General features: G+C 44.1%; 50 protein-coding genes and 1 pseudogene (1 of these 51 running past the window's edge). 36 read left to right on the forward strand and 15 right to left on the reverse strand.

From position 1 onward, the window contains the following. The first annotated feature begins 107 nt into the window (after window positions 1-107). From G5B00_RS18185 to G5B00_RS12275, 3 genes are all read left to right on the forward strand, one after another. Complete coding sequence (locus G5B00_RS18185) at window positions 108-428, forward strand: hypothetical protein (protein WP_240894477.1); 321 nt, start codon at window positions 108-110, stop codon at window positions 426-428. 8 nt (window positions 429-436) lie between these two features. Then, complete coding sequence (locus tag G5B00_RS12270; RefSeq protein WP_240894479.1) at window positions 437-1201, forward strand: DUF695 domain-containing protein; 765 nt, start codon at window positions 437-439, stop codon at window positions 1199-1201. A gap of 148 nt (window positions 1202-1349) precedes the next feature. Beyond that, the gene (locus G5B00_RS12275; RefSeq protein WP_163875634.1) at window positions 1350-1826 is read left to right on the forward strand and encodes an META domain-containing protein; all 477 of its coding nucleotides are present in this window, start codon (window positions 1350-1352) and stop codon (window positions 1824-1826) included. Window positions 1827-1884: 58 nt separating this feature from the next. On the opposite strand, the gene G5B00_RS12280 is transcribed toward G5B00_RS12275, so the two are convergent. After that, entirely contained in the window at window positions 1885-3372 is a 1488-nt protein-coding gene (locus tag G5B00_RS12280; protein WP_163875636.1) for a PLP-dependent aminotransferase family protein, read from the reverse strand. 153 nt (window positions 3373-3525) lie between these two features. Between G5B00_RS12280 and G5B00_RS12285 the strand changes: the two genes are divergently transcribed. Continuing rightward, entirely contained in the window at window positions 3526-5397 is a 1872-nt protein-coding gene (locus tag G5B00_RS12285) for a TonB-dependent receptor plug domain-containing protein (protein WP_163875639.1), read from the forward strand. 34 nt (window positions 5398-5431) lie between these two features. Here the strand turns inward: G5B00_RS12285 and G5B00_RS12290 are convergent, their stop codons facing one another. Further along, entirely contained in the window at window positions 5432-5812 is a 381-nt protein-coding gene (locus G5B00_RS12290) for a hypothetical protein (protein WP_163875642.1), read from the reverse strand. A 290-nt stretch (window positions 5813-6102) separates the two neighbouring features. Here G5B00_RS12290 and G5B00_RS12295 point away from each other — a divergent pair, with 290 nt between their 5' ends. Beyond that, a complete protein-coding gene (locus G5B00_RS12295) occupies window positions 6103-6891 on the forward strand; it encodes an SDR family oxidoreductase (RefSeq protein WP_163875644.1) in 789 nt (262 codons plus the stop codon). 60 nt (window positions 6892-6951) lie between these two features. Here the strand turns inward: G5B00_RS12295 and G5B00_RS12300 are convergent, their stop codons facing one another. Continuing rightward, a complete protein-coding gene (locus G5B00_RS12300) occupies window positions 6952-8151 on the reverse strand; it encodes an MFS transporter (RefSeq protein ID WP_163875647.1) in 1200 nt (399 codons plus the stop codon). Between the two features lie 93 nt (window positions 8152-8244). After that, on the reverse strand, window positions 8245-8688 hold the full coding sequence (locus tag G5B00_RS12305; protein WP_163875650.1) for a nuclear transport factor 2 family protein: 444 nt from the start codon (window positions 8686-8688) through the stop codon (window positions 8245-8247). A 199-nt stretch (window positions 8689-8887) separates the two neighbouring features. On the opposite strand from G5B00_RS12305, the gene G5B00_RS12310 reads away from it, so the two are divergent. Genes G5B00_RS12310 through G5B00_RS12355 form a run of 10 tightly spaced genes read left to right on the forward strand, consistent with a single transcriptional unit; the run spans window position 8888 to window position 19670 of the window. Beyond that, window positions 8888-9202: a hypothetical protein gene (locus G5B00_RS12310; protein ID WP_163875652.1), complete on the forward strand. Its 315-nt coding sequence runs from the start codon at window positions 8888-8890 to the stop codon at window positions 9200-9202. A gap of 3 nt (window positions 9203-9205) precedes the next feature. After that, window positions 9206-10486 (forward strand): hydroxymethylglutaryl-CoA reductase, encoded by a 1281-nt coding sequence (locus tag G5B00_RS12315; protein ID WP_163875655.1) that lies wholly within the window; start codon window positions 9206-9208, stop codon window positions 10484-10486. A gap of 1 nt (window position 10487) precedes the next feature. After that, entirely contained in the window at window positions 10488-11063 is a 576-nt protein-coding gene (locus G5B00_RS12320) for a CDP-alcohol phosphatidyltransferase family protein (protein WP_163875658.1), read from the forward strand. Between the two features lie 3 nt (window positions 11064-11066). Next, window positions 11067-11792 (forward strand): phosphatidate cytidylyltransferase, encoded by a 726-nt coding sequence (locus G5B00_RS12325; protein WP_163875661.1) that lies wholly within the window; start codon window positions 11067-11069, stop codon window positions 11790-11792. A gap of 7 nt (window positions 11793-11799) precedes the next feature. Next, complete coding sequence (locus tag G5B00_RS12330; protein ID WP_163875664.1) at window positions 11800-12771, forward strand: UbiA family prenyltransferase; 972 nt, start codon at window positions 11800-11802, stop codon at window positions 12769-12771. Window positions 12772-12825: 54 nt separating this feature from the next. Beyond that, on the forward strand, window positions 12826-15447 hold the full coding sequence (locus G5B00_RS12335) for a PEP/pyruvate-binding domain-containing protein (RefSeq protein ID WP_163875667.1): 2622 nt from the start codon (window positions 12826-12828) through the stop codon (window positions 15445-15447). Then, window positions 15440-16531 carry a DUF3419 family protein gene (locus tag G5B00_RS12340; protein ID WP_163875670.1) on the forward strand — a complete coding sequence of 364 codons (1092 nt, stop codon included), beginning with the start codon at window positions 15440-15442 and terminating at the stop codon, window positions 16529-16531. The genes G5B00_RS12335 and G5B00_RS12340 overlap by 8 nt, the downstream gene beginning before the upstream one ends. After that, window positions 16524-17198, forward strand: a complete 675-nt coding sequence (locus G5B00_RS12345; RefSeq protein WP_163875673.1) for a phosphatidate cytidylyltransferase — start codon at window positions 16524-16526, stop codon at window positions 17196-17198. The genes G5B00_RS12340 and G5B00_RS12345 overlap by 8 nt, the downstream gene beginning before the upstream one ends. Further along, window positions 17195-18163: a GNAT family N-acetyltransferase gene (locus tag G5B00_RS12350; protein WP_163875675.1), complete on the forward strand. Its 969-nt coding sequence runs from the start codon at window positions 17195-17197 to the stop codon at window positions 18161-18163. Before G5B00_RS12345 ends, G5B00_RS12350 begins: the two co-directional genes overlap by 4 nt. Then, a complete protein-coding gene (locus tag G5B00_RS12355; RefSeq protein WP_163875678.1) occupies window positions 18147-19670 on the forward strand; it encodes an AMP-binding protein in 1524 nt (507 codons plus the stop codon). Before G5B00_RS12350 ends, G5B00_RS12355 begins: the two co-directional genes overlap by 17 nt. Here the strand turns inward: G5B00_RS12355 and G5B00_RS12360 are convergent. Further along, window positions 19585-20364 carry a hypothetical protein gene (locus G5B00_RS12360; RefSeq protein ID WP_163875683.1) on the reverse strand — a complete coding sequence of 260 codons (780 nt, stop codon included), beginning with the start codon at window positions 20362-20364 and terminating at the stop codon, window positions 19585-19587. The genes G5B00_RS12355 and G5B00_RS12360 overlap by 86 nt on opposite strands. Before the next feature lie 20 nt (window positions 20365-20384). Here G5B00_RS12360 and G5B00_RS12365 point away from each other — a divergent pair, with 20 nt between their 5' ends. After that, window positions 20385-22385, forward strand: coding sequence for a M13 family metallopeptidase (locus tag G5B00_RS12365; RefSeq protein WP_163875686.1), 2001 nt, complete (start codon window positions 20385-20387; stop codon window positions 22383-22385). A 167-nt stretch (window positions 22386-22552) separates the two neighbouring features. On the opposite strand, the gene G5B00_RS18285 is transcribed toward G5B00_RS12365, so the two are convergent. Continuing rightward, window positions 22553-22678: a hypothetical protein gene (locus tag G5B00_RS18285; RefSeq protein WP_255453796.1), complete on the reverse strand. Its 126-nt coding sequence runs from the start codon at window positions 22676-22678 to the stop codon at window positions 22553-22555. A 545-nt stretch (window positions 22679-23223) separates the two neighbouring features. On the opposite strand from G5B00_RS18285, the gene G5B00_RS12370 reads away from it, so the two are divergent. From G5B00_RS12370 to G5B00_RS12410, 9 genes are all read left to right on the forward strand, one after another. Then, window positions 23224-24348, forward strand: a complete 1125-nt coding sequence (locus G5B00_RS12370; protein ID WP_163875688.1) for a lipid II:glycine glycyltransferase FemX — start codon at window positions 23224-23226, stop codon at window positions 24346-24348. Between the two features lie 457 nt (window positions 24349-24805). After that, on the forward strand, window positions 24806-25360 hold the full coding sequence (locus G5B00_RS12375; protein WP_163875691.1) for an RNA polymerase sigma factor: 555 nt from the start codon (window positions 24806-24808) through the stop codon (window positions 25358-25360). Window positions 25361-25419: 59 nt separating this feature from the next. After that, window positions 25420-26595: a FecR family protein gene (locus tag G5B00_RS18355; RefSeq protein ID WP_163875694.1), complete on the forward strand. Its 1176-nt coding sequence runs from the start codon at window positions 25420-25422 to the stop codon at window positions 26593-26595. A gap of 87 nt (window positions 26596-26682) precedes the next feature. After that, entirely contained in the window at window positions 26683-30066 is a 3384-nt protein-coding gene (locus tag G5B00_RS12385) for a SusC/RagA family TonB-linked outer membrane protein (RefSeq protein ID WP_163875697.1), read from the forward strand. 4 nt (window positions 30067-30070) lie between these two features. Then, window positions 30071-31666, forward strand: a complete 1596-nt coding sequence (locus tag G5B00_RS12390) for a RagB/SusD family nutrient uptake outer membrane protein (protein WP_163875700.1) — start codon at window positions 30071-30073, stop codon at window positions 31664-31666. Between the two features lie 13 nt (window positions 31667-31679). Beyond that, window positions 31680-32705: a DUF6528 family protein gene (locus G5B00_RS12395; protein WP_163875702.1), complete on the forward strand. Its 1026-nt coding sequence runs from the start codon at window positions 31680-31682 to the stop codon at window positions 32703-32705. A gap of 2 nt (window positions 32706-32707) precedes the next feature. Next, on the forward strand, window positions 32708-33910 hold the full coding sequence (locus G5B00_RS12400) for an FISUMP domain-containing protein (RefSeq protein ID WP_163875705.1): 1203 nt from the start codon (window positions 32708-32710) through the stop codon (window positions 33908-33910). Window positions 33911-33942: 32 nt separating this feature from the next. Then, window positions 33943-35475 (forward strand): FISUMP domain-containing protein, encoded by a 1533-nt coding sequence (locus G5B00_RS12405; RefSeq protein WP_163875708.1) that lies wholly within the window; start codon window positions 33943-33945, stop codon window positions 35473-35475. 69 nt (window positions 35476-35544) lie between these two features. Beyond that, window positions 35545-36627 carry a metallophosphoesterase gene (locus tag G5B00_RS12410; RefSeq protein WP_163875712.1) on the forward strand — a complete coding sequence of 361 codons (1083 nt, stop codon included), beginning with the start codon at window positions 35545-35547 and terminating at the stop codon, window positions 36625-36627. A gap of 143 nt (window positions 36628-36770) precedes the next feature. Here the strand turns inward: G5B00_RS12410 and G5B00_RS12415 are convergent, their stop codons facing one another. Both G5B00_RS12415 and gdhA read right to left on the reverse strand, forming a co-directional pair. Then, window positions 36771-37019, reverse strand: a complete 249-nt coding sequence (locus G5B00_RS12415) for a hypothetical protein (protein ID WP_163875715.1) — start codon at window positions 37017-37019, stop codon at window positions 36771-36773. A 94-nt stretch (window positions 37020-37113) separates the two neighbouring features. Continuing rightward, a complete protein-coding gene (gene gdhA / locus G5B00_RS12420) occupies window positions 37114-38445 on the reverse strand; it encodes an NADP-specific glutamate dehydrogenase (protein WP_205966413.1) in 1332 nt (443 codons plus the stop codon). A 243-nt stretch (window positions 38446-38688) separates the two neighbouring features. On the opposite strand from gdhA, the gene G5B00_RS12425 reads away from it, so the two are divergent. Next, on the forward strand, window positions 38689-39486 hold the full coding sequence (locus tag G5B00_RS12425; protein ID WP_205966414.1) for a sulfite exporter TauE/SafE family protein: 798 nt from the start codon (window positions 38689-38691) through the stop codon (window positions 39484-39486). A 21-nt stretch (window positions 39487-39507) separates the two neighbouring features. On the opposite strand, the gene G5B00_RS12430 is transcribed toward G5B00_RS12425, so the two are convergent. Then, window positions 39508-40398 carry a cation diffusion facilitator family transporter gene (locus G5B00_RS12430; RefSeq protein ID WP_163875720.1) on the reverse strand — a complete coding sequence of 297 codons (891 nt, stop codon included), beginning with the start codon at window positions 40396-40398 and terminating at the stop codon, window positions 39508-39510. A gap of 155 nt (window positions 40399-40553) precedes the next feature. Between G5B00_RS12430 and G5B00_RS12435 the strand changes: the two genes are divergently transcribed. Then, complete coding sequence (locus tag G5B00_RS12435) at window positions 40554-42569, forward strand: heavy metal translocating P-type ATPase (RefSeq protein ID WP_163875722.1); 2016 nt, start codon at window positions 40554-40556, stop codon at window positions 42567-42569. 118 nt (window positions 42570-42687) lie between these two features. Beyond that, window positions 42688-43356 carry a phosphatase PAP2 family protein gene (locus tag G5B00_RS12440; protein WP_163875725.1) on the forward strand — a complete coding sequence of 223 codons (669 nt, stop codon included), beginning with the start codon at window positions 42688-42690 and terminating at the stop codon, window positions 43354-43356. A gap of 21 nt (window positions 43357-43377) precedes the next feature. On the opposite strand, the gene G5B00_RS12445 is transcribed toward G5B00_RS12440, so the two are convergent. The 4 genes from G5B00_RS12445 to recQ form a co-directional block, all read right to left on the reverse strand. After that, complete coding sequence (locus tag G5B00_RS12445) at window positions 43378-43692, reverse strand: helix-turn-helix domain-containing protein (RefSeq protein WP_163875729.1); 315 nt, start codon at window positions 43690-43692, stop codon at window positions 43378-43380. Next, window positions 43689-44042: a type II toxin-antitoxin system RelE/ParE family toxin gene (locus G5B00_RS12450; RefSeq protein WP_163875732.1), complete on the reverse strand. Its 354-nt coding sequence runs from the start codon at window positions 44040-44042 to the stop codon at window positions 43689-43691. The genes G5B00_RS12445 and G5B00_RS12450 overlap by 4 nt, the downstream gene beginning before the upstream one ends. A 93-nt stretch (window positions 44043-44135) precedes the next feature. Then, complete coding sequence (kdsA, locus tag G5B00_RS12455) at window positions 44136-44960, reverse strand: 3-deoxy-8-phosphooctulonate synthase (RefSeq protein ID WP_163875735.1); 825 nt, start codon at window positions 44958-44960, stop codon at window positions 44136-44138. Window positions 44961-44969: 9 nt separating this feature from the next. Further along, window positions 44970-47159, reverse strand: coding sequence for a DNA helicase RecQ (gene recQ, locus G5B00_RS12460; RefSeq protein ID WP_163875738.1), 2190 nt, complete (start codon window positions 47157-47159; stop codon window positions 44970-44972). A gap of 91 nt (window positions 47160-47250) precedes the next feature. Between recQ and G5B00_RS12465 the strand changes: the two genes are divergently transcribed. The 4 genes from G5B00_RS12465 to G5B00_RS12480 all read left to right on the forward strand — a co-directional run bounded on the left by G5B00_RS12465 (window position 47251) and on the right by G5B00_RS12480 (window position 50892). Then, window positions 47251-48216 carry an SIS domain-containing protein gene (locus tag G5B00_RS12465; protein ID WP_163875741.1) on the forward strand — a complete coding sequence of 322 codons (966 nt, stop codon included), beginning with the start codon at window positions 47251-47253 and terminating at the stop codon, window positions 48214-48216. Window positions 48217-48442: 226 nt separating this feature from the next. Next, window positions 48443-48823, forward strand: coding sequence for a DUF1573 domain-containing protein (locus tag G5B00_RS12470; RefSeq protein ID WP_163875744.1), 381 nt, complete (start codon window positions 48443-48445; stop codon window positions 48821-48823). Window positions 48824-49058: 235 nt separating this feature from the next. Further along, a complete protein-coding gene (locus G5B00_RS12475) occupies window positions 49059-49913 on the forward strand; it encodes a fumarylacetoacetate hydrolase family protein (protein WP_163875746.1) in 855 nt (284 codons plus the stop codon). Between the two features lie 103 nt (window positions 49914-50016). Then, window positions 50017-50892 carry a mechanosensitive ion channel family protein gene (locus tag G5B00_RS12480; RefSeq protein ID WP_163875749.1) on the forward strand — a complete coding sequence of 292 codons (876 nt, stop codon included), beginning with the start codon at window positions 50017-50019 and terminating at the stop codon, window positions 50890-50892. Here G5B00_RS12480 and coaA read toward each other — a convergent pair. Both coaA and G5B00_RS12490 read right to left on the reverse strand, forming a co-directional pair. Then, complete coding sequence (coaA, locus tag G5B00_RS12485) at window positions 50873-51832, reverse strand: type I pantothenate kinase (RefSeq protein WP_240894480.1); 960 nt, start codon at window positions 51830-51832, stop codon at window positions 50873-50875. The two genes, G5B00_RS12480 and coaA, sit on opposite strands and share 20 nt — an antisense overlap. Before the next feature lie 1407 nt (window positions 51833-53239). Continuing rightward, window positions 53240-54127, reverse strand: a complete 888-nt coding sequence (locus tag G5B00_RS12490) for an AraC family transcriptional regulator (RefSeq protein ID WP_165031799.1) — start codon at window positions 54125-54127, stop codon at window positions 53240-53242. Between G5B00_RS12490 and G5B00_RS12495 the strand changes: the two are divergent. The 4 genes and pseudogenes from G5B00_RS12495 to G5B00_RS12510 form a co-directional block, all read left to right on the forward strand. After that, window positions 54042-54545, forward strand: a pseudogene (locus G5B00_RS12495) (SDR family NAD(P)-dependent oxidoreductase); the annotation flags it as partial. The gene G5B00_RS12490 and the pseudogene G5B00_RS12495 overlap by 86 nt on opposite strands. 67 nt (window positions 54546-54612) lie before the next feature. Beyond that, window positions 54613-55440 (forward strand): amidohydrolase family protein, encoded by an 828-nt coding sequence (locus G5B00_RS12500; protein ID WP_163875755.1) that lies wholly within the window; start codon window positions 54613-54615, stop codon window positions 55438-55440. A 198-nt stretch (window positions 55441-55638) separates the two neighbouring features. Then, window positions 55639-56427 (forward strand): SDR family oxidoreductase, encoded by a 789-nt coding sequence (locus G5B00_RS12505; RefSeq protein ID WP_163875758.1) that lies wholly within the window; start codon window positions 55639-55641, stop codon window positions 56425-56427. A gap of 374 nt (window positions 56428-56801) precedes the next feature. Then, window positions 56802-57671, forward strand: the 5' portion of a protein-coding gene (locus G5B00_RS12510) for an RluA family pseudouridine synthase (RefSeq protein ID WP_163875761.1). Its footprint extends 171 nt past the window's final position; only the first 870 of its 1041 coding nucleotides appear in the window; the start codon lies at window positions 56802-56804; its stop codon lies off the right edge, out of view.

A 57671-nucleotide genomic window follows, 5' to 3' on the forward strand; every position in this document is an offset into this window, starting at 1 on the left:
TTAATGAAAATATCGCTACATATACTTACTTTTTCATATGCGTAAAATATTGTAGTGGTGAAGGTACTTATTGATGATATAATCGAATGTTAAAGTAGAACATTAAAATGGGATTTTTAAACAAAATTTTTGGTAAGAAAGAACAGCAGGTTCAGAACTATGGAGACTTTTGGGAATGGTTCAAAAACAATGAACAGGTCTTTTATAATGTCGTAAAAAGTGGTAAGGACATTGAAACAGATTTTTTTGATAGGATGTCCCCAAAGCTTAAAGAAGTGAAGGATGGAATATTCTTTCTGACGGGAATGTGTGACGAGCATACGGCCGAACTGATATTTACGCCGGATGGATATATCAAAAACATTGTTTTTGTGGAAGAGCTCGTCAATGCAGCTCCGACATTGACAAATTGGAGTTTACAGCATTAAAACCTGCAATGGACATCAAAAACGTCAGTATCCGAATGGGAGATTATACGTTTGATAGTGAGCACTTGTCGTTTTATCCGATCGAACATGAAAATTATCCGGATGAGGTAGATATTGTCGTAATCCATGAAGACCTGAATGAAGAAAACAAAGCACTTATTACCAATGGAGTTTATATTTTTCTGGACAATTATCTCGGCGAGCTGAATTCACTGACCGAGATTGACAACCTCACGGTAATATCCAAAGACCAGGTACAGCAAGAGTTGATTCCCATAGGAAAGCTTAAAGATTATCTCATATGGCGGGAGAAAGAATTTGTGGAAAAATATAGCGGAACCCGTTATGATACCGAAAATGACCGTTACGCGAGTTTGGAAGCAGAGCTGCAAAATGGGTTGCCTTTGATTGTTATCGTCAACACCACCTTGCTCGAATGGGATGCTAAGGCCTCACACCCCTGGATGTTGAAAGTGGCCGTAAAATACGATGGTCGCCACAACAACGGTTTTCCTGACAAGAATACCTATGAACTGCTCAATCAGTTTGAAGATGATATCATGCTGGGGCTGAAGGACTTTGAAGGCTATCTCAATGTGGGAAGGGAAACTGCCGATGGAGAAAGGGTTATTTATTTTGCGTGTAAAGACTTTAGGAAACCGGCAAAAATCGTATATGATTTGACCGTAAGATATACAGACAAACTAGACTTGTCCTATGAGCTGTATAAAGATAAATACTGGCGGTCGCTGGATATGTTTAGACCGAATTAAAATATTTTGGGAAAACCATTGCTATCTTTTTTTGTTGTAACAAAAACGAGACAATATCGAAAAAATAAAGGTTATGCTATCGGTAGGGAAGGTAAGTTAGGGTTATCGTATCCTTATGAATAAGCAAAACCAAATAAACACACAACATATGAAAAAAAGTATCTTTATCCTTGCATTGGCCGCTGCCACAGCGGCTTGCAACAATTCAGGAAGACAACAAGAAGAAGCTACGGAGGAAATAACTCAAGCTGATACTATCGAGGCTATCGTTGTGCCCCCTGATATATTTGATAAGGAATGGAAGCTTACGGGATTGAATGGCCAAGCTATTGTATTGGACACCTCGTTCAATGCTGAACCTCACCTGCTTTTTGACAAAGTCAATAACAGGGTAATAGGAAATGCCGGCTGTAATGGCTTTGGAGCCAATCTTGAACGCATAGGAGATACGGGTATAGTGATATCGGATATTGCCGCTACAGAGATGGCTTGTCCTAATCTTGAAATTGAACAACAGTTTATCGAGGTCTTGAGAAAGGTGACGAGCTATCGTATCGAAGGCAATACACTGACACTCACAAGTGAAAACAACGAAGCGTCCGCTCAGTTGGAAAAGAGAAACTAATCTTCTTTAACCCATGTTTCCTTGCAAACAAAGGAGGCATGGGTTGAATAACCGTTTTTTAACCCTCTATTTCATACAAACTCTCTTGAAGAATAGACAGGGCTGCTGTCATCTCTTCTGTGGTCATATGACCGAATCCCAAACGCATCGCCGTTGTTTGTCGATTTTGATAGAGGATGTTTTTGGGAATAAAAAGATCGCGCTTTTGGCATTGCTTGGCAAGGCGTAGGAGAGGTATAGGGTTATTCCATTCTAACCATAATGCTAGCCCTCCACTGGTTTTTTGGTAGGTTAACCTGTCTGAAAACCGTTGTTCTAATAAATTACAGAGGTGGTCACGCCGTTCACGGTATATTTTGAGTGATTTTTTAAGGAATCGGTGTATATCGCCTTCCTCGATCAGTTCACCCAACACGTGTTCCATCAATATATCACCCTGATGGTCTATCAGCCCAATGTATTTTTGCAATTCGCTCATCAGATTGATGGGAGCGACTACAAAACCTGCCCGGAAACTCGGCGCTAAGGACTTACCAAATGTACCTATATAAATGACCATCCCTTCTACGTCTGCACTGGCGATTGGCATGGCAATGCCTTTTTCATATTGAAAATCATAGTCGTAATCGTCTTCGACAATGACAAACCCGTATTCCTGCGCTAGTTTGAGCAAAGCTATCCGTCTTTCAGCACTAAGCGGCACTGTTGTCGGGTAATGATGGTGTGGTGTGACGTAGATAAGCCGTACCTTTTTATGCTTTAGTTTGGCGTGGATAGCGTCTGTATCTATTCCATCTTTGTCCAGGGGAATAGTTTCTATTTTTGCTCCGGCATCCTGAAAAATCATGTTGGCCGCAAAGTTACTCCATTCTGCCACAAGTACCAGATCATCTTTTTTGAGTAGCAGCTTGGCAATCAGATACAGACTCATTTCGGTGCCACGGGTGATCAGAAGGTTATTTTTTGAAATATGCAACCCACGCGAATAGTTGAGATAATTGCTCAGTTGCTCCCGAAAATAGGTGCTTCCTTCATAATTGTAGTGTTCGAATTTTCGACGAGTGCTTTTCCTTTTTATGGAAGCAGAATAAAGGCTGGATAGTCGGTCAAACTGTGTCAGACGAACATCGGGTGTGCCATCGTTGAATTGGTATTGATTGGAAGCATATTCGAATGGGCTGTTCAAGATGTTGGATATAGAAAAATCGAACCCCGTCCTTTCGGGGTATTGTACCAAGGATACCGTCGATGTATGCCATCTGTGCTTATTGTTGTGACTGTTGTTGATCACAAAAGTACCCTTATTCGGTACGGTTTCGATCCAACCCTGTGCTTCCAATTCCTGGTAGGCATTCACGATGGTCTGTCTATGTACCTGCAAGAGTTGGCTCAAGGTGCGTGTGCCGGGTAGTTTAATCCCCAAGGGTAGGTATCCCCGTTGTATGGCATTGACCAGTTGTTGGGCCAATTGTAGATAGAGAGCAGACGTATGGTGTCTGTCCAATTGGATAAAACTTAAAAATGGAATTTCAGCCGGACTACTCATATTCTTAAAAGTGGACTGGTTAAGTGTGCCGGAAAGATACGAGTTTTGTGTGAATTTTATAGGCTTTAGGCGATAAGCTATAGGCAATAGGCTTTTTATAGCTTTGGGCTTATGGCATATAGCTTACAGCCTATAGCCTAAACTTTTAATAATATGTTGAGAAAATTTGTGCTTTTGGGTGTCTTTGCTACACCGCTCGTGAGTTTAGCCCAGTCTATGGGACAGGATACCACTGTCATGTCAGAAGTTGTCGTATCCGAAAACCGTCTGCAAATTCCATTTAGTAAATCTACAAGAAATATACAGGTAGTCACGAGGGAGGATATACAACGATTGTCCGTGAAGTCTGTCAATGAAGTCTTGGCTTTTGTCGGCGGAGTAGATGTGCGGCAGCGTGGGCCTTTCGGTACGCAGACTGACATCGGGATAGACGGTGGCAGTTTTGACCAAACATTGATTTTGCTGAATGGTGTTAAGATTTCGGATGCACAGACCGGACATCATTCGATGAATATTCCTGTGCCATTGGATGCGGTGGAACGCATTGAGGTATTGAGAGGCCCTGCGGCACGCGTCTATGGGATCAATGCACTTACGGGAGCCATCAATATCATCACTAAAAATCAGGAAAGCAATTCTTTTTCTGTCCATGCACAGGCAGGTTCTGGATTCAAAGAGAAGGAAGAGGGAGATGGTGGAGGTATCTATGGCGGTGGAAGCCTCCAGTTGGTGGCCAACATTGGTAGCCGTTCTTTCCAAAATCTATTGACCGTATCGCAGGATCTATCCAATGGTCAACGGTACAATACAGCATCCCACAACAGAAAGGCGTTCTATCAGGCTCGTCTGCACGTTGATAAAGACAATAGTATACACTGGATGGCCGGAACCATCCACAATACTTTTGGGGCCAATGGCTATTATGCTGCTCCGGGAGATAAAGAATCGCAAGAAGTAGTCAATACCTCCATCGTCAGCGTAGGATCGGATCACAAAATAAGTCCTCGTTTTACCCTCAAGCCTCGAATCAGCTACCGATACAATGAAGACGATTACCGTTATTACAGGGATGATCTGAGCAAAGCTCGCTCGGAGCATAGCACAAACGCTTTTTCGGCAGAATTGAACAGCACTTTCCAATCTTCTATCGGTGATTTTGGTTTTGGCTTGGAGACACGTTCCGAGAAGATCGAAAGTACCAACATCGGCAACCATAGCCGCAATAACCACGGTGCCTATGCTGAATATCGTACCGAAGCCATTCGCAATGTACTATTGAACGTAGGCACATACCTCAATTACAATACAGATTATGGTTGGCAGGTGTTTCCGGGTTTGGATGTCGCGTATCTATTCCATCCTTCGTGGAAAGTGGCGTTCAATATTGGTTCCAGTCAACGCATCCCATCTTTTACGGACCTGTATCTCAATCAACCTGCCAATATCGGAAATCCAGATCTTAAATCGGAGAATGCATGGCAGTACGAAGCCTCTATGCAATATCATGCCGGGAGCGTAAAGGTACAGACGGGTTATTTTTATAGAAATATTACTGAATTTATCGATTGGATCCGGGAAAATGAAGCTGATCCTTATCAACCGTACAATTTTGGTGAAAATAGAGTGCAAGGCTTCAACTTTAGTGTAGGGCAACAGTTGCGGATAAATGAACAAAGTTCATTTAGTTATCAAGGTAGCTACAATTACCTCGTTCCGAAAGATCTTGTGTACGAGAGCGATATCCAATCCAAATATATCTTGGAAAGCTTAAAACATCAAGCTATCTTTCGATTAGCCTATCAGTATGATGTATGGCATATTTCATCGGGCAATAGATTTATCAAGAGAGAGTTGAAAAACAGTTACTTTTTGACGGATTTACGTGTCGCATATCGTCACAAAGGGGTGAATTTGTATGCAGATGTGACAAATGCGCTGGATAAGTCGTATATAGAGACAGCAGCAGTTCCTTTGCCGGGCAGATGGTTTTCTTTGGGAATAAATTATACGTTGAGTATGAGATAATGATCTATGGTGGGTCTAAGCCCACCACAACAGCTCAATATACCTTTGGACTTTCCAACAGGTCCGTGATACATCCCAATACTTCAAACTCGCTATGTCCATCTTCCAACATTGAGAAAGTCAGGTAAGCGGCGTATATTTCGGTACTGAACATGATGTGCTTGTCCTCCACAATAGTGTCTATAATCTCGTCACGTATGTCGAGACCGATATGCTGAAGCTCGTTATGCAGGCTGGTGGATATGGTTTCATGACATTCTCCGGAGGCAAATCCTACAATAATGTGGAGTAGCAAGGTGTCAAATACATCAGACCCTAGGTCTTTGAATTTGTTGGCATAAAGCTCGTAATCAAATCGCTGTTTGGCACTGTTCACGATTTTATCCCAAATGAGAAATTCTGTTGTTGTTTGCATAGGACACAAGTTTATAACGTAATAAATATAACGAAAAAAAACTTTTAGAACAAAATAAAAAGGTGTTTTTGTAGATACGTTGTACTGTGCCTAGCTCTAACCTATCGTGTATATACCTCTCTAAAGAATACATCCCGATATATCGGAACGCCAGATTTGTGCTAGCGCACGCGTGTCGCGAGTGCTTAAAATTTGGTCTTTACCATTCATTTCCTTCTTTCCAAAATTTTATGGATATTGTGGAGAAGATTTTTTATTAAGTTTATATATAAAGGTAATAGGGTAAGAATATGGATATTAATCTGTTAGGAAAAAAAGCATTGATCGGAGGTAGTTCTTCGGGAATCGGCCGGGCTATCGCGCTACAGTTGGCCAAGTGTGGGGCAGAAGTGATATTGATGTCAAGATCGGAAGATAAGTTGAAATCCACCTTGTTAGAATTGGATACCTCTCACGGTCAAGACCACGGATATCTTGTAACAGATTTTAACAATTATCATCTTCACAAGAAAAATATAACGGATTTCTTTGCCCGTCAAGGGGTCGATATCTTGATCAACAACACACAAGGCCCGACTGCGGGTACAGTTCTTTCGAAGGGAGAGGAAGATTACCGGCAGGCATTTGAATTGTTGTTTCAGCATGCAGTATATACGACCCAATTGGCACTTCCATATATGAAAGAGCAGGGATTTGGTCGTATAATCAATGTGTCATCCATGACGGTCAAAGAGCCTCAGGATAATCTGGTGCTCTCTAATACCATGCGGACAGCACTGGTCTCGTGGAGCAAATCCTTGTCCAATGCTGTAGCTAAAGATGGCATTACGGTCAACTCTATCTTGACAGGCTATTTTGAAACGGATCGATTGAACAGCTTGATGGACGCGCAGGCCAAAGCTGAGGGACGTGCTTTTGAAGAGGTGCGGAAGCAAAGAATGTGCGCTGTACCCGTGCAGAGATTGGGGCAACCCGAAGAATATGGATATCTTGTCGCCTTTTTGGCATCGGAATATGCTTCCTTCTTAACGGGAGCTGGCATACCGTTGGATGGCGGGATTTCGGGTACGTTGTTTTGATTTTTAATCTATGTGTATAGAGATGAGAGACGTAAGATCTTACGTCTCTACAATGTTTCTTTATCCTACTTTTCTAAGGTAAGGTTCCTGCTGACCGTCGATCACCTTGGTTTCTTTTCTCTCTACTTTTTTTAAGAACACAAAAGCCAAGACGGCTCCTGCGGATGCCATAACTACACCGATCAATGAAGGGTAATTGTACGCAAAACCATAGGCAATGGGAATGGCACCAAAATATGCTCCTAATGAATTGCCGATATTGAAGGATGCCTGTCCACCGGCGGCTGCAAAAGTTTCTGCACCTTTGGCATTATTGATGAGCATCATTTGCAGAGGTGACCCTATCGTGAAGGCAACCATGCCTGTAATGAACGCCATTGGATAGGCCAATGCGGTGATATGTGCCGTAAAGAACAGTATGGTAAGACATAGTGCCATGGATGAAAAACACAGTATAGCGGCTTTACTCGGCGAAATGGTGTCAGCCAGTTTTCCACCGATGATGTTTCCAAAAAACATACCCACGCCAATCAATATCATAACGGTAGAAATGCTTTCGGGTGCAAGACCAGATACCGAGGTGACCAATTTTGAAATGTAGCTGATCCAGGCAAACAGGCCTCCTGTTCCGATAGCGATGACAGCTACCATGAGCCATGCATCCCATCGCTTAAAGTAACTGATCTGTTTCTTGATATTATTGCTTTTGTTTACAGGTAGTTGTGGCATCCAAAAATAGATAGCCAAACAGGTGACAAGACCGAGTAAGCTAATGGCTCCATATGTAAGTTGCCAAGCATAATGATGCCCTATATAAGTTCCGAAGGGTACTCCGGCGAGATTGGCGATGGTCATACCCGTAAACATGACCGATATGCCTTGGGCTTCTTTCCCCGGTTTTGCCAATTGGGCGGCCACGACAGAACCTATACCGAAGAATGCACCGTGCGGAAGACCGGCGGCAAACCGTGCCAGGAAAAGCGACCAATGTGTGGGCGCTAAGGTAAAGAGACCGTTAAAAAAGAAGAATAGAAGCATCAGGAAAAGCAACACCCGCTTGGGAGGATAGGTCGAGGACAATGCGACCAAGGTAGGTGCTCCGACGACGACGCCCAATGCATAAAGACCGATCAGGTTGCTTGCTGTAGGGATATCGATACCGATGTCTTTGGCAATATCGGGCAGTATACCCATCATTGTGAATTCTGTCATTCCTATGGCTAATCCGCCAAATGCCAAAGCAATCAATCCTTTATTCATATTATTCTGTTGCCCAATTCTGAAATCGGCACAAAGATAGAAAAAGGAATGTCAATTCTATGTTAAGAAGTCGATCAAAGCATATATTGCCAACTAAGGCAATTTAAAAGCTTGTCTGGCCAGGAGTTTCCAACCGTCAGACGCTTTTGTCCATACCAATACAATACCTAGTCTTATGTCGGCGGGACCTTTGCCGGGATCGTTTGTTCTGGCCAATAAGGTATGTCTCACAATGGCTGTGTTATCTTCTATATCGATGTGTTGGTCTTCGATCTTTATCTCCTCAAATACCGAAGCTCCGGAGGCGATGGTTTCGACAAATTCCGATTTGTTTTCGATTTTTCCGCTCGAATGACCGTAAGACAGTTTGTCCGAAGCCAAACCACTCAGGCTTGCGCTGTCTGCTTGGAGCATGGCCTGTACAAGTTTGTCCACGGCTTGCTCGATAGGTACTACCGATGTTTCATCGGATGGGGCAGAAGGGGTTCCACAAGAGGCCATCAGAATAACCGTGGCTAGAATGAGTTTTGTTGACATATTTGTTGATTTAAATCGTGTTGACGATATAAATATACGTTAACAATTTATCAATTGCCATCTAAAAACAGAATTTCTATAAAATCTGAACTTTATCCATTCTCGACAAGATGTATGAATTTTACTTTTCGAAGGCTTTGTTGCCAGAAATAGGGAAGTTGCATGATTTCTTCTTATCTTTAAAAAAAGAAAGTTACGTATGAAACAGCTATTGGTTGCTTCATTGGCAATGCTGCTGATGTCGTCCTGCAATTTTTTGGTAAATAATGAAACATCCAAAAAAGAGTTTGTGGATGGTTGTAAAAAAGAGTTTGTGCAGATGGGGGTAGAAGTGGAGGATGGTCTTGTAGAGGACTATTGCACTTGTTCGGCAGACAAAATACTATCCAAGTTTGATATTATTGACCTGATCAAAATGAATGATACAACCAGTCAGGTGTACAGGGAATCGCAGGAGTTGATAAAACCTTGTCTCGATGCATTCAGAGCACAATTGGAAGAACCGGAATATTAACATATGGCGTCATCTTTAGAAAAAGCGAGTACGGCACTTCATATTATCAATACCGTACAACAAATGGAACAGATTATTTCCAATATCCGGAATAAGGAGTTGCAGTACGTTCATGAAAACGACAATTTGCCGTTTGAGCCTCATGTTTCGGCAGAGGGCATAGCGAATCGCAAATCATTTTTGAATAAAAAAACAGGTGTCGAGATACCTTATCTAGCAAATGATGCCTCCTTTGAGGATTATGATTCGCTCAATGGAAATATAGAGAACTATATAGGCATGGCACGTATACCGACCGGTGTGGTCGGCCCGTTACGCGTGATCGGTTCAGCGGCGCAAGGGGATTTCTATATCCCACTGTCTACTACGGAGGGGGCATTGGTGGCCTCTTACCATAGGGGGGCTAAAGCCTGTTATCTGGCAGGGGGCGCGACCTCTATATGCCTCATGGAAGGTGTGCAACGTAGTCCTGTATTCAAGTTTGATAGTTTGGCAGACTTGGGCCTTTTCGTAGCCTGGTTGCTGCCGCAAGTAGACAAATTTAAGGAAATCGTCGGCCAAACCAGTCGTTTTGCCCAATTGATGGATGTTAAAATCCAAATAGAGGGAAATCATTTGATCGTGACATTTGAGTACCATACCGGCGATGCTGCAGGGCAGAATATGGTTACGATATGCACAGATGCAATCTGTCAATATATTGTGTCGACCTGTCCTACCAAACCGACTTTTTGGTTTATTGAAGGAAATTATTCGGGAGACAAAAAAGCTACAGCACTCTCTTTTACCAATGTGAGGGGAAAGAAAGTGACGACCGAAATTGTATTGCCCAAGGAAATCATACAACAGGTGCTCAAGACTACGGCGGAGCAGATGAGCGAATACTGGCGCACGTCAACCATGGGCATTATACAGAGCGGAGCAATAGGAGCACATGGACATTATGCCAATGGGTTGACAGCATTGTTTTTAGCGACGGGGCAGGATGTAGCTTGTGTGGCCGAAGCGGCTACGGGCATCACAAGGATGGAGATACGCGATGATGATTCGCTCTATGCGAGTGTCACGCTTCCCAACTTGGTGGTCGGTACAGTAGGTGGAGGAACGCATTTGCCCACGCAACGGGAATGTCTGGAACTGATGGGATGTTATGGGCAGGGCAAAGCCCGCAAGTTTGCCGAGATATGTGGAGCCGTGGTGTTGGCGGGCGAACTGTCCATTGCAGCCGCACTTTCTGCAGGTCATTTTACACATGCGCACCAAAAATTTGGCCGTAAAAAATAACATGAAGACCAAGGAAAATATCTACAATGTCCCCAATGCGTTGTCTGCATATAGGATTTTGGCACTGCCTTTCATCATTTACGCTATTGTCGTGCAGGATAGGACATTGTTTATCACGTTGATTTCCATCAATCTGGTTACCGATATCCTTGATGGGTTGATCGCCCGGATGTTCAGATTACAGACTGAATTGGGGGCGAGGTTGGACTCGTTGGCAGATATCGGTACGTATATCATGGCCTTCAGTGGCATGATTGTGCTCGAATGGGATTTTGTGACTGCGTATAAATGGGAATTCATCCTGTTGATCGGTATGTGGGTTTTACCACAACTGATCTCATTGGCGCGGTTTGGGCGGTTTCCGAGTTTCCATCTTTATTCCAGCAAGATTACAGGTTATATCCAAGGGATATTTATTTTTACGTATTTTCTGTTCGGCTTCCATCAAGGATATTTTTATTTTATGTTGGTATTCAGTTGCCTGTCGTATCTTGAGGAACTGTTGTTGGTGCTGCTCTTGCCCGAACTGAGGTCCAACTTAAAGAGCATATTTGTTGTGTTTTCAAAAAAAATCTAGGCGATGTATTGGACGTTGTTCTATTTGGTCGTTGTTTTCTTTGCTATTGGAGCTATAGCTATTGCTCACTTGAATACCAAAAGTACGTCTGTACAACAACGGGAAAGATGGGGCAAATATGTTTTTTACATAATCATTGTGGCTATTACCGTGTTGGCTATCCGTTATGGATATATGTGGCTGTTGGCGTTGCTACTCGTGAGTATCGGCCTGTTTGAAATCTTCAAAGTCTGGACAGAGAGCAAGAAGAGAAATCTTGGGGTATTGTTGTTGGCGCTGGTAGTCTATGGCCTTACCGCCTATTGTTTTTATCGGTTTTCGACGATAGCAGATACACAAAGTATCTTGTATGTGTATACGATAGTGTTTACATTTGACGGATTTGCGCAGATCAGTGGGCAATTGTTTGGGAGGCGCAAGATATTGCCACGCATTAGTCCCGAAAAGACCGTGGCGGGGGTGATAGGAGGATTGGTAATGGGTGTCCTGGTCGGACTTTATATGATGTGGTTGAATCAACGGATTGGTACTTGGCAATGGATGTTACCCTTGCTGGTATGTCTAGGAGCGTTTGTGGGAGACACCTTGGCCTCGTGGTACAAGCGGATATGTGGTGTCAAGGATTACAGCCGTATGATACCGGGACATGGTGGCGTGTTGGATAGGTTTGATAGTTTTTTATTTGCCGGGGCTGTGATGTTTGGCGGAGTAATTGCTTGGATAGCGTAAATATGGAATGAAGAATACGCGAATATATAATGAGTATAGCAAAGCGGAGGAAAATATAGCTTCGTTTTTGCGGCGGTTTTGGATTTACCAAAAAGAACGATTTCCATTATTGGGACACGGTTTGCTCGTGACGGCTTTTAGTTTTTCGGCGATAGCCTACAGCCGCATATGCCGTGGTGCGGAAGGGTTTGTGGATTGGACGACCTTTTTGGTAGGGATATTTACTACGGTCAGTTTATTCTTTTTGGTACGGGTATTTGACGAATTCAAAGATGCGGAAGAAGATGCGCGGTATCGCAAAGAACTACCGGTGCCGAGAGGAGTGATTACGTTTGCGGAGCTGAAGATGATGGGTGTCATTGTGGTCTGTTTGCAGGTCGTTCTTAATGCTATTTTCTTTCCCAAGATGTTGGCGCTGTATGCCGTAGTCATAGGGTATCTGTGTCTGATGGGGAAAGAGTTTTTCGTGGCAACATGGTTGAAGAAACATCAGTTTTGGTATGTGGTCTCGCATATGTTGATCATACCATTGATCGATATCTATGCCAGCGGCCTGGATTGGCTGTTGGCGGGTGCGGAGGCTCCTAAAGGATTATTGTTCTTTTTTGCAGTATCCTATATGAATGGTATTGTATTGGAGATAGGCCGTAAGATCAAGAGTCCCGGCGATGAAAAGGAGGGTGTGCAGACCTATTCGGCGATGCTGGGGACGCGGAAGTCGGTAGGGATATGGTTGGGAGTACTGTTTGTCACACTTTTGTTTAGCCTATTGGCATCGGGCTATGCAGGTTATGGTTGGCTGGCTTACGGGGTATTGACGGCATTGTTTGTACTGTGCAGCATACCGGCTTTTTTGTTTATACAAAACAAATCGGGCAAATCTGCAAAGGCCATAGAACTGTCGTCTGCACTTTGGACGATAGCTATGTACCTCAGTCTTGGGGGAATCCCCATGTTGGAGCGCTGGCTGTGGGTTTAATGTTGTATTTGGGTAGCACATCAGCGTGAAGTTACGTTCTTGAATAGAGAATTTATGTTAATCAGAGACTATCAATTTCAATATATAGACAATCCGGCAATAGGTGGCAAGGCCCGAAATTTATTGCGGCTGCGCCAAGGCAATTACCCGATGCCCAGATGGGTTGTATTGCCTGCGGATTTTTTGACAGAAGTATTTCAAGACGTGACCTCTGTCACGGATCAACAGGATCTGCTCGATGCCATAGACAGATACCAATTTCCGAAACAGCTTTGGGATGAGCTATTGGGGATATTTCCGGATACTACATATTTTGCGGTACGTTCGTCCGCCATTGATGAGGATGGCAGGAATCTTTCTTTTGCCGGTCTGTACGAAAGCTATCTGTATGTGACCAAGGATCATCTGTTGTCCCGAATCAAGGATGTCTGGCGTTCGGTGTTTTCCGAACGCGTATTGCGCTATCGTGCCGTGAATAACCTGGGGCCAAGTATTGGTATAGCTGTCATCGTCCAGGAGATGGTGGATGCAGAAGCATCGGGTGTAGCCTTTGGTATCAATCCGGTATCGGGCAACCGAAAGGAAAAGCTGATCTCCGGTGTATTTGGGTTGGGTGAAGGGTTGGTGTCGGGCGAATTGGAAGCCGATCATTATATCGTTCAGCATAAGAAAATAATAAGGGAAACTGTCCGAAAGAAGGAGAAAATCATTTTGGATACGGCCAATCTGGGCGGAACGATAAAGGTAGAAATACCCCGTGTCCATCGAAACGACCAGGCTGTACCCGATGAGGTGATTTGGCGGCTTAGTGACATATTGGATGCACTGCATGACGAGCATGGTCTCTATCAAGACGTAGAATTTGCCGTGCAAGGTGGTGAATTGTATCTCTTGCAGGCTCGGCCTATCACCAATCTGGATAAGTCGGCAGACATCTCGGCCGAATACGTGCTTTGGGACAATAGCAATATCATTGAATCCTACCCGGGTGTGACCACACCGCTCACTTTTTCGTTTATCAGCCAATCCTATGAGGGAGCTTATAGACAATTTTGTTCGTTTTTGGGTGTAGATGAGCCTACTATCCAACGTAACCAGTGGGTGTTTGCAAATACTTTGGGATTTATTAACGGTAGGGTCTATTACAACCTCAAAAGTTGGTATCTCATGCTGGCTATGTTGCCGGGCTATAGCCTCAATGCCCGTTTTATGGAAAAGATGATGGGCGTCAAGGAGCAATTTGATGTACCCGAAAGCTATCGCCTGTCGTCCGGTACAGCTTGGTGGCGCATCATTAAGATGGTTTGGCAGATGTACAGGCGTTATAAGGCATTGCCCCGTAGCCGTGGACAGTTTAAGAGGCTATTGGACAGTACCATATCCAAATATAAAAAGATAGACTTGCAGCACAAAAATGCCAATGAGTTGATGAACCTGTACCTCAACTTTGAATCGAAATTGCTCAATCAATGGAAAGCACCGCTCTTGAACGATTTTTTTGCAATGATAGGATTTGGTTTGTTGCAAAAGCGGTGCGAAGGATATACCCATGGACAATACCCCAATATCCACAATGACCTATTGTGCGGGAGCGCGGATATCATCTCTACACAACCTATACACAGAAGCATTGCGATAGCTTCTTATGTCGATAAAAGCGCGTACCTGCGTCATGTATTTCTAAACAATGAGCCTGAGGATATCTGGAGGTTTCTGCAGCAGGATAAAAAAGAAGAAAGCCAGCAGGTATTGGATGATATCCGGCGATATATTGATGAATTGGGAGAACGGTGTGTGGGGGAATTGAAGTTGGAGACGATTTCGTATACGCAGGACCCGTCCAGGTTTGTGGCCGTCATCCAATCGTATGTCGAAGCCGGTATCACCACGGATCGGACAAATTCTAATCTCGAAGAGGAAATACGTCTTGCTGCCGAGCAGACGATGAACAAGGCATTGCGACGCAGTCCGTTGAAAAAGTGGCGACTTCGAAAAACTGTCAAAAAGGCAAGAGAACTGGTCAGCGCACGTGAAAACCTGCGCTATGAGCGTACACGTGCCTTTGGTATCGTACGAGAGCTCTTTGTCTATATGGGCAAGCGTTTTTACGAAGAGGGACATATCGAATTTGTGCGGGATATATTTTTCTTGACAAAGGACGAGATATTCGCTTATATCGAGGGGAGGAGCGTAACCAAGGACCTAAAAGCCTTGATTTCGGTGCGTAAGGAGGAATACGAACTGTTTAGGCAAATGGATGCGCCATCGGAGCGGATTGCGACGTATGGGCCGCTGTATCAAGGCAATGACCTGTATAGTAAGCATAAAGTTGAAGCCTTGGCGGGCGATTTTAAAGGGATAGGTTGTTGTCCGGGCCATGTGCAGGCAAAGGTGCGCGTGGTACATCATCCCTCCGAGGTCAGATCTCTGGACGGTGATATATTGGTGACAGGAAATACAGATCCGGGTTGGGTGACCCTATTCCCCAGTGCTGGGGGTATCATCGTCGAACGGGGTAGCCTCTTGAGCCACTCGGCCATTGTCTCGCGGGAGATGGGGATACCTTGCATCGTCGGTGTGACGGGTTTGTTGAAGACCTTGCAGACAGGCGATTTAATCGAAATGGATGGCTCTACAGGAGAGATCAAAATATTGAGTAGTGTGCATCATGAGTGATTTGAGTCAAAAGGTAGATTTCAATTTTATCCGCTATGCCAACTGTTGGGAAGATGCCGATATACTGCTTCGGGGCTTATCGCCTCATGCAGACAGTCGGATATTGTCTATCGCATCGGCTGGGGACAATAGCTTTTCGTTGCTGACTACGGATCCGGAAGCAGTCGTGGCAGTAGATGTCAATGCTGTGCAATCATATCTTGTCGAGCTCAAGAAGTGGGCAATAAAATACTTTACACATGATGAGGTATTGCAGTTTTTGGGATTTCGTTCATGTGATGCCCGGCTGTTGCTGTTGGATCGACTCATGGATTTTCTTTCTCCCGATGCGCGGGTGTATTGGCAGAGGAATATCGGGCAGATCGAGAAGGGTATTATCCATCAAGGTAAATTTGAACGTTATTTTCAATTGTTCGCCCGTCGCGTGCTGCCCTTTATTCATAGCCGATCCGATGTAGCAGCTTTACTTGCGCCTAAAGATGAGCCGGCACAACGAGCATATTACCACCGGCATTGGAACACCTGGCGCTGGCGACTGTTCTTTAAGATTTTTTTTAGCCGTAGCGTGATGGGATGGTTGGGGAGAGACCCACAGTTTCTCAAAGAGGTGGGGATCACGGTAGGCGAATATATTTTCAAGAAAGCCAAACGTCATCTGCAAAAGGTGCAGGCACAGCAAAACCTTTTTCTACGGTACAGTCTGACAGGGAACTTTGGAGATTTGTTGCCCCATTATCTGCAACCGGGAAATTTTGAAAAAATCAAGGCCAATATCGACAAACTACATATCCGTCAAGGTTACGTCGAATCCGTCGTGGATGAGTTTGGACATTTCGATTATATGAATCTTTCCAATATCTTTGAGTATATGGATAAACTTATTTTTAAACAGACGGCCGAAAAGTTGATAGCATCGTTGTCACCAAATGGACGCATGGCCTATTGGAACCTGATGGTACCCCGTCGTATATCGGGTATATTTCCGTGGCAAATGACTTATGAACGGGATTTATCCCAAACCCTGACACGGGAGGATAATGGTTTTTTCTACAATCAATTCATTGTGGATCAAAAGAATGGATAAGGCAAGTATTTGGAATACATTGGTATTGGCAGGATGCTATCTGGTGCTTTTTGCTTTGGGTGAATTGCTGTACCGTGTGTTTAAGGTCAAGGCGGAAATCACGCGCAAGATTATCCATGTGGGCACAGGCTTACTGGCCTTACTCTTTCCGGTTTTGTTGGATTCGCATTGGTTGGTTCTGATCCTTTGTTCGACATTTGCATTGATATTGATCGGCAGCCTGCGTTTTGGCTGGCTCCCTTCTATCCATGCAATAGATCGCAAGTCGGTAGGTAGCCTTGCTTATCCGGTAGCGGTGTACGGTTGTTATCTGGCTTTTCAGTTCAATGGCTACGACTATACCTATTATTACCTGCCGATATTGGTCTTGGCGATCTGTGACCCTCTAGCGGCATTGGCAGGCAAACGTTGGCCGATAGGGCAATATACTTTGTTGGGTGCGAGGAAGACCCTGTTGGGATCGACGATGTTCTTTGTCAGTGCTTTGGTATTGGTGTCGCTGTACCTATCCTATATGACGTCAGCCTATGTGCTTTGGCAGGCTGTGATGAGTATAGCCTTATTGGCGACCTTGGCCGAGGCCGCAAGCAAGGATGGTTATGACAATATCAGTATTCCTTTGTCGGTGGTTGTAGGGTTGTTGTTTTCGAAGTACCTGTGGATATGATGCAAAAGCAGATTTTTAAATACGGAGATGCGGATTTTGCCCGATTTGAGGAGGCTTTAGGTGGTGGGGCAATTCCCGGTGATTTCTTTCATTGTGGGGTTTTGGTGTATAACGGGGAAAAGCCTTTGGCAAAAGCTTCTTTGTATTACAATCCTGCGATACACTATGTCGACGATGCTACTGCCATGGTGGGTAGCTATCGTGCCGAAGAAGATGGCGAAGCGGTAAAGTTATTGTTTGATACCCTTCAAACAGAAGCACGATCTTTGGGTGTACACGGATTGATCGGTCCTATGGACGGCTCTACATGGGAGAATTACCGTTTTCACGATAATGCAGATCTACCTTTGTTTTTGATGGAAACACAGCATCCGGCTTATTATGTGCAGCAATGGAAAGAAAATGGTTTTGAAGCTATAGCACATTACTACTCTTCTAAAACGAACCGATTGGATTTTGTATCGGAGGAAGTGGATGCTATACGAACGAATTTGGAAAGCCGGGGTATAAGCATCCGTCCAATCGACTTGGACAATTACGAACAAGAACTGGTACGTCTGCATCCATTCCTGCTGACAGGCTTTGAAAGCAATTTTCTGTATTCGCCGATTTCCTTATCCTCTTTTTTGGAAAAATATCTTCCATTGCGTCCCTATTTGTATGCACCATTTGTTTTGATGGCGGAAGACGAAGGAGAAGTGGTGGGCGTCTTCTTTTGTGTGCAGGATTTTTTGGACGAAGTACAGAAAACTTTGATCATCAAGACCATTGCCCGCCATCCGTCGGCACGGTACAGGGGATTGGGGCATGTCATGGCTGCTCAGATCTACGCTTCGGCACGGGAGATGGGTTTTACGCAGATCATCCATGCTTTCCTCAAATCAGACGGTACATCTACCCCGATTTCACAGCATTTCTTTGCCGAACCGTTCAAGACCTATTCGCTGTATGGAAAGAGCATTTAACATCGTTTCGCTGTTTCTGCAACAGGCACAAAACCTGCCCGATAAAACTGCCATCGTGGAAAAAGGTGGACGGTCTATCAGCTTTGGTGAATTGAGCCGCCAGGTGAAGGAGGCGGCAGCTTACTTTGCACAGCGGGGAATAGAACGAGGGGATAGGGTACTGGTATTTGTGCCGATGGGCATAGATCTGTACCGTACGATTTTGGCCTTGTTGTATAGGGGTGCGACAGCCGTTTTTGTGGATGAATGGGCAGATCGCAAACGATTGGACAAGTGTTGTGCCATAGCCGATTGTAAAGCTTTCGTCGGCGTGTGGAGAGCTCATTTGCTGCGTCTGCTGTCCAGGGAAATCCGTAGAGTCCCGATCAAACTGACGACTACATATCCCTCCCAAGATTCTGTCAGCTTGACAGAAACCTATTCGGGCGATATGGCTCTTATTACATTTACTACCGGTAGCACGGGCACACCAAAAGCAGCGGTACGAACACATGGCTTCCTGTTGGAACAGTTTCGTGTCTTGGAAGAGAAGTTGGATGCCAAACCAACGGATGTGGATATGTCGGTCTTACCTATCGTGCTATTGATTAATCTTGCTGTAGGATCCACATCGGTTATTGCTGACTTTAAGCCGGGCAAACCTTTGGTTATGGACGTGGACAAGGTTATCGAGCAGTTGCAACGGTATGAAGTCACGCGCTTAGTCGCTTCTCCGTATTTCATCAAACGTGTAGCACAAGCTGTGATAGCCCACAACACACCTTTACCTTACCTGAAAGATATCTTTACAGGAGGTGCGCCGGTTTATCAGTCTGAGGCAAAGCTGTATATACAAGCTTTTTCAAGCAAGAATGTACAGATTGTTTACGGGTCGACCGAGGCTGAGCCCATCAGTTCGATTCCTGCCGAAGAATTGGCAGAGGGCGATCTTTTGTCCTATCAAGACGAAGGTCTGCCTGTAGGTAAACCTTACCACAAGACGGCTGTACGTATCATCAAGATGAACGAGAGGGATCTGTTTTCCATTTCGGCAGAGGAATTTGAAGCGATGACATGTGCCGATGGTGTGTGGGGCGAGATTGTCGTGGCAGGGCCACATGTGCTTGCACAATATTTCAAGAATGAAGCGGCATTGCATAGCAACAAAATATATGTTGATGGGGTGTATTGGCACCGGACAGGGGATGCAGGTTATCTTCGCGGCGGCTATTTGTATCTCGTAGGGCGTTGCCGAACCTTAATCCCCGGAGAAGATCGCTATATTTCGCCTTTTGTCTTTGAGAATCATGTGCAATCCATCGCAGGGGTAGAGTTAGGAACGCTTTTGCAGATCGATGGCAGCCTTGTTGCCTTGATCGAGTTGACCCATGCGCAAGCTGACAAGGAACATATCCGGCAGGCGGTTCTGGATATACCTTTGCCTATTGATGACGTGAGGTTTGTTCGCTTACCGAGAGATCCAAGACATCACTCGAAGATCGCATATGATAAGTTGATTGGGGGGTAATTCCTTTTTCATACGCATACACCTTCATCTTATATTTCCAGTCCCTCACGTATTTTTCATATAGATGCGTGCGTTGATCTGTATGCAGATCCAGGTAGTCAAAGATACTCGTGGCAATAATATAAGCCAACATGTCTGTGTTGATGTCTGCTAGTTTTTTTGCGTAGGTGATGGAGCGCTTGTCTTTGGATAGGCGGTAATCCTTGATCCTCAGTGGTTTGACGGAGATGTCGCCCAACATAAAACCGAGCCTTTCCTCCCAATCTCCTATGATTTCGAGGATACTCTGCTGGAGAAGATTGGTTTTGAGCTGTTCGATTTGGGGAAGCGTGTGGGGTAGGTGTGGAGCAAATACGGTGTTCGCACGTAGATAAGGACTCTTTGTCTTGGCATCTACCTTGATGATATGTTTTTTGTCAAAGAGTGGTATTTCCATCCACTCGGTATGCGCGATAACAGCCTGTTCGGCTTCCTTTTGTATGCGTGTGTGATTGATCTGTAGATAGGCCAGCAGTTCATGCCTTGGTATCTGGTGGTGTACGGAAAGTTCAACAAAGGAATCCTTGACACCGACAACATGTACCCCGACTGTGGTGTCAGAAACGGTAATCTTGTATTGTTTTCCTTCTACTTCGAGCAGCATTTCTGTTAAATTTGTTACTTCCGGTTGCGGATGGATTTGGTAATTTTGCACGGTAATATATCGTGATAAAGATGAAGAAAAATTTTGTATTGATAGCTATTTTGGCTGGTATGAATGTGCATTGCACTCAAAATCATGCCATTAACTTGAAATTTATGGACAAAAGTGTAAAGCCACAAGATGATTTTTACAATTATGTAAATGGCAACTGGATGCAGACAGTAGAGATTCCGTCGGACAAGGCCAGATGGGGATCATTTGATGAACTACGCGAAAATACAGACGTAGCTACGTTGAAAATCCTAAAGGAATCCTTGGGCAAGACATATGAAAAGGGTTCGGACGGCCAGAAGATTGCCGATCTATACCAATCCTATGTGGATTTTGATACCCGTAATAAGATAGGGTTGGAGCCTATTCAAGGGCAATTGGCAGATATAGAAAAGGTTCAAGACCTAAATGGCCTATTTGACTACTTTGTAAAATATGGTAAGGAAGGTGGCAATCCTTTCTTCGGAGGCTATGTGTATGCACATATGAAAAACAGCAGTATGAATGCTGTCTATCTTGGTGGCGGTAGCCTTGGTCTTGGACGTTCGTACTATCAGCAGGACGATGAAAAGAACCGACAGACTTTGATGGACTATACACAGTACGTGGATACCTTATATACCAAAGGTGTGGATGGGGCAAAAGGATCGAAGGGTGGGGACGTCGTGGCATTCGAAAAGAGCATTGCTTCTTATCTCAAAACGATAGAGGAGATGCGCGATGCGCAAAAACGTTATAATCCTGTCGCCGTGGCAGATCTGGGCAAGATAGTGAAAAACATGGACGTCGCTAAGTATCTCGATACGATGGGGTTTCGTGCGGATACCGTGATCATCAGCGAATTGGCCTATTACCAAAATCTGGATAAGATCATCAACCCACAAAATCTACCTGTCATCAAGGATTATTTGAAGTTTCATCTGGTCAATGGTGCTACAGGCTATCTGACCAAAGAGCTGGACGAATTGTCTTTTGATTTTTATGGTAGAAAGCTCAAAGGGCAAAAAGAGCAAAGAGCTTTGGACAAGAGAGGGTTGGAGTTTGTGAATGGTTCGGTAGGGGAATTGCTGGGCAAATTGTACGTGAAAGAACATTTTCCCGAAGAAGCCAAGCAAGCCTGTGAGGAATTGGTACAGTATCTGATCAAGTCCTTCGAGATCCATATCAAAGACCTGGCCTGGATGTCTCCTGTAACCAAGGAAAAAGCTCTGGAAAAATTATCCAAGTTTACGGTAAAAATCGGTTATCCGGACAAATGGAAGGATTATTCCAAACTCGATATTGGTAATTCGCTGTACGAGAATGTAAGGAATGTCAATCTATGGGCATTCGAGGATAATCTGGCCAAGCAAGGTAAGCCTGTGGACAAGACCGAATGGGGAATGACACCACAGACCGTGAATGCATATTATAATCCGTTGCATAATGAGATTGTTTTCCCGGCAGCGATATTGCAACCCCCATTTTATGATTACAAAGCGGATGCGGCTGTGAATTTCGGTGGTATAGGAGCCGTCATTGGGCACGAAATATCACATGGTTTTGATGATTCGGGATCCCAATACGATGGCAATGGCAACCTCAACAACTGGTGGACAGAAGAGGACAAAGCCAAGTTTGATGCGGCAGCAGATGCTTTGGTAAAGCAGTTTGAAGCCTATGAGCCTGTACCGGGTGTCTTTGTGAATGGCCGTTTTACGTTGGGCGAGAATATCGGAGATCTGGGTGGATCTTCTGTAGCATTTGATGCTTTGCAGCTGTATCTGAAAGATAAAGGAAATCCGGGAGAGATCGATGGGTTTACGCAGGAGCAACGCTTCTTCTTGTCCTGGGCAACGATATGGCGTACGAAGACTACCGATGAATTTGTCGTCAATCAAGTCAAGACCGATCCGCATTCTCCGGCACAATATAGGGCCGTCGGACCGATCATTAATCTGGATGGTTTCCATGATGCCTGGGATACGAAGCCCGGAGACAAGATGTATGTACCTAAGGAAGAGAGAATCGTCATTTGGTAAGAATAAAAGGGGGAGCTACACGGTCAATCCGGCCTCTATGCCGGCCGGGCATCCGACTTGGAAAGGGCCCAAGTCGGCAAGGCCCCTTGTCCAATCAATGTGGTCTGTCGCACAGGCCAGTACTCACGGCAACAGATACCGTCAAGGCTGGGAAGAGTTCCGAAGCCTTAGGATGGGGCTTCGGAAATATCCCCTAGGCCTTGTCCGACCCATCGTCCCCGGTATCTGCTGTCGTCTGCCACCACTTGTGATTGGACGGAGTGCATTCTACAACGGATATCTTCTTCCTGCATGTAACACCCATGTTAGCGCACGAATCCTTTCGTGTGCTTGTTATTTATAGACACACGAAGGGATTCGTGCGCCAGCGTTAGGCATAGAACTCACTGATATGTAAGTAAGGACAATCCGTATTAGATATCGCTTGTCCATTTCACCAGTATCGGCAGGAATAGCCCTGCAACGGGAGGCTGTGCGATGGGATGCCCCTAGCTCTGTTCAGTTTTGCTGATGGCCATTGCGTTAGACCTAGGGAAGCAAAACCAAGGGCAGCAGTTAGGGCTATTGAGCAGAGGGTTGTGCGACAAGATGCCTTGAAATGGGCAAAAGGTTTTGGTCCTTTTGCCTTACAAAAGGACTAGGCCCGTCTGGCCATGAAGACGGAAAGGTGGTGGAAGGGAAAAACACAAATCATTGATTAAAATAAACCTCCGTATTATCTATAAAAAACGAGATGCCTGCCACCGGACCAAGCAGGTGTTCGCCCTATAAGCAAATATAGGAAGCACCCTCTTTATAAAATATTTTGGCTATGTTTGCCGTTTTTGGGGTTAACATCATGATAGCTGAAATACAAGACAAAGAAATCAAACAGATCTACAGGACTTCCATTGTGCAGCAGACTGCATATTGGTCGGAAGTGAAGACATTGCAGGGTTTACATTCCAAAGCATTTAATTTTAAGGCCAAGGTGTCTGACCTATATGCAGGTACGGACGATAATGCCTACTTTGTGGGTGACCTCTTGATCATCATTCAATCGCTGGATGCCGAACACAGCCTGGCTTATGTCCCTTATGGTCCAGAGATAGAGCCGTCCGAAGAAAACCAGGGCTATTTTCTCGAACAATTGTCCGAAAGCCTGCGTTCTTTTTTGCCACCAAACTGTATCCTTATCCGGTATGACCTTTCCTGGGAATCGCATTGGGCCAAGGATGAGGATTATTATGACGTACACGGAAATTGGCTCGGTGTTCCGGACAAAAAGATACAGGAAATCCGATTTAATTTCAATACCGAACATTGGAACCTACGAAAAGCCAACACGGACATTCTTCCTTCCAATACCATATTCATGGATCTCAAGAAGGATGAAGATACCCTATTGGCCAATATGAAGCCCAAAACAAGGTACAATATACATTTGGCAGGGAGGAAAGGTGTCAAAATACGTACCTTGACTTTGGATAGTCTCGAAATATGGTATGATCTCTATCGACAGACGGCTATCCGCAATAACTTCTTCCTGCACGATATCAGTTATTTCCGTATTGTGCTTTCGGCACGTGCCAATGATACACTATCACCGGCAGATGTTTACCTCTTGGTAGCTGAGGTAGATGACAAACCTCTGGCGGCCATGTTTTTGGTGGTATCTGCCCATCGGGGAACCTATCTGTATGGAGCTTCTTCTTCGGACAACAGAAATTATATGGCGACCTATGCTTTGCAGTGGCGAGCTATGCAGATGGCCAGAGAGAAAGGCTGTACAGAGTACGATTTTTTCGGTGTAGCTCCCCAAGCGGATCCGGCGCATCCTTTGTATGGACTTTACCGTTTTAAAACGGGATTTGGTGGTCAGCTATACCATCGAATGGGCTGCTGGGATTATCCATTGGATAAGGAGAAATATGCGTATTATACCTCGATGGAGTTCAAGAACCAAAGTTATCATCTGAGCTGAGTTTTCTTACAGCACGGTGGCGTAGCGTATGGCGATAATGTTGCGTAGCCCATTCATGTGCTCTTAATTAACTATTACTATATTGTAGATGTAAAAATAACAGTGGTTTTCTAGTGGGATAATAGAGGGTTTGTAGAGGGTTCATAGAGGTAAATCTCTAGAAATACACTCGTATTCCTGTATTTTATTTATAGTTAAACCTAGATGTAGTTGCTTTTATGGAAAATCTATATAGAATCAGGTGCAGTTCTCCGTTTACTCCGCCGTGACTTTGTAGTTTTGTAGCGCATCTATTGACAGATATACAGCTATTCTTTATCTTTGGAAACAGGTAACCACGTGCAAATTATAATCCTTGTGTATCTATAACATAAATTATACATAGAATTTAAGTTAAGTTAATCTGGATGCAGTATTATTGCCGTACACAAAGTAATTGGCTAAAAGTGTGCATAAAATGTTGACGAATACAGAATTTAAGGCCTTTAAGAGTGATGACCAAAAAGCTTTTAAGAAAGTTTTTGGTTTGTATCATTCTGCCCTTATTCGTTATGTGGCGGGTTTGACAAAGATGGATGCCGATGCGGAGGAGATTGTGCAGGAAGGTTTTGTACTGCTGTACACCAATAAACACCGACTCGATCGGGCAGAAGATATCTATCCCTACCTGTTTACTATCGTCAAACGGTTGACGATTTCTTATTTTAGAAGAAAGGTCACCATTTCCAAATACATGGAGGAGCTCAAAGTGCATTGGAACGAGCAGGAGGAATCGACGTTGGCACAGGTGGCCGAACGTGAGATATGGGATGTATTGCAAATGAGTATTGATGAGCTTCCCGAACGGCAAAAACAGGTCTATACCATGAATAAGCTAGAGGACAAAAGCTATCAGGAAATTGCTGATGACCTTGGCCTATCCCGCAGTACTGTCAAAAACCAGATCATCACAGCCACTAAGATCATCCGGTTAAAACTTTCTAAATACCATTTGTTGCTTTTTTTTTACTAATCTACTAGACCTATCTCCCCAGCTCTGCGTTTATAAGGATATACAACAAAATTATAAACGTGGAAAAGCAAGAAATCATCCGTCTATTGCATAGACTTCAGGATAAAACTATTACACCCGAAGAGTTCCAGCTGTTGAAAAAATATCTGGACAGGGATGATATCGGCGATATTTTATTTGAGGATTTCCAACCTGATCATGGAGATGGTTCGGTTTCAGAACAACAATACGAAAACCTGTTTCATCAGATACAGGATGATCCCCGCATTACCCAATTGCGTAAGATCAGAAAATATCAATATTTCAGAAAGATTGCAGTTGTTGCAGCTTCTGTGCTGTTGATCTGCGGTGTGATATATTGGAGTTATCAATACAGTACCTTGTCATCGGTACCGTCTTATACGGCTGAAGAGAATATACCTCTGCCGGGTGGAAATAAAGCACAGATATTGCTGGCCGATGGCAACATATTGGATCTCGAAACACTCAAAAGTGATACACTCATACAATTGGATGGTTACGCTATCTACAAGGGGGCAGACGGACAGGTGACCTATCATCTGGACGGGAGATCTGACGAAAAGCGAGTGGCATACAATACGATTGTCACACCCAAAGGGGGAGAGTATAAACTGTTGCTGTCTGATGGTACGTACATAACTGTCAATGCGATGTCTTCCCTGCGCTATCCTATACAGTTCAGTGGAGATAGACGAGAGGTGGAACTGTTGTCCGGAGAGGCGTACTTTGCAGTAAATAAGGTCAGTCACCAGGGTACAAAACTACCGTTTGTCGTGAAGACCAAGGAACAGATCCTGACAGTGTTGGGGACAGAGTTCAATATCAATACGTATTCTTCGGGTATTGTTACCACATTGGTAGAGGGAAGTGTACAGCTTGAAAATAAACAGCATAGGGTACGTCTGAAACCTACGGATCAAGCTGTCTATGATACACAGCACGAACAGTATGATATATATACCGTGGATCCGTATTACCTGACGGCTTGGAAGGACGGTAAATTTGCCTACGAGAAAGCTTCTATTGCTCAGGTCATGGCCGATATCTCCAGATGGTATGATGTAGACATAGAATATGCGTCATCTGTACAGGGGACTTATTTTTCGGGTACAATATCCCGGTTTGAAAATATAGATAAATTACTGAATACGATCAGCTTGACGGGAAGTATCAAGTTCAATAGAGAAGGAAGGAGGGTGATCGTGATGAAATAATATTTCGTTAATCTGATAGCAATGAACGTATCATGAAAAATACCTGTCGAATCATTACAGTTATAACCAATTAGACATTAGATATTTATGTTTAAACATAAGAACAAATCAAAGATTTGTAAGGCCGCGCATTGGCGTAAGTACAAATCGCTACAATTCAAACTGTCTGTACTACTCTTGTTTGCGGGGACTTTACAGGTGTGCGCCCTGACGTATGGACAAGACATTACATTGAACAGAAAGAATGCCACCTTGTCATCTGTTTTGAAGGAAATAGAAAAACAGAGCGGATACCATATTTTCTACGACAACAGTATCCTGTCTGCCGATGAGCGCGTATCCGTGAATTACAAAAGCGAGAAAGTAGAAAATGTTATCAGGCAGTTGCTCTCTAAATATAGGGTAAGCTACAGTATAGTTGACAAGAATATCATTCTCAATAAATCGACAGGTTCTATTTCTGCTGTTAATGCAGGTTCTTCCAGCAAAATAGCTGTACAGGAACGTATCGTGACAGGGGTAGTCCGAAATGCTAAAGGAGAAATATTAAAAGGCGTGACCATTGTCGAGAAAGGTGGCACGGCCAGTACAGTGAGTGATGACAATGGACGATACACCTTCAAAGTTGAATCTACTGATCCGGTACTTCTTTTCAGTTTTATAGGGTATCAGCCCAAAGAGATGTCAGTCAGTGGTAATACCCTGAATGTGGTTCTTGAAGAAAGCATAGAAGAGGTAGACGAAGTCGTGGTTGTAGGTTACCGTGCTGTCAAAAAAGAATTGGTCAACGGTTCTATCGCTACGGTACAGATGGCGGATAAGGAGAAACAAACGATTACCCATGCTTCGCAGGCACTGTATGGTACCGGTGGCGTATGGATCAATCAGGCCGGAGCGAAGCCAGGGAGCGATGGAACGACAATACGTATACGTGGTGTAAACACACTCAGCAACTCCAATCCTTTGGTACTGTTGGATGGAATAGAATACAATTTCAGTGAAATAGATCCGGCAGATATAGAGACTATCACTGTCCTGAAAGATGCCGCAGCAGCGATCTATGGTTCACGTTCTTCTAATGGTGTTATACTGATTACTTCAAAATCCGGTAAGGCCGGCAAAACAAGAATCGATGTGCGTAGTCATGCCGGGATACAGCAGGCCAGTTTTTTGCCTAACGTAGTAGATGATCCTATCCTGTACATGCAGATGCGCAACAGAGCAGAAGCTAATTCGGGCAAGACAGCGATTACTTATACCCAAGAACAGATAGATGAATACAAGGCCGGTATGCCGCTGGATCCGTCGGTCTATCCGTCATCCAATTGGTTTGATATCACGATGGAAAACGGTTGGTTGCAGCAGCACAATGCCCGAGTGTCCGGAGGTAATCAACAGTACAATTTTACTGTAGGAGGAGGATACATGTATCACAAGGGTATATTTATTGCCAACGATGATGCCAAACGGTATTCGTTTGATGTCAAGGTATCGGCGCAGGCCACGCCACGGTTGAAAGTGAGCGGTGGTATCATCGGTAATCTGCGTGAATTCAACGAAGTAGGATATGGTACAGGTACCGTGATGAATACCATTATGCGTGGTTTGCCGATCATGTCCGACTATCATCGCAATGGCTATTATGGGTCGACGTGGTTGTTTACACCCGGACGCAATAATATAGAGAATCCACGTATGCAGGCCGAACAAGGGGCCACGTACCGTGATTACCAGGAGACACTGACCAACCTCAACTTGGAGTATAAGTTACCTTTCAATATTACCTACCACAATACGTTGGGTTATAGGCGCGTAGATCACTTTAGCAAAGACTTTTTGCCACAGATGTACACGGTAGATCCCAAGACAGGAGATATACGACACTTTAATGGATCTGCCCCTCGGGTAAAAGATTGGGACTCACTGAACAAACAGTTTACGCTATCCCACCGGTTGGTGTACGAACAGCAGTTTGGAGATCATCAGTTGCACGCGATGTTGGGACAGGATTATCAGATCAACGATGCACGGAACTTTCAGGCCTTTAATTGGGGGTTTTATGACAATTCACTCCGCGAGCTGAATGCGCTGTCCGATCACACCAATGCACAGGCTACAGGTTCCTCCTCGATGGACAAGCTGGCTTCGGTGTATTCCCGTCTGGCATACGACTACAAGCAAAAATATATGCTGGAAGGAACTTTGCGCTACGATGGTTCTTCGCGCTTCGCTCCGGGCAACCAATGGTCGTTCTTTCCGTCCGTATTGATCGGATGGGTGATCAGTAAGGAAGACTTCTTCCAGAGCAATACGATCAATATGTTGAAATTCAGGGCATCGGTAGGTAAGCTGGGTAATCAGGCTGTGAGTATAGGAGCTTACAACAGTACGGTCAATATCAACAATAGCTATAATTATAGCTTCGGAGGTACGACCGAAGGAGGTGCAGCGATCATAGCATTGACCGACCGCAATATCCAATGGGAGTCTACGCTGTCGTATAATGCCGGATTGGATATGAATCTATGGGGTAAGCTGAGTGTCACGGCAGATTATTTCTACAAGCGTACATTTGATATCTTGAGACCTGTCACCATCCCCGGGCAGATCGGAGGGCTGACAGGGCCGACTGTCAATCTGGGTAAAGTGGACAACAAAGGCTGGGAACTGGGAGCTGCTTTCAATGATAGCAAAGGGGACTTCAGCTATGGAATCAACGGATCGATCAGCTATGTCAAAAACAAGGTCGTGGATATCAACGGGCAGCAGGTGATCTCTGGACGCTATATCATTAAAGAAGGCTATTCGATCAACTCATATTATCTATACGAAGCGTTAGGATATTACCAGACACAGGACGAGATCGACAATGCACAGGCAGTATATGGTACACGTTCTAAATTGCGTCCGGGATATATCAAATACGCTAATCACAACAGCGATAACTACATCGATGATGAGGATAAGATCATCACGGGAAGTAGTATTCCGGATTATACCTATGGATTTGGTGCGCGTATGGGATACGGGAATTTCTTGTTGGAAGCACAGTTTCAGGGAGTAGCCAATGTCAATGTGTACCCTACGGCCAATGTAGCTCTTCCGTTTAACAATGGTGCGGGTGTGACAGAAGACTGGGCACGGGAATCATGGACGCCGAGCAATCCAAACTCAAAACTTCCTTTGCTGACTACAGTAACGGATGCCAATGAGAATTTTATCAATTCTACATTCTGGTTGCAGGATGCATCGTATCTACGGATGAAAAATATTTCGCTGACCTACAATTTGCCTCCCGAATGGTTGAAGCGATTGGGCGGAAGTAAGCTATCGGTGTACCTCAGTGGACAAAACCTATGGACGATCAGTAAGTTCAATATGTGGGATCCGGAGCTGACGACTACCAAGGGGGATCTCTACGAATACCCCAATCTGAAGAGTTATAGTGTTGGTTTGAATTTAACATTTTAAGAAAATGAAGATATCAGTAAGACTTTTTTTATCTGTCCTTGTGTCTACAGGCTTATTGGTCTCCTGCGATCTGACCGTAAACCCTACGGACAAATATGATCAGGAAACTTTTTGGCTGGGAGATAAGACCGCCCGTGCGGGCTTGGTCGGATGCTATGCTGCGATGACGGATCAATATCTTTTTGGAAACGCATCTGTGCTATGGGAAGAATCTGCTACACCAAATGCCTATAATTATGATAATAGGCTAGGCTGGAATAGTATTGCTTTGGGTACACATACAGCGGATATGGCCATTTTCAATGGAAGATGGACTGCCGCATATCGGGGCATAGGACGTTGTAATGCCTTGTTGGACAATATCGACCGCAATACGGTTCTCTCTGCTCCGGAAATTGTACAGATGAAAGCACAGGCGAGGTTCTTACGTGCATTGTTCTACCAGATATTGGTTACCTATTACAAAGATGTGCCTCTGATCACCTCCGAACCTCAATTGGAGCAGAAAGATGCCCCGAGGGACTCTCATGAAGATGTGGTAGGTTTTATTGTGAGGGAATTGGATGAGATAGCACCTTTGTTGCCGGTCCGCTATGCCAGTCGGGCGGATGCCGGACGACCTACCCGGGGAGCAGCATTGGCACTCAAAGCCAGGCTTTTGCTGTTCGAAGCTTCTCCGCTTGTCAATACGGCAGGTGCTGCTGAAAAATGGACAGCAGCAGCCAATGCAGCCAAAGCCGTCATGGATCTTGGCCAATATGGTCTCTACAGCAGCTACCGCAACCTGTTTTTGGTAGCGGCTGAAAATGGTACCGAGACTATATTTGATATACAATTTACCAGCGAGCCTAATATGGGGAGCAGTTTTGACGTTACCCTCAGGCAGTTCAATAATGCCGCTCCGACAAAAAATCTCGTAGACAGCTATTGGATGGTCGATGGGAAACCCAGAAATGAATCTGCCTATTCGACATCTGCTCCCTACGAAAATATGGATCCCCGCTTCAAGTCGACCGTGGTCTATCCGGGATCGACCTTCATGGGCGAGACTGTGCGGACGGATGGAGCCAATTCTCGGTTCAAAACACCGCAGACGGGCTATACATTCAAAAAATACAGCATCTACGATGCAGGTGTGCCGGCTACGGTCGAAGAGGCACAGATCGGTGATAACAGGTCGGAAATCAACTATATGGTCTTGCGCTATGCGGAGGTACTGCTGATGTATGCCGAGGCCAAGAATGAGTTGGGCGAGCTGACACAGGATATCTGGAGTGTTACCGTGCGGGAGATACGCAGACGAGCAGGTTTCTCACAGGCTTCTGCCCTGGATTATCCCGGTAATGATCAAGGTGTGTTGCGTGAACATATCCGCTATGAAAGACGGGCTGAGTTTGCAGGCGAAGGGTATTATTACAACGATATACGCCGTTGGAAGATTGCTGAAAATGTGATGCCTGGGGTTATTCAAAAACATGATGGTACAAATATCATCACACGTACGTTTGATGCTGCTAGGGACTATTGGTGGCCGGTGTCCAGCACGCAAATGGAGTTGAACCCTAATCTTAAACCTAATAACCCGGGCTGGGGAGATTAATCAAATTAAGGCTATGAAATTAAAAAATATATTAAATCAAGGGTTTTTGGTGTTGACACTATTCTTGACAGCATGCTCGGATGATCAGCATCCGATACTGGATTTTTCGGATCCTTTTGGCGACAGTGCCGACAATACGCATCCCATACCGGCATTGGCAGATAGCGAACGGCCTATCTTGGTCACGGATGAAACCGAATATCAGGTTTTTATTGTTGATTCGTTGAGTAAGGGGATCATGTGGCAATGGCGGGCCAATGACCATCTGAATACTACGCAAGCCGCTTGGTTTCGTGCGATGGATGAGGCAAAGACCGTGTACAATAGAGAATATGTCATGCTTACGGCTTCGAGCGGTGGAGCTGCCTTGGTCCGGATAGCGGACAAGAAACTGATGTTTTACTCTAATGTCAAAGGGAGTCCGCACTCGATCGAGGTATTGCCCGATGGCAATATTGTCGTGGCATGTAGTACGACTGGTACAGCCGATGGCGATGCTTTGAAATTGTATCGGGTGGATTCTGCCAATCCAATGGTAGCGAATGAAACTAAGCGTTACAACCTAACCTTTGGGCATAATGTCGTATGGGACAAGAACAGAGAGGTGCTATGGGCTACGGATGATCAAAACCTGTATAGTTATACCTACAACTATAATAATCCGGAGAATCCTGAATTGATCAGAAATACAGAGTTTTATCCACTGCCTGATGTAGAGCCGCACGATATGTTTCCGGTATATGGCAAAGACCAATTGTATCTCACGACAAAAAGTGGTATCTATATTTTTGATATACAATCCAAAAACTTTTCGTTGCATCCGTACTCGCAAGGTAATATCAAATCCATTTCGGATGGACCTTCGGGTTTTGGCACATTGATCATCAAGCCCACCACTTCGTACTGGACCAACCGTGTGACCAACGAGCGCGGAAGCAATGTGTTCTTCAAGGACAGTTATAAAATGTACAAGGCCCGCTGGTTTGTTGACAATCCATTTAGCTATCCAACTGATCATCCATATAGACAAAGCAAATAGTTATGAACACAAAAAAAGTAAAAAACATTCTGATCATAGCGTTGGTATCCTTATTTGCATCCTGCAAAGATGATAATACCTTGAATATCCAGCAACCTGATTTTATAGCCACATCGCTTTCTGCGAATTTGGCCATAGAGAGCGGGCAAGAATTTGAACTGTTTGTTCCGGACAACGAAGAAGGGGTAGTGTATATCTGGACTATCCCCGATATGTTGGGTATGTTGGAAGGGCAGGGTACGAATAGAATCAAGGTCATACCGACTATTGAAGGAGGTGTCATTCCGCAGAAAAGTATCGGTGTAGTGGCCAAAAGAGGGAATACAGAAAGCTATACCCGCTGGCTTTATAAGGACATTACCATTCTTATCCCGCCGCCTACGCTGGAAAATTACAGAACCAAGCGTTACGGTACCAAAACCTGGATGATTGAAAATCTGAATGAGGCGGGAACGATGGGCAACCTTGGTCGGATGTACGACAATGACCCTGACAAAGCAGCTATCTATGGGCGGTTGTACAGCTGGCACGAAGCGATGACGGGCATCCCGAATGCTACGGCTGCCCAAAACCCGTATGCTTGGGGAAGTTCCGGTACGGACGATGCCGGGAATCCCTATACGGTAGATGGAACCTATGCCAATTTGTATAATATACAGGTTCAAGGAGCATGTCCCAAAGGTTGGCACGTGCCGAACATGAACGATTGGTACGATCTTATTGCAGCGATCAAGGACGAATATGGTATCCCGGGAAGTACACTTGGCGATGTCGCCAATACCAAGGATGGGTACATCATGGGGGCAGCAAGGAATGTAGGCATCCTAAACTCCCTCGCGCTGACGACTTGGGGCGTTGTCAGTCCTTATCTCAAAGGGAGCAGTCCTATAAGTGCCAATGGGCTGTGGTCAGGCGGTACGACCTTTCCTTATGGTGGAAATGCCACATTCCCAGGTGGAGAGTATCCTTTGTACAAAGACCTGAGCAGTACGATCGAGTTCAATATCCTGCCAAGTGGTCGAAGAACAGCAGCAGGTGTATTTAACGATGAAGGTATTTACTCCTATCATTGGGTTGCATACAGAGGAACAGCCAATTCCAACAATCCAATGCGTGTGACGGTCGCCTCTGGAAATGCCAACTTTTCAAATGGTTTCCATGATCCGCTGGATTCATTTTGCTTGCGCTGTGTGGCTAATTATTAGTGATAGTATTATTGTAACATAGAAGTATGATTATGAACACAAGAAAATCTTTAACTACAATAGGTGGTCTTATTTTGTCCTGTTTGGTTATTTTCATTGTCGGTGCCTGTAGTGATAAAAACATCTTTACGGCAGAGTTACCGTTCCTCTCTATCGGTACAGCCGATGGAGAAGAAGCACCTGTAAATATAGGCGTACCTGCCGCAGGGCGATCAGAAATTTTTTCTATCGTGTCCAATGGTGCTTGGGAAGTAACCAAATATGGTACTTCTACCGATTGGGTCACAGTCACACCCGAAGAGAGCAATATAAACAGTGAGATCACGATTACCGTAGCCCAAAACAAAAGCGAACAGCCTCGTAAGCTCACGCTTCGTTTTGCGGTGGACGGTGCACAGGTCAAATCTTTATCTATATCACAATTAGGGTATGGCCCCAGCATAGCTGTATCGCCTAAATTGGAAGAACCGCTCGCAGCAGAGGGTGGCGACATTACATTTACCGTGACGACCAACGATGACGCCTGGAGCTACACCATAGAAAGTGGTGTAGACTGGATCACTGAAAAGAAAAAAACAGCCACCACCCTGACCCTAACCGTAGCGGAAACTACCGGGACATACCCCATACCACCACGGACAGCCAATATTACGTTCAGTCTGGATGACTACTCGACTACATTGGAGGTGGTAGCACTGATCCAAGAGGGTAAAGAGCTGACATTGGAGGGGTATCAAGTCAAACGCTATGGCACCAAGATGTGGATGATTGAAAACCTACACGAAACCGGGGCTGACAACAATCTTGGTTATGCATTCTCCGATCCCGCTAAAACGGCGCTATATGGCAGACTGTATACCTGGAATGAGGCAATGACGGGTATTTCTAAGGCTACCAACGCACAAAACCCTTATACCTGGGGAAGTTCTGGTACGGACGATGCCGGGAATCCATACATCATGGATGGCACAGCGGCCAACTCTTTTAATATTCAGATACAAGGAGCCTGTCCGGATGGATGGCACGTGCCGAATATGAACGATTGGTACGATCTGGTCGCGGCAATCAAGCAAGAGTATAATATACCCGGAAATACCCTATCCGATATAGCAAATACTAAAGAAGGATATATCATCAGGACTGCGAGAACGACCGGACTTTTGCCTGCGCCTGCTCTTACGACCTGGGGATTTGTGGGTGCATATCTGAGAGGTAGTAGCCCGAAAAGCGATGATGGATTATGGAACAATGGAGATCGTGAAGATGGTTGGGCATTTTACTACGGTGGTAATGTATCTTTAGGTTTTGCCGCAGGAAATTATCCATTGTACAAGACGCTTAGTGCAGAGATTGGGTTTAATATACTTCCCGGTGGTCGAAGAACCAGCGCAGGTACCTTTGAGCATGAAGGTCAGTATTCTTATCATTGGACAGCTTTCAGGCTTGCTTCTGATGGTAGTAAAAACCCTTTGCGCATGACGATTGGCTCTAACAACGCCAATTTTTCGAATGCTGCGGCTAATCCGATGGATGCGATGTGTCTGCGCTGTGTGGCGAATTATTAATTTTTTAGCATCTGTTTTCAGGTAATATTTTCTAAAAGTAGATGCTTTTTGTTTTTTTGAAAAAGCGATATGAATTTTAAACGGCTAAATTTTCTTCTTTTATTTATTTCGATCACCTTAGGCTCTTTTGCTCAAAGTGTAGGCTATCAAGCCCCAAAACTGAGCGATAGGGATTCTTGGTCAATGATCTTGTTGCCCGATCTGCAAAGTTATGTCAAGTATGAGCGTAATCATGGAATACTTGAACTGATGACAGGTTGGATAAGCGAACGGATCCACCCGCTAAATATCCGTATGGTGCTCGGTACCGGAGACTTAGTCGAACACAACAGCTGGCTTACACCCGATGGAAAAAGAGCAAATCAAGCCGGGATTCAGCAATGGAAGGCGGTTTCCCGTGCATTCGAGCGATTGGATGGGAAAGTCCCTTACATCAATGCAACCGGCAATCACGACTATGGTGTGAAGAGCATCGAAAATCGTAAAACGAACTATGATCTTTTCTTTCCGGTAGATAGAAATCCTTTAAGCCAACGTCTGCTGAAAGAAGCGGGAACAAATGACGATAATCTGCCCTCTCTAATCAATGCGGCTTATGAATTTCGTAGCCCTCACGATGAGCTATTTTTGTTTCTGGTACTGGAATTTGCACCGAGAGATGAAACGATCGAATGGGCGAAAAACATCACAAACGATAAAAAATATAAAGATCATAGGGTAATTTTGCTGACACACTCTTATCTGAATGCAGAAAATGAACATATCGTAAAAGAAAACTATCCAATTGAAAATGGTAATTATGGAAGAGCTGTGTTTGAAAAGCTCGTAAAGCCATCTACAAACATAGAAATGGTTTTTTCGGGACATATCGGAAAACCCGATGACTTTAAAGGACATGTAGGTTATCGAACAGATGCAAATGCGGCAGGACGTACAGTTCATCAGATGATGTTCAATGCCCAAGCTTTAGGAGGAGGGTGGTATGGCAATGGGGGAGATGGTTGGGTGCGCTGGTTGGAGTTCATGCCCGATAAGCAAACAATAAAAGTAAAAACCTTTTCTCCTTTTTTTGCTATTTCTCCTGTGACAGATCAGTTTGCTTGGGAAAGAACCGAATATAATGAGTTTGAATTTCAGTTAGACCGAAAATAATTATTAAAAATATGAGAGCATTATTGTTAGATCAGTTGACCTAAAGTAGAGAATATGGAATCAAATCTTACGCACGCATGGATTCGGATATTGGGGATTCCGGCGATGTACTGATCTATGATATAGAACGTGATTGTTTGGCGCTAGCCATTTACACGATTGTATGCATCGATAAAATCCTTACGCATCGTATTGAAATTTTGCAGAACCTGTTGGATAAATGTTTCATCCAACAGCTCAAAGACTCCATTTACGCCATTGAGGACGTCCATTTCAGAAATTTTGAACGACTGCTCCAAGGTTCCCTGTTCAAATTTGATGATGAACTTTTGATTCATGCCAAAAATGGAAATCTTGCAATCCGGGTGGGGGAGTTCTGCGAGTATTCTCATGAGGAGTAAAGATAAAGGATTAAGGACAAAAGACAAAGAATTAAAGAGCAAAGACAACATCTGTCCTTGCTCCTTGTTCTTTCATCTTTGCTCCCTAAAGAACACCCTGTGCCTTCATCGCATTAGCCACCTTGATGAAACCTCCGATATTGGCTCCTTTGAGGTAGTTGATATACCCGTTTTCCTCTTTACCGTATCTTACACAAGTTTTATGGATGTTTTCCATAATAGCTTTTAACCTTGTGTCGACCTTGGCCGATGGCCATTGCTGACGGATAGAGTTTTGTGACATTTCAAGACCAGATACAGCTACACCACCGGCATTGGCGGCTTTTCCTGGCGCAAAGTATACTTTGGCTTTATGGAATACTTTGATGGCCTCGGCCGTAGAAGGCATATTGGCACCTTCGGCAACACATTTACAACCATTCTTCACCAATTTCTTTGCATCGGCTTCGTCCAGCTCATTTTGGGTAGCACATGGTAAAGCAATATCACATTTAAACTGCCAAGGTTTTTCACCTTCATGATACGTTGCAGATTTGAATTTTCGTGGATATTTGTACAGATCTCGTCCCAAAGTTTCGACGTAGGCAAGTTTTTCCAAACTAAAGCCTTCCTTGTCATATATTGTGCCTTGACTATTGGATAGAGTAATGACCTTTGCACCTAATGAAATGGCTTTTTCTGCGGCATAATAAGCCACATTGCCCGCGCCGGAAATGGTAATGACCTTACCTTCCAAAGATTCGTTGTTGAAGTCATAGATACATTCTACAAAATACAATAAACCGTAGCCTGTTGCTTCAGGACGGATATAAGAACCTCCCCAATGCGCTCCTTTGCCTGTCAATACGCCGGTAAAGTTATTTTGAATACGCTTATATTGACCAAATAAATAGCCGATTTCACGGGTACCTACACCGATATCTCCGGCCGGAACATCAGTTTCTGCTCCGATATGGCGATACAGTTCTGTCATGAAAGATTGACAAAAACGCATGATCTCATTATCTGACTTTCCTTTGGGATCAAAATCAGATCCGCCTTTTCCACCACCGATGGGCAGACTGGTCAAGGAATTCTTGAACACCTGTTCGAACGCCAAAAACTTGAGGATGCTTAAGTTCACGTCGGGAGCAAATCTTAATCCTCCTTTATAAGGTCCGATGGCACTGTTCATTTGTACCCTGTATCCTCTGTTGACCTGTATCTCATTCTTGTCATCCAGCCAGGCTACACGAAAAGAAATTACTCTTTCGGGTTCGGCTATACGCTCCAAGATCTTCAAAGATTCAAATTCAGGGTGATAATCATTGATATAAGGTATGATATCTTCAGCGACTTCGGTTACTGCTTGTAGAAATTCGGGCTCGTGTGGGTTGTGAAGCTCCACATTTTTGATGAAACTTTTAAGAGATAGCATTATTTTTTATAAAATTTAATAACAAAAGGTGTGCGAATGTACGAAAAATATATTAAAAATGCTAATCGAATTAAATAATTGTAATCTATGTATTCTTTTAGCGTAAGGAAAATGAAAAAAATCATATATTGCGGGAATAGTGAGTGTCACTATTCTATATAAAATCTATTTATTTACTCGTATTTAAAATATTTGACTAAAGCTACTTTTATTTTAGGATAAGTCTTATCTTTGGTTCTATCCATGCTGTTTTTAGGTTTTATATTCGCTTTCTTTATTGGAATCACACTCGGTTTGGCCGGTAGCGGGGGATCGATATTGACCGTACCTGTACTGGTATATATATATGGTGTAGATCCCAATCTGGCCACCACCTATTCCCTGTTTGCTATAGCTGTATCTTCATTTGTCGGTTCTATCCGAAATTTGATACTGAAGCATGTCGATCTGACCAAGTTATTTGATTTTGGTTTTCCTTCTATCGTTATGGTTTTTGTGACCAGACAGTTTATATTACCTTTAATCCCTAAGGAATTTTACATTGGTTCATGGGTCATCCATCAGAATGTTGTTTTGATGGTGCTTTTTGGGTTTGTTATGTTGTTTTCGGCTTGGCGTATGATTATGGGGGAGGTAAAAGCAGAGGGGGTAGGTGAAAGAAAAGTCTCCCGGTTTATGATGGTGATGCAGGGGACATTGCTTGGGCTGATTACGGGGGTAGTTGGGGCAGGAGGAGGTTTTCTAATCATTCCGGCTTTTGTAAGCTATTACCGTATGCCTATGATTTATGCGGTTTCTACCTCTTTGGCGATTATTGCGCTCAATTCTCTGTTTGGTTTGGCTGGTGATATCGAAAAAATTCCGCTGTTTGATTGGGATATACTGACTCCTTATACTTTGTTACTGATTGCGGGGATGTTTTTGGGCTTTTACTTGTCTCGCTTCATCAACAATGAAGAACTAAAGAAAGGTTTGGGATACCTCATTCTAGTCATTGGTATATTTGTGATCATTAAGGAGATCTTAAGCTTTTGGGGCTGATATATATAGTACAATGTACTCTTAACTGTTTGCGATGATAGGGTCAAATGGCTCTATATGTACGAATACATTGGAGATATCGGGTATTTTGGCCATCAGGTAATCTTTTAGGGCATGCGCAATATCGTGTCCGTCTTTTACACTCAGGTCGGCATGGACCACGGCATGGATATCTACGATAAAAGACATGCCAATCTTTCGAACAAAACATTTTTCAGTATCCAGTACGCCATTGACTTCCAGTGACTTGACTTTGATCTTGTCTACCAGGTCCTCATATAAATTTTCATCCATGATTTCTCCTAAGGCCGGTCTGAAAATGCGGTAACAATTGTAGAGTATGATACCCGAAGCTATCAGCGCAGCCCAGTCATCAGCATATTCATAGCCTTTGCCAAACCACAGTGCCATAGATATCCCGATGAATGCAGCTATCGAAGTGATCGCGTCGCTTCGATGATGCCAGGCTTCGGCTTTGAGCGAACTGCTGTTCAGTGCTTTGCTTTTGCGGATGACAAATTGGTAGGAAAGTTCTTTCCATAGGATGATGATACCCAATACGATGAGTGTCCAGGCTTTGGGCGGTTCATGCGGAGTTTGCAGATTGATGATGCTCTGATACGCAATGACGGTTGCTGATATGACCAAAAATATGACTACGATAAATGTAATCAAGGGCTCTATGCGCCCGTGTCCGTAAGGATGCGTGTTGTCGGCAGGACGTTTGGAATATTTGATGCCTAACAACACAAGGATCGAAGCAAAGATATCCGTGGTGGATTCTATCGCATCGGCTATCAAAGCAAAGGAATTTCCGAAAAAACCTGCCAACCATTTGGCGATAGCCAAAACCATATTGCCCAATATGCTAAAATATGCTGTTCGGATAGCTTTATCTCCGTTGGTTGCCATTGCTCCAATTTTTCCGCAAAATAAGCAATTATTTTTTTTGTCTTGTCATTTGGGTATAATGATTGTATGGGAGCCGTAAATGATCATCCCTGTGGGATGCTTTATGATGCAAATATTTTGCTAAATTTACCTTTTTAGAGAAATACGCATATATCATGGAGCATATACACGATTATCAAAATGGAGTCTGTACGATTTGTAGCCAGGTAGAAAAAGTCTATAAAAAATCGGAATCGATGCAGTCGTCCGTCACCCAGGACAAACATGTGCATGAGCACAGCCATGAAGGGCACGGCCATACCCAGAGTGGTTCGATTTCAATTGCTCGTTTATTTGCCCCATCCGTGATCAGTATAGGTGGTCTGTTGCTGGCACTTGCCTTGGATCATTTCATTGCTCCGGACTGGTTCAAGGGTTGGCTTAGGTTGGCCGTATATCTGGTGGCTTATATTCCGGTAGGTGCTCCCGTGATTCGGGATGCTTTGACTGCTATAGGAAGAGGTAATTTTTTCTCTGAATTTTTTTTGATGAGCATCGCCACTTTGGGGGCCTTTGCTCTTGGCGAGTATCCCGAAGCGGTGGCTGTCATGCTGTTTTATTCCATCGGCGAGGGATGTCAGACATTGGCTGTTTCCAAGGCAAAGGCCAATATTAAGGCATTACTGGACCAACGTCCTGATCAAGCGACCGTAGTGCGCGAGGGGCAGGCGCAACGAGTTGATGCCAAGGCTGTACGTATAGGTGATATCATCGAGCTCAAGCCAGGAGAGAAATTAGCTTTGGACGGTGTATTGCACAATGATCATGCTTCTTTTGATACTGCGGCTTTGACTGGAGAGAGCAAACCGGACAGCAAGAATAGAGGAGATACCGTGCTTGCCGGTATGATCAATCTGCATACACTTTCCCAGGTCGAGGTCACGACAGCTTATGCAGATAGCAAACTCAGTAAGATATTGGAACTGGTGCAACATGCTACCACACAAAAAGCACCGACCGAGCTATTCATTTCTAAATTTGCAAAAGTCTATACACCTATCGTTGTTTTTCTGGCCATCGGGATCACGTTTATACCTTATTTGTTTGTAGACAACTACCTCTTTTCCGAATGGCTGTATAGGGCCTTGGTGTTTTTGGTGATCTCCTGTCCCTGTGCACTGGTCATCTCTATTCCTTTAGGATATTTTGGGGGAATCGGAGCAGCGAGCAAGCAGGGAGTACTTGTAAAGGGCGGTAATTTTTTGGATACGCTGGCCGCAGTCCGACATGTGGTCATGGACAAGACCGGAACCTTGACAGAAGGTGTTTTCAAGGTACAGGAAATCCTCTTCAAAGACGGTGTAGACCAAACGAAAATGATGGGCTATGTCGGTCTTATCGAAAGCAAAAGTTCGCACCCTATCGCTATGGCCATCAGAGACTATTTGGGAGAGATGGATCAGACTGCTGTACTATCAGACATGGAGGAGATTGCAGGCCTGGGGATGAAAGCACTGGTGGACGGAAAAGAACTGCTCGTGGGAAACTTTAAATTGTTGGATAGATTTAAGATTGCCTACGATGTGGATCTTTCTTCGCTCGTCTTTACGACGGTAGCTGTGGCTTATGATGGTCGGTTTGTAGGCTATATGACGATTGCGGATCGTATAAAAGAGGGTGCCAAAACGGCTATAGCCAATCTGCATAGACTGCACATCGGCACCACCATGCTGAGTGGCGATAAAAGTACGGTGGTTCAGCATGTCGCCGAAGAATTGCAGATCGGACAGGCTTATGGAGACTTACTGCCCGAGGACAAAGTCTTAAAGATGAAAGAGGTAAATATCGATACCGGAAGTGTCGCTTTTGTGGGCGATGGTGTCAATGATGCGCCGGTCATGGCTTTGAGTGATGTAGGTATCGCTATGGGAGGGTTGGGATCCGATGTGACTATAGAGGCGGCCGATGTAGTCATACAGGATGATAAACCGGGCAAAATACTGACAGCAATAGAGATCGGTAAAAAAACAAAGCGAGTTGTCTGGCAGAACATTGGTTTTGCCTTTGGTGTCAAAGCGATTGTCCTTATTCTCGGAGCCGGCGGTCTAGCCACGATGTGGGAGGCCGTATTTGCGGATGTAGGCGTTGCCTTGCTAGCTATCCTGAATGCTGTACGGATAGAGCGTGGATAGGAGAAGGGCACACACCACAGGCGTGTGCCAGAATCAAGAGCCAGGGATAGAAGAAGTAAACCTTAGGGTTGTTTTAGCAAACAAATTTATCTAAGTTTGGGCAACAAAAAGAACACGTATGAGTACGCCATCAATGACGTTCAGACAATTACTTTGGAATTTTCGGTTTATATTAATTGCTTTGTTGCTCATCGAGCTTACCTGTGGTTATGTCAGTATCCAATATACGCAGGTCGAACAGTTTCGGGAGGTCAATGCGCTGCATCATGAATGGGCGGACTGGTTCTTTAGGGTATATACGAACATAGGGGATGGTCTGTTTGTGATAGCAGTAGCTTTAGCCTTGGTATTTGTACGGTACAAGTATGCTATTTTGACTATTGTCAGCTTTTTGCTGTCGGGTCTGGTAGCACAGGTCATTAAGAGAGCTGTCAAGATGCCACGCCCCGGTGCAATATTCAAAGATGATCCTTCCTGGTACACCTTGCCCGATTACCATATACACGGCAATTACAGCTTTCCTTCGGGACATACGACGAGTATCTTCGCATTGATGATTGTCTTATATTACGTGTTTCCGACACAACGGAAGAGCCCGCTATTATTTATCTTAGCTTGTCTGGCCGGTTATTCCCGCGTATATCTTTCCCAACATTGGCCCGGAGATGTGTATATAGGGGCATTGGTCGGCACGGTTGTCACCATTCTCCTCATCTATATCTTTGAGCATTCGGTCTGGTATCACAAAAACTGGGCGAACCAAAGCCTCCGCACAAAGACTTTTTAAGTAAACCTTTATACTGTAGTTTTATTGTTCTACATTAAGGTTCATATTGGACAGTTCAACCTGTAACTTCACTTTTGCTTTTAGTGCATTGAATACTCTCAATAATGTATCCAATGTAACGTTGCCTGCATTGTTTTCGAGTCGTGAAATTTGTGCCTTCTGAACACCGATAAGTTTACCCAGTTCTTCTTGTGTCAGATTTCGTTCTTGCCTTGTATGTCTTATAGCCTTACCGATCAGGTCCATTTGAAGCTCATACTCAAAACGATCCCGTCCGGGAGTCCCTATTTTTCCAAGAAGTTCATCTTGTATTTCATCTAATGTATATGTTTTCATTTTTTCTTATTCTTTAATGTGTCATCAAAGTATTTTTTCTTTGCCTGGATCGCTTTTTGGATTTCCTGCTCGGGAACTCTGCTTCGCTTTTTTATAAACCCATGGGTAGAAATTACCAATGTTTTGGTAGAGGAAGTTTTGTCCCAAAATGCAAGAAGCCGATATTGTAGACCCCGATATAGAGTTCTAAATTCCCATATATCGTTGGTCAGTTTTTTAAAAAGTTCCGGATCATTTTCAATTTGAGCTTTACGAATGTTATAAATTATTTTTTCGTAATGTTTTGGATCCAAACTTTTTAAAAATAATCGAACTTCTTCCAGTAGAATGACTTCAAAGCGCTTATTCATTTCGATCTCTTAGCCTCAAAACAAATATACAACAAAAGTTTCGTTAAAAAGAAACTCTTACTAAAGGAATAAGAATGTTTTTACAATCAGAAGCTAATCCTTGGCAAGCACCGCTTCCCGTAAGCGAACAAGCTTTGTCAACAAATTTTCCAACAGATCCAGATGTAGCATATTGGCTCCGTCGGACTTGGCATGGGCCGGGTCGGGATGCGTTTCGATAAACAGCCCATCTGCGCCTACAGCAATGGCCGCTTTTGCAATGGTCTCGATCAAGGCAGGCTTGCCACCTGTCACACCCGAAGTCTGGTTGGGCTGTTGCAGGGAATGCGTGCAGTCCATGACGGTCGGTACATCAAACGAACGCATGACAGGAATCCCCCTAAAGTCTACGATCAGATCCTGATAACCGAAAGTATTGCCGCGGTCGGTCAATATTACTTTTGGATTGCCTGCATCCTTGACCTTGTCTACCGCAAACTGCATCGATTCGGCCGATAGAAACTGTCCTTTCTTGATGTTGACAACTTTTCTCGTTTCAGCGGCTGCCACCAATAGTTCGGTCTGCCGACACAAAAAAGCAGGAATCTGTAAAACGTCCACGTAGGCAGCTGCCATAGCGGCCTCTTTGCTTTCATGGATGTCCGTCACGGTAGGTACACCAAATTCCTTCCCGACTTTTTCCAAAATCCCTAATGCTTTCTCATCACCGATTCCGGTAAAAGAGTCGACTCTGGACCGATTGGCTTTTCGGTAAGAACCCTTGAAAATATAAGGAATTTGCAGTTTGTCCGTGATCGTCACGATGCGCTCTGCGATCCGTAGTGCTATTTCTTCTCCTTCTATGGCACAGGGCCCGGCCATTAAAAAAAACTGATGGGAAGTCCCGTTTTTAATTCCCGGTAGATATGTTTGAATCATGTCGTGTGCTTAATTTCCCAATTCGGATAAAAACTTGATACGCATCAGCTGGATGTCCTCATACGTATAATCTTCTTCCCCCAACTCGGCCAAAGCGGCCTTGATAGAATCTTCTTCAGCAGATCGGAAGTAATCATAAACTTCGTCCTGTCGATCCTGGTCGATCATTTCGTCCACAAAATAACTGATATTGAGTTTGGTTCCCGAATAGACGATAGATTCTACTTCTTTCAACAGGTCTTCGTAGCTGATGCCTTTGGAAGATGCAATATCGTCGAGTGCAATCTTACGGTCTATATTTTGTATAATGGATACCTTCAATGCGGACTTATTGGCAGCCGACTTGATGACCATATCCTGGGCGCGTTCGATATCGTTCTCTTCGACGTATTTTTTGATGAGATCCACAAAGGGGGCGCCAAATTTCAATGCTTTGCCTGCACCTACACCGTGGATCTTCTTCAGTTCTTCCGTAGAAATAGGATAATGTATGCACATTTCTTCTAAAGATGGATCCTGAAAGATGACAAAGGGAGGCAAAGATTTCTGCTTGGCTATTTTTTTGCGCAGATCTTTCAGCATCAATAGCAATTGACTGTCCAATGTACCGGTTCCTTGCGAAACTTCTTCAGATGAATCCTCATCGGTATTTTCCATGGGTCTGTTGAGGATAAATTTGAGCGCATAAGGGTTTTTGAGGTATTTTTTCCCGTCTTCGGTCAGATTCAATAAACCATAATGGTCGATATCTTTTCGGATAAAACCAGCCAGCTCTGCCTGCCGGAGCAACGAATTCCAATAATTGACACCTTCTTCTTTTCCGCTCCCGAATAGGGGGTGGGTATCGTGTTTATAGGCGGAGATAGGTTGGTTATTCTGTCCGATAAACACATTGATAATATGGTGATCGTCAAATTTCTGCCCTTCGTCCCGGATAAAGCCGAGTATTTTCAACAAATCTTCTTCGGCATCAAAATAGGTTTTGGCCGACCGACAGTTGTCGCACATATTCGTACATCCGGTCTCATCAAATTTTTCGCCGAAATAGTGAAGTATCTGTTTACGTCTGCATACGGAAGATTCGGAATAGTCAATGACCTCCTTCAATATCTGGGTGCCGATTTCTCTTTCCGAAACAGGCTTGTCTTTCATGAATTTGGTAAGCTTCTCGATATCTTTTTTTGAATAGAACGCCACGCATACTCCTTCGCCTCCGTCCCGGCCGGCTCGTCCTGTTTCCTGATAGTATCCTTCCATGGACTTGGGGATATCGTGGTGTATCACATAGCGCACATCCGGTTTGTCTATCCCCATGCCAAAAGCTATGGTGGCTACAATGACTTCGACATCTTCCATCAAAAATTTATCCTGTGTATCGGCGCGGGTCTTGGCATCCAAGCCGGCGTGATAGGGTAGGGCTTTGATGCCGTTGATATTGAGTACTTCGGCGATCTCTTCTACTTTTTTGCGGCTTAGGCAGTAGATGATCCCGGTTTTTCCCGAATTGTTTTTGATAAACTTGACGATTTCTTTGACGACATTGTTTTTCGCTCTTACTTCGTAATATAGGTTGGGTCGGTTGAAAGAAGACTTGAACAAAGTCGCATCGTTCATCTGTAGATTTTTCCGGATATCGGATTGTACCTTGGGCGTAGCTGTTGCCGTCAGGGCAATGATCGGGATATTGTCACTGATCCCATTGATGACCTGACGTATCTTACGGTATTCCGGCCGGAAATCATGGCCCCATTCAGATATACAGTGCGCCTCGTCTACGGCTACAAAAGAAACACGGATACTTTTCAGAAACTGTAGGTTTTCTTCTTTTGACAAGGACTCTGGCGCTACATAGAGCAGTTTGGTCTTACCTGCTGTTACATCAGCTTTCACCATATTGGTTTCTCCCTTGGTTAGGGAAGAATTCAAGAAGTGTGCTATGCTATCGGACCCACCAAAGGCACGCAGCTGATCGACTTGGTTTTTCATCAACGCAATCAACGGAGAAATAACAATGGCTGTTCCTTCGCTCATCAAGGCCGGGAGCTGGTAGCATATAGATTTGCCGCCCCCGGTGGGCATGATCACAAAGGTATCCTTCTTATTCAGGATATTGGTAATGATTGCTTCTTGATCGCCTTTAAATGTGTCGAATCCAAAAAATTCCTGGAGGTTGTCGTACAAAGATTTTTCTATTTCCATCAGTTTAAGGGCAAATTTGGAAGAAATTTGACGTGTCTAACATTCAAAAAACTTACTTTTGTAATATTACATAAAAATAGGGATAATTTCTGTGAAAAGCAATTTGGAAATTAAAAAAGAAGCCAAAGAAGTATTGGCCTTGGAAGCGCAGGCTATACAAAGACTGGCGGATCTGCTGACGGACGATTTTGCCGAGGTGGTCAAGTCTATATTGACCTTGCCGGGAAGGGTGGTCGTGACAGGGATAGGGAAAAGTGCCATTATCGCCCAAAAGATCGTCGCTACACTGAATTCTACCGGTACGCCATCGATTTTCATGCATGCCGCTGATGCTGTGCATGGTGATCTGGGGATGATACAAAAGGAGGATATGATCATTGCTTTGTCAAAAAGTGGAAACACACCGGAAATTAAGGTTCTTGTACCTTTTCTCAAGCAGCGCGAAAACAAGTTGGTCGCTCTGGTGGGCAACAAGGATTCGTTTCTAGCCAAACAAGCGGATTATATATTGGATACATCTGTCGAACGGGAGGCCTGCCCAAACAATTTGGCCCCTACCACGAGCACGACGGCACAATTGGCTATGGGAGATGCCTTAGCGGTATGCCTACAGACCGCCCGACATTTTACAGACCGTGATTTTGCCAAATATCACCCCGGCGGTGCATTGGGTAAGCAGCTTTACCTCAAAGTATCGGATCTGTCGGGGCTAAATGGCTGTCCCTCGGTGCTTCCTACGGACAAGGTCAGGCAGACGATCATTACGATTACCAAATTTAGACTTGGAGCGACAGCAGTCGTAGAAAACGATACGATCCTAGGTATCATCACGGATGGAGATGTCAGGAGGATGCTGGAAAATAATGAGGAGATTACAGATCTGACAGCAAAGGATATCATGTCGACCAATCCCAAAAAGATAGAGGGATCGGAACTAGCTGTCAATGCACTGCATATGATGCGTCAGCATAATATTTCCCAATTGCTTGTGACGGACAACGGGGGCTATTCAGGCATCATACATATACAGGATCTGTTGAAAGAAGGTATTATATAAAGGGGTTGTCTGTAGAGACGCGATTAATCGCGTCTCTACAAGGTTGTGTCTCAGATAGCCAAGAGGTGTTGGTTTGCAAACCAGCATCTGCGGTTGTAGCCATTTTCCTATCTTTAATGTAAAAATATTGTGAAAAAAGAGAAAGGGTACGATATGCTATAGATTTTATTTACATTTGGCATGTGTATTGACTAAATTTAGTATAGAGAATATTAAAATAAAAAAGATGAAAAAAGTATTAAGTATAGCAACAGTTTTGATAGCTTTTGTAGCTGTGACAGCTTTCACGGTAGCGGCGATCGGAGAATTTAAATTTGAAAAGGAGACACATGATTTTGGTGAAATTCCCAAAAGCCAAGCGGCTTCCTTTGAATTTAAGTTTACGAATGTGGGAGATGCCCCTATTATTTTGTCCGATGTGGCTCCTTCCTGTGGATGTTCGGTAGCCGATTATTCAAAAACCCCCGTCAAACCAGGAGAAACGGGATCCATTAAAGTGACGTTCAATGCCTCGACAGCAACAGGGCCTTTTACAAAATCCTTTACAGTGAAATCAAATTCTAAAACTCCTGTTAAAATATTGACTATCAAAGGAGTCGTTAAATAAATTGAAATAAATAGTTTAGGTAAAAGCCTTTTTTGTAGAATCACAAAAAAGGCTTTTTTTATTCCTTGGATTACGGTAATATTATTTATACTTTGCGTAAAATAATTCATATCGTTTTGGAAAAATATGCCGTACTTCGTATAGTGCTTGTACTGCTTAGTCCGTATGACATATAAGACCCTATAGGGGATCTGTCGTCAACGGACGCTATACTTAAATCTTATATACTTACAACATGAAATTAATACGTTACGGAGAGCCGGGAAAAGAAAAAATCGGTGTACAGATCGAAGGCAAAAACTATGATGTTTCTGCTTTTGGCGGAGATTATGACGAACGTTTTTTTGAAGAAAACGGTTTAGCACGCTTAGAACAGTTTGTTAAGGCAAATGCAGGTAAATTAGATGAAATTCCGAACGAAACACGTTTGGGTGCCCCCTTTGTACGCCCATCCAAAATCGTTTGTATCGGTCTGAACTATAGAGATCATGCAGAAGAGACAGGAGCTACTATCCCCAATGAACCCATTATCTTCATGAAATCTACTACAGCATTGGTTGGTCCGAATGATACGGTGGTCATCCCGAAAAATTCGGTAAAGACCGATTGGGAAGTCGAGTTTGGTGTCGTCATAAGTAAGAGAGCTACTTATGTAGACGAAAAAGATGCCTTGGATTACGTAGCAGGCTATGTGCTGCATAACGATGTGTCCGAACGCGAATTCCAGATCGAAAGAGGAGGTACCTGGGATAAGGGAAAGGGGTGTGATACCTTTGCGCCTATGGGGCCTGTCTTGACGACTGCTGATGAGATTCCCGATATCAACAATGTACGTCTGTGGCTCAAAGTCAACGGAAAGACCTATCAAGATGGCAATACGAGCAATTTGATTTTTTCTGTGCCCTATATTGTATCCTACGTGTCCCAATTTATGACCTTGCTGCCGGGCGATGTGATCTCGACGGGGACTCCGGCAGGAGTAGGGCTCGGATTCAATCCGCCAATATACCTAAAAGCGGGTGATGTCGTCGAATTGGGGGCAGATCACCTTGGTGTACAACGCCAGGAAGTTGTAAACTGGCAGTCATAAATATGTCTATGGTGGAGACACGCTGTGCCGCGTCTCCACCGTAGACAAAATACCTCATCTACATTTCCCAAAAAATTGCTAGCTTCGCTTCTTTACGATTGTTATGATAGCGCAGCAAGAAAATAAGAACAGGCTTCCTTTGGTTTTCATTGGAAAAGCATTTCTGTTTATCCTACTGGGATTCCTTTTCTATTACGAAAGCTTTCAAGGCCAGCCTGCTTTACATCGTATGATGGTCGGGCTCAATTCTTTTTTGGTGCCGAGCTTGGTTGTGTCCATTATCCGTTTTATCATCCTTTCGGTGTACAATGCGCGGCATGCGAAAGGATCGGTCAGGGGAAATTTTGTATTGGGCATCAACCGAATGGCGACGATGCTGAATGTTGTATTCATCATTGTAGGTATTATGGTGGCCTTTGGTATCAATCCTTTGGAATTTCTGACCAGCCTTACCATTGTAGCGATGGCTATCGCTGTCTTGTTCAGGGATTACATCACCAATATGCTGAGCGGCCTGTTCATCATGTTTTCGGACGAACTGTCCGTAGGTGATCGTATCAAGGTGGGGGAGCACAAAGGCCGTATTATAGATATTACCTTCGGCCATATCCAGATACAGAACGAAGAAGACGACATCGTAATGGTTCCGAATAACCTGGTTTTCACGAATGCCATGGTCAACCTGTCGGCGCATCGTTCCAATCTTTTTACGGTCAAGTTTGAGTTGCCTTTGCAGACTGCTTCGGCCGTACAGCAGTTGGAAGAAGAGATACGGAATGTCATGAGAAACCATCCTAACCTGGCAGAAAGCAACGAGATCACGCTACAGGTCGTCGAAATAGGAAAGGATTTTGTACGGTACAAAGTCGAACTGTACGCCATCAGCAGTAGTAACCGGATGCACAAAAAGTTAGAAAACGAGCTCTTGCGGCATATCCTATTGTACGAACATGATCAATTCAAATCTTCCGCACCTTGACATTTTCTACAAAATGGTGTGAACCTTTATACAGGATCAGATCAGCCCTATATTTGGTTGGAAGGATGTTTTCATGCAGATTGGGTTTGTTGATCTCGTTCCATATCTCATGGGCCTTGTGCCTGCTTTGATCCAGTGTCAGATCTGCATATTTATGAAAGTAGGAGTTGGGATTCTGAAAAGCCGTGACGCGCAATGACTCAAATCTATTGATATACCATGTCAAGATGTCTTTTTCGAGTGCATCGACATAGATCGAAAAATCAAAAAAATCCGACACGAAGACTTTATTGCTATTAGGCGAGCGCTGGGAATTGACCTGCAGTACATTGATCCCTTCGATAATCAGTACGTCGGGATTGTAAAGAGTCAACCGCTCGTGGGGAAGTACGTCGTACTCTAAATGTGAATACAACGGTACAGTCAACGATTCTGCGCCGGATTTGACGGCAGAGAGAAAACGAAGCAAGAGCTTTGTATCGTAGCTTTCGGGAAAGCCCTTACGATTGAGTATATTTTTCTGTACCAGTACGCTGTTGGGGTACAAAAATCCATCCGTTGTCACCAGATCGACCTTGGGTTTATCGGGGAGCATCGACAGTACTTTTTTTAATACCCGTGCCGTGGTACTCTTTCCCACGGCCACCGAACCGGCTATACCGATGATAAATGGGAGTTTCTGTTGATTCCGACGAAAGAAGAGGTTGTTGTCGTCGCGAAGTGTACCGTAATTTTTGATATGGAGCTCTATCAAATGTGCCAAAGGGAAGTAGATATCCTCAATTTCCTGCATATTGAGCGGCTCGTTCAGGGCGTGCAGTTGCTCCAGGTCCTCCGTATGCAGGCTGTGGTTGAAATGACCATTGAGGTTTTTCCATTCCTGCCGTGAGAACTCCTGGTATGGACTGCTCAATGCCTGCTCTTCTAGTATTGACATCATGTTGAATTGTTAAGCGTGCACCTGATTTAGATAAGGTGGTTTACATTCACGAACCAGTCTGCCAGCTGGCGGAGAGTTCCTTCATGCAGCGAGAACAAATATATATGAATAATACCTATAGTAAAAAAAATATTTATAAGTAATTCGGTTTTATCTCCGTTGTACTTTTGTGAAGCACTGTCCATCTCTCTGAGTTATCGTGTGTACACATCTTTTTATCTTGCTTGTTTATAGTTTTTTACATCAAATATCTTGTCGTATTTATCCCATTATTTGTCAATATTTTGTACAAGCAGTTCCGTTATAGGTCACTGTCCCCCTCTAAAGGGCTACCGTGTACCCAGAAACAGGACACTTCAATGCATAAGAGGGCATTAGATCCTATGTTTGCACTGGCTTTGTTAAATGCTATCCCTCTCTGGAGAGGGGCGCACAGGAAAGAGGGGTGGGCAGGGAGAGGAAAGAAGTCAAAACATACTGAAAATAAGCTTTCTTGAGTAATATCCTCCTCCTACCCCCTCCATAGGGGGACATTGGCCTACAGCATTTATGCTTATACAGATCGACATACAAGTAAGAAATGAGGCTACAAAAACAGTGCAGGCAACAATTTTTCATGGCAATAAATATAGGTTGAGTTAATGTCTTTTAGTTCTTAGGCTGGATACTTTTTAAAATAATTTGTGAAAATTAAAAATAGTTTATATTTTAAAGAGTCACAGTAAAATATACTGTCTCCAGTAAACCAATTGTTATTATAATAAAGGACGTTAACTGTAGATGGTTATTTAAAACCAAATATAAAAAGCACCAATATTGTTGTTGGGTTTAGAACTATGGAATAGGCTTAAAAGCTTCTATTCCCAGGCTTTACACAATGCATCGGCCATAACAAAAAATAAGCAGATGAAAACATACATTTTACAGTTTTGTCCACCCTAAGTTGATGTTTTGTGAAGTCTTCTGGAATTTATCATGGTATTTGGTTGAAGTGTATCGAGTCAAGTTGTAAGCGTCAACGGGTGACGGATGAGTCGGGATAGTCGAAAACTTATTAGGACGGGGCACACAGACGTTTGTGGGAATGACCAAAAACGATGTTAAAATAGGGCATAAAACGGTTGCCCGGCCGAAAAGACATAGACTGATATTACACTTTTTTGATCTACGACTTTCCTTGTAGCAGGGAAGTACTTTTTCACGATTGATTCAAAGTCTAACTCTGTTTCTCTGATGTCCATAATTACTATGTCTAAATTGATACTTATTTACTAATCTTGACACAGTTTATTTTACACTCTCTCGGGATGACAAAATGCCAGACTTGTAGCACTTCTTAGACACTTCCTTAATGTGGGCGAAAGATATTTCGCCCCTACATTTTTGTATAGATACAAATCCAAAGAACTAAAGGGACTGTTTCCAGAACATTTCCCGGTAGGCTTTTGGCGTATTCCCTGTGATCGATTTGAACGCTTTGTGAAAGCTCACAAGATTGTTGAATCCCGATTCATAGCAGGCCTCTTTTATGGAACCATGCGTATTCCCCAAAATCTTCTGTGCATTGGATATCCGGAGTTTCGTTACGAAGTCCGTTAATGTCCGTCCGGTTTTTTGCTTGAAAAACCGACAGAATGAATTTTTGGTCATTCCGGAGAGATCGGCGACTTCATCCAGATGGACGTGTACTTTGTAACTGTCGTTGATAAAGCCCAATATGAGGTTCATGCGGTTCATATCGTCATCGTGGTACTGTATGTTGTAGTCCGCGCTGACCAGCTTTTCCTTGTCGGGGTGCTGGTCAAAGATATGGAGGGTGTGCAACAATGCAAGGATGCGCTCCAACCCGGAGGTCGCCATGAGACGGAGGAATGAGTTTTCCAGGTTTTTGTCCGAGCATCTGCACATGATGCCGTCTTTTGAATATTCTATGAGCCTACGTATAGGACTAAGTTCCGGCAGGCTCCAAAATACCTGTCCGACAAAATCTCTTAGGAAATGTGCTACCACGACATTGGCCCTGGTATCAGATTCAGGCAGGAGGTACTCCTCGTCGAACAACCAATAATGGGGAACATTGCTTCCGATCAGCACACAGTCACCTGCTGAAAAGGGGGTGATGCAGTCACCGATAAAAAAGGTTCCCTTCCCCTCCAAAATCAATATAAATTCAATTTCATCATGGTAGTGCCATACATTATGGTTTTGCGGGATAGCACATGTAGGCAACCTGGAAAACTGTTCGGCTGAAGATTTTGAGCGGATATTCCAGGTCAATGTCAGAGGAGTGTACAATGCGCTGTATGCTACCGTTCCTTTGATGAAAAAACAGGGAGGTGGTGCTATCCTAAACCTTGCTTCCATCGCTGCATGGGTAGGGATCACCGACCGTTTTGCTTATTCCATGAGTAAAGGGGCTATATTTGCCATGACGCTGTCCGTAGCTAGGGATTATATAGCGGACAATATCCGTTGCAACAGTATCTCTCCGGCACGGGTACATACACCTTTTGTGGATGGCTTTATTGCCAAAAATTACCCTGGTCAAGAACAGGAAATGTTTGGTAAACTTGCTAAGTCACAGCCGATAGGCCGTATGGCAAAGCCGGAAGAAATTGCTAAATTAGCCTTGTTCTTATGCAGCGATGATGCCGGGTTCATTACAGGAAATGATTATCCAATTGATGGCGGCTTTATTAAACTGAACAATTAGTCAGTTATCAGTAAGGATAGTCGGTTTTTTAATTCATAATTCATAATTCATAATTTTTAATTCTCCAATGCGTATAGATTCCCATCAACATTTCTGGATATACAATGTAGAGCGGGACGCTTGGATCACGGATGATATGTCTGTAATCCGACGGGATTTTATGCCTACGGATCTAGCCCCATTGCTCAAGGAAAATAATATAGACGGTGTCATCGCTGTGCAGGCAGAACAATCCCATCAAGAGACACAGTTTTTGGTAGATTTGTCTGCCGTGTATGCTATGGTGAAGGCGGTGGTCGGTTGGGTCGATTTAGCTTCGGGTCAAGTGGTGGAACATTTACGGCACTTTTCCCAATACCCGATTGTCAAGGGCTTCCGCCATATCGTAGAAGGAGAGGAAGATCCGGACTTTTTGATGCGTCCTGCTATACAGCGAGGGATAAAAGCCTTGACAAAATACGGATATACTTATGACTTGTTGATTCGTCCACGTCATTTTGAAAGTACATTGGCTTGTGCAAAGGCAAATCCCGACCAACAGTTTATCCTCAACCATATGGCGAAGCCGGATATCAAACAGAAGGCATTTGATGAATGGGCGGGATTTATTGCCGATTTGGCGGCTTTTCCGAATGTCGCCTGCAAGGTCTCCGGACTAGCGACCGAAACTGATTGGATGAAGTGGCAACTGGAGGATTTTGCGCGGTATATAGATCATGTCATAGCGCGATTCGGTAAGGATAGAATTATGTTCGGTTCGGATTGGCCGGTGTGTCTGCTGTCGGCATCTTATGCAGACAATATGCGTATCATGGGCAGTAGACTGAGCTCATTTACGGAGGAAGATCGGCAGGCTTTTTTTGGTGGAAATGCGGTTAGGGTTTATAATATTTGAGGGCAAGGAGCAAGGATTAAGGAGCAAGGAGTAAGGATTAAGGAGCAAGGAGTAAGGATTAAGGAGCAAGGAGTAAGGATTAAGGAGCAAGGAGTAAAGATTAAGGAGTAAAGATTAAGGAGTAAAGATCAAGGATGAAGGAGTAAGGATTAAGGATTAAGGAATAAGGACTATATCTCACTACTAAATACGCACAACATGGATTTACATTTAAAAGATAAAGTTGTCATTGTCACCGGTGGTGCCAAGGGCATCGGCAAAGGGATTGTGCTGGCTCTGGCCGAAGAGGGAGCTATTCCTGTTATTGTCGGGCGCACACAAGCTGACAATGAAAAAGCCAGGGCGGAAGTCGAGGCATTGGGCATACAGGCTTTAGCTTTGGAAGCTGAGCTTTCTGACCCCTCTGCTTGCGAGAAAGTTGTTCGTGCTGTTATGGAAAAATACAATCGTATAGACGGACTGGTCAATAATGCGGGCGTCAACGATGGAGTAGGTCTGGAAAATGGTAGCTATGAAGGTTTTTTAGCCTCCTTGCATAATAATGTTGTTCATTATTACTTGATGGCTCACCATGCCTTGGGGGCATTGAAAGTATCTAAGGGTGCCATACTGAATATCACCTCCAAAACGGCCGAGACAGGACAGGGAAATACGTCCGGGTATGCAGCATCCAATGGTGGGCGGAATGCATTGACAAGGGAATGGGCGGTGGAATTATTGCCATTTAATATTCGGGTGAATGCTATCATTGTCGCAGAAGCTGCAACGCCACAATATGACCGTTGGATAAGCACTTTGGACAATCCTGAAGAAACATTACGGAAAATCCATGACCGTATCCCATTAGGGAATCGGATGACGACCGTCAACGAAATCGCGGATATGGCCATCTTTTTGCTTTCTGACAGATCGAGCCATACTACAGGGCAGCTTATACATGTGGATGGAGGATATGTGCATCTGGACCGATCGCTGATTCGGGATTAGTCAATTAAAATTGGTAATTATATATTTCTTTAACCAAACTTTGTCGTCATTTCGATGAGGAGGTACGACGAAGAGAACCGAACGAAGTGAGCTCTACGAAGTAAAATCTATGGCCAGATAGTACATTAATCCAATTCATCCATAGATTTATCTGCGATGAGCTCGCATTGCTCGGTTCTCCTCATTCTTCGTCGAAATGACGGGCTGGTTGCTAAAGTATATAATCGCCTTAAAATTTATGGTAATTATATACTTTCTTCATGACCAACCATAAATAACGTCGTCATTCTGACCGGATCCGCCAGCAGGAATCTAAAAGCTATTCCCTATCTTTTTTACAATGGTTTTTGTCGGATTTCATTTACTTTTGTGCTATGGCAGAAGATGTAGAATTACTGGAACAGGATGAGCAGGAACTGTACGAGCATATACGTATTGTAGCGGACAGAGGTCAAGCCCTGTTGCGAGTAGACAAATTTCTGATGAATAGGGTCGAGAATACCTCGCGCAATCGTATACAGCATGCCATAGATGCCGGTACTGTTCGGGTGAATGATCAACCTATAAAGGCAAGTTACAAGGTCAAGCCATTGGACATTATTACCATGGTACTGCCGGATCCGCCACGTGATACCGAGGTGTATCCCGAAAATATTCCGTTGGATATCATATACGAAGACGACGACGTCCTATTGGTCAACAAGGAAGCGGGTATGGTCGTGCACCCGGGATACAACAATTACACAGGTACATTGGTCAATGCGCTGACCTACCATCTCAATATTTTGCCTACTTTGCCCGGCAATACGGGGCGTCCCGGTCTGGTGCATCGCATCGACAAAGATACTTCGGGACTATTGATTATAGCTAAGAACGAGTGGTCTATGACCTATCTTGCCAAGCAGTTTTTTGAACATACGATACAGCGCCGTTATGTCGCTTTGGTATGGGGAGATATTGCTGAAGATGGAACAGTAACCGGATACATCGGAAGGGATGCCAGGGATAGAAGAATCATGAGCCTCTATGATGATCCCGAAAAAGGCAAGTGGTCTGTCACACACTATGAGGTATTGGAAAGGTTGGGCTATGTGACCTTGATCGAATGTAGGCTGGAGACTGGGCGCACCCATCAGATACGTGCCCATCTGAAAGCTATAGGACACCCCCTGTTTGGCGATACCAGCTATGGAGGTGACCGTATTCTGAAAGGAACGGTCTTTAATAAATACAAGCAATTTGTG

The sequence above is a fragment of the Parapedobacter sp. SGR-10 genome, from assembly GCF_011030405.1.
GTDB lineage: Bacteria > Bacteroidota > Bacteroidia > Sphingobacteriales > Sphingobacteriaceae > Sphingobacterium.

Excerpts from the sequence above, each read along its gene's own strand:
- G5B00_RS18185 (WP_240894477.1), top strand. The coding sequence starts at position 108 with ATGGGATTTTTAAACAAAATTTTTGGTAAGAAAGAACAGCAGGTTCAG.
- G5B00_RS12270 (WP_240894479.1), top strand. The coding sequence starts at position 437 with ATGGACATCAAAAACGTCAGTATCCGAATGGGAGATTATACGTTTGAT.
- G5B00_RS12275 (WP_163875634.1), top strand. The coding sequence starts at position 1,350 with ATGAAAAAAAGTATCTTTATCCTTGCATTGGCCGCTGCCACAGCGGCT.
- G5B00_RS12280 (WP_163875636.1), bottom strand. The coding sequence starts at position 3,372 with ATGAGTAGTCCGGCTGAAATTCCATTTTTAAGTTTTATCCAATTGGAC.
- G5B00_RS12285 (WP_163875639.1), top strand. The coding sequence starts at position 3,526 with ATGTTGAGAAAATTTGTGCTTTTGGGTGTCTTTGCTACACCGCTCGTG.
- G5B00_RS12290 (WP_163875642.1), bottom strand. The coding sequence starts at position 5,812 with ATGCAAACAACAACAGAATTTCTCATTTGGGATAAAATCGTGAACAGT.
- G5B00_RS12295 (WP_163875644.1), top strand. The coding sequence starts at position 6,103 with ATGGATATTAATCTGTTAGGAAAAAAAGCATTGATCGGAGGTAGTTCT.
- G5B00_RS12300 (WP_163875647.1), bottom strand. The coding sequence starts at position 8,151 with ATGAATAAAGGATTGATTGCTTTGGCATTTGGCGGATTAGCCATAGGA.
- G5B00_RS12305 (WP_163875650.1), bottom strand. The coding sequence starts at position 8,688 with ATGTCAACAAAACTCATTCTAGCCACGGTTATTCTGATGGCCTCTTGT.
- G5B00_RS12310 (WP_163875652.1), top strand. The coding sequence starts at position 8,888 with ATGAAACAGCTATTGGTTGCTTCATTGGCAATGCTGCTGATGTCGTCC.
- G5B00_RS12315 (WP_163875655.1), top strand. The coding sequence starts at position 9,206 with ATGGCGTCATCTTTAGAAAAAGCGAGTACGGCACTTCATATTATCAAT.
- G5B00_RS12320 (WP_163875658.1), top strand. The coding sequence starts at position 10,488 with ATGAAGACCAAGGAAAATATCTACAATGTCCCCAATGCGTTGTCTGCA.
- G5B00_RS12325 (WP_163875661.1), top strand. The coding sequence starts at position 11,067 with ATGTATTGGACGTTGTTCTATTTGGTCGTTGTTTTCTTTGCTATTGGA.
- G5B00_RS12330 (WP_163875664.1), top strand. The coding sequence starts at position 11,800 with ATGAAGAATACGCGAATATATAATGAGTATAGCAAAGCGGAGGAAAAT.
- G5B00_RS12335 (WP_163875667.1), top strand. The coding sequence starts at position 12,826 with ATGTTAATCAGAGACTATCAATTTCAATATATAGACAATCCGGCAATA.
- G5B00_RS12340 (WP_163875670.1), top strand. The coding sequence starts at position 15,440 with ATGAGTGATTTGAGTCAAAAGGTAGATTTCAATTTTATCCGCTATGCC.
- G5B00_RS12345 (WP_163875673.1), top strand. The coding sequence starts at position 16,524 with ATGGATAAGGCAAGTATTTGGAATACATTGGTATTGGCAGGATGCTAT.
- G5B00_RS12350 (WP_163875675.1), top strand. The coding sequence starts at position 17,195 with ATGATGCAAAAGCAGATTTTTAAATACGGAGATGCGGATTTTGCCCGA.
- G5B00_RS12355 (WP_163875678.1), top strand. The coding sequence starts at position 18,147 with ATGGAAAGAGCATTTAACATCGTTTCGCTGTTTCTGCAACAGGCACAA.
- G5B00_RS12365 (WP_163875686.1), top strand. The coding sequence starts at position 20,385 with ATGAAGAAAAATTTTGTATTGATAGCTATTTTGGCTGGTATGAATGTG.
- G5B00_RS18285 (WP_255453796.1), bottom strand. The coding sequence starts at position 22,678 with ATGCAGGAAGAAGATATCCGTTGTAGAATGCACTCCGTCCAATCACAA.
- G5B00_RS12370 (WP_163875688.1), top strand. The coding sequence starts at position 23,224 with ATGATAGCTGAAATACAAGACAAAGAAATCAAACAGATCTACAGGACT.
- G5B00_RS12375 (WP_163875691.1), top strand. The coding sequence starts at position 24,806 with ATGTTGACGAATACAGAATTTAAGGCCTTTAAGAGTGATGACCAAAAA.
- G5B00_RS12385 (WP_163875697.1), top strand. The coding sequence starts at position 26,683 with ATGTTTAAACATAAGAACAAATCAAAGATTTGTAAGGCCGCGCATTGG.
- G5B00_RS12390 (WP_163875700.1), top strand. The coding sequence starts at position 30,071 with ATGAAGATATCAGTAAGACTTTTTTTATCTGTCCTTGTGTCTACAGGC.
- G5B00_RS12395 (WP_163875702.1), top strand. The coding sequence starts at position 31,680 with ATGAAATTAAAAAATATATTAAATCAAGGGTTTTTGGTGTTGACACTA.
- G5B00_RS12400 (WP_163875705.1), top strand. The coding sequence starts at position 32,708 with ATGAACACAAAAAAAGTAAAAAACATTCTGATCATAGCGTTGGTATCC.
- G5B00_RS12405 (WP_163875708.1), top strand. The coding sequence starts at position 33,943 with ATGAACACAAGAAAATCTTTAACTACAATAGGTGGTCTTATTTTGTCC.
- G5B00_RS12410 (WP_163875712.1), top strand. The coding sequence starts at position 35,545 with ATGAATTTTAAACGGCTAAATTTTCTTCTTTTATTTATTTCGATCACC.
- G5B00_RS12415 (WP_163875715.1), bottom strand. The coding sequence starts at position 37,019 with ATGAGAATACTCGCAGAACTCCCCCACCCGGATTGCAAGATTTCCATT.
- gdhA (WP_205966413.1), bottom strand. The coding sequence starts at position 38,445 with ATGCTATCTCTTAAAAGTTTCATCAAAAATGTGGAGCTTCACAACCCA.
- G5B00_RS12425 (WP_205966414.1), top strand. The coding sequence starts at position 38,689 with ATGCTGTTTTTAGGTTTTATATTCGCTTTCTTTATTGGAATCACACTC.
- G5B00_RS12430 (WP_163875720.1), bottom strand. The coding sequence starts at position 40,398 with ATGGCAACCAACGGAGATAAAGCTATCCGAACAGCATATTTTAGCATA.
- G5B00_RS12435 (WP_163875722.1), top strand. The coding sequence starts at position 40,554 with ATGGAGCATATACACGATTATCAAAATGGAGTCTGTACGATTTGTAGC.
- G5B00_RS12440 (WP_163875725.1), top strand. The coding sequence starts at position 42,688 with ATGAGTACGCCATCAATGACGTTCAGACAATTACTTTGGAATTTTCGG.
- G5B00_RS12445 (WP_163875729.1), bottom strand. The coding sequence starts at position 43,692 with ATGAAAACATATACATTAGATGAAATACAAGATGAACTTCTTGGAAAA.
- G5B00_RS12450 (WP_163875732.1), bottom strand. The coding sequence starts at position 44,042 with ATGAATAAGCGCTTTGAAGTCATTCTACTGGAAGAAGTTCGATTATTT.
- kdsA (WP_163875735.1), bottom strand. The coding sequence starts at position 44,960 with ATGATTCAAACATATCTACCGGGAATTAAAAACGGGACTTCCCATCAG.
- recQ (WP_163875738.1), bottom strand. The coding sequence starts at position 47,159 with ATGGAAATAGAAAAATCTTTGTACGACAACCTCCAGGAATTTTTTGGA.
- G5B00_RS12470 (WP_163875744.1), top strand. The coding sequence starts at position 48,443 with ATGAAAAAAGTATTAAGTATAGCAACAGTTTTGATAGCTTTTGTAGCT.
- G5B00_RS12475 (WP_163875746.1), top strand. The coding sequence starts at position 49,059 with ATGAAATTAATACGTTACGGAGAGCCGGGAAAAGAAAAAATCGGTGTA.
- G5B00_RS12480 (WP_163875749.1), top strand. The coding sequence starts at position 50,017 with ATGATAGCGCAGCAAGAAAATAAGAACAGGCTTCCTTTGGTTTTCATT.
- coaA (WP_240894480.1), bottom strand. The coding sequence starts at position 51,832 with ATGATGTCAATACTAGAAGAGCAGGCATTGAGCAGTCCATACCAGGAG.
- G5B00_RS12500 (WP_163875755.1), top strand. The coding sequence starts at position 54,613 with ATGCGTATAGATTCCCATCAACATTTCTGGATATACAATGTAGAGCGG.
- G5B00_RS12505 (WP_163875758.1), top strand. The coding sequence starts at position 55,639 with ATGGATTTACATTTAAAAGATAAAGTTGTCATTGTCACCGGTGGTGCC.